Source organism: Dietzia sp. WMMA184, assembly GCF_002441635.1.
Classification (GTDB): Bacteria; Actinomycetota; Actinomycetes; order Mycobacteriales; family Mycobacteriaceae; genus Dietzia; species Dietzia kunjamensis.
The window spans coordinates 57,672-114,026 of record NZ_NXEI01000001.1; the positions used below are offsets into that span (position 1 = coordinate 57,672).

Here is a 56,355-nt window from a genome sequence, read left to right on the forward strand (position 1 = left end):
TCCAGGGCGGTCGGACTGCGGGCGGTGTGCACGCAGCGATGCCGGGGCGATCCGCACCCGGCGAGGATCATCCTGACACGAGGTTGGCCACCTGGCCAACCTCTCTTGGCCAGGTGGCCAGAAGTGTGGGGAATGCCACCGTCGGGAGCGCTCGCGGTTCGCGCACTTGGGTCATTCCGCTGCCGTCCGCGAGGGTGCTTCCTAGGGTTCACCCATGAGCGGACGCGCGCGAGGGGCAGGACATCCGACGATCATCCGGAGGGCGCTTCGACTGCTCCTGGCGCTCGTCCTCGCCGTGGCGGTGGCCCCGCAGCTGCAGCCGAGCGCAGCGGCCCAGCCTGGTGGGCGACCGGCCGCACCGGGCTCCGGCTTCCACTGGGGCGTCGCCACGTCGGGCTTCCAGGTGGAGGGCTCGAACCCGGACTCCAACTGGAAGCGGTATGTCGACGCGACCTCGCTGACGGGTCAGACCGACCCGGTGGGTGACGCGGTGGACTTCTGGAACCGCTATGAGGAGGACATCGCCAACGCCGCGGCGATGGGCGTGAACACCTTCCGGCTGAGCGTGGAGTGGGCGCGGATCGAACCCGCGCCGGGGGAGTACGACGACGAGGCCCTCAGACGCTACGACCGGATCATCGACACGGTCCGCCGACATGGCATGACCCCCATGATCACGATGGTGCACTTCGTCTACCCCGGGTGGCTGGCCGACCGGGGCGGGATGCTCGCGGACAACGCAGTGGAGTCATTCGGCCGCTTCGCCGACCTCATCACCGGCCGGTGGGCCGGCGACGGCACCATGTGGGTGACGTTCAACGAACCCCTGGTGTTCTTCAACCACGAGATGACCATCGGCCGGGTGCAGGTCACGGACTTCTCCCGCTTCCTCGACACCATCGAGGCCGCCCACCGGCTCGGCTACGCGGCCGCCCACCGGGCGGACCCAGACGCGATGGTCACCATGAACGAGGCCTACCTGCCGCTGGCCACCGAGTTCACCGACACGCTGATCGGGGACCGGGTGGCCGACGTCGTGGACTACGTGGGCATCGACTACTACTACGGTGTCGCGCTGAACAACCTCACCGCCATCAACGCGGCGTGGGACGACTTCGCGGCCGTGCGGCCACAGCCGGAGGGGATTTACGAGGCGATCACGCACTACGCCCACGCCTACCCGGGAAAACCGATCTACATCGTGGAGAACGGGATGCCGACTCTCAACGGTGGGCGCGCAGACGGGATCGAGCGGGGCGACTTCCTGCGCGACACGGTCTTCTGGCTGCAGCGGGCCGTGGCGGACGGCTACCCCGTGATCGGCTACAACCACTGGTCACTGGTCGACAACTACGAATGGGGCGACTACTCGGCGCGGTTCGGGCTGTATCGGGTGGACGTGCTCACCGACCCGACGCTGACACGCCAACCCACGTCGGGCGTCGACGCCTACCGCGAGATCATCGCGGGCGGGGGAGTGCCCGACGGATACCGTCCGGTGCTGCCGTCTGCGTGGTGTTCGCTGGCCACGATCCCGGACAGCTGCATCGGGCCGGTGTCGGCAGAAGGGCCCTTGACGACGCTGGCAGGGCGATAACAGGATTGACCTCACACGCGATTTCCCTAGTGGACCCGCCCGTTGACCACGAGAGGACCGATGAGATGTTTCCCGCCGGCTCGATCGAGAATCCGCTGCGTTTTCTGTTCGGCCCCGGGCCGGATGAGCCCGCGTGCCTCGCTCTCACACCGGAGTGCATGGGCCTGATCCCGTACCGCGCGGCCCGTTTCGGTATCCCCAGCTGACGAGCCCCGACTGACGGCCCCCGACTGACGGCCCCCGGCCGACGACTCCCGATAGTCCCTGTCCGAAACGCCCCGATCCGCCCGCCGGATTTTCTTCTGCGCGCGGGGGCCGCAGCGTGGATCGACATCCGAGGGGCGGATCGAATGCGGATCGAATTCCGCCAGGCTCGACGGCGGCGGCGGCCGAGACTACCTGCTGAACATCTTCGCGAAGAAGCCGTCCTTGACGGCGGGGACGTCCGACTCGTGGCCCGGGCAGCGGTCGGCCTTGGGCACACCGGCCATCACCTGGTCGACGTGCATTCCGCATCCGGCCCAGGTGGTCTTGCCGCACTTCTTGCAGGTGGCGGGACGGCACATGATGAGACTCCTCAGGGGGTGGGGTTGTCGTCGGCGTGGATCGCGCCGACCGCCGGCCGATGATCCGACTGGCTGATGCCCCGAGATTACATACCCCTAGGGGTATCGGTCAACCCTGCCGGTTCGGCACGCCCTGCACCTGTGGCGTGGGCGGGGTGGTCGACCTCGTCGTCGTCGTTCTCGTCGGGCTCACCCCCGCCGGCGTCCGGCCCGGCTCACCAGGCGCCGCGGGTCAAGCCGTCGCCCCATTCCCGCGCGCGCTCCAGTTCGCCGGGTAGAAGCGGGCCCTCGTAGCCGTCCACGTAGAAGGTCTCGGGATCCGTCACGGGGTGGCAGCCGAGCTTGCGCAGCTTCTTGGCGGCCTTTTTGCCTGCATGGCCGGGGAGGTCGGGGTGGCGGACGTGGGTGTCGAAGGTGGCCACCGCGAGGGAGGCGGGCCCGGCGGCGTCGAGCCACTCGCGCACTCCCGACGGGATCAGCTCGCCGCCGCGGGTGTGGGCGTCCTCGCGGGTGCCGTCGCGGGGTAGCCCGAACGCGTGGGTCGGCGCGCCCACCACGAGCAGGTCCACCCGGAGTTCGGCGAGCGGTGGCGCCTCGTGGGCGGCCACCACCTCGGCGGTCAGGTGAGGGGACAGGCCGTCGCTGATCGCTTCGGCGACGAGCCTGGTGTTCCCCCACGCGGATTCGTACACGACGAGTGCGTTCATGGCCGGCCCTTTCCGCAGGTCCTGCCCTCAGTCTGCGCCTCCGGACCGCCCCGCGCAGCGACTCGTCAGGATCCGCTCATTGACAAGTGTCCCGCCTGATGTCACGGTATTAAGCACCTAATACAGCAACACGGAAGCGGGGCGGCGATGCAGTTCGACAACTCGTCCCCGATCTGGGTGCAGCTCGTCGGGGAGTTCTCGCGGCGCATCGTGACCGGGGAGTGGGCGGCCGGGGAGAAGATGCCCGGCGTCCGGGAGTTGGCGGCCGATCTCGGCGTCAACCCCAACACCGCCCAGCGGGCCCTCGCGGAACTGGAACGGCTCGAACTGTGCCGGTCCGAGAGGGCCACCGGGCGGTTCGTCACGCAGGACGAAGAACGGATAGACGAGGTCCGCGCCGACCTCGCCACCGACGCCGCCGACGCCTTCATCCGGCGCGTCCGCGGCCTGGGAATGGCGCACGCCAAAGCCCGAACGCTGCTCGATCACAGATGGGACACCCATGAACACACCACTACCGATGAGCACGACGGAGGTGCCTGACATGAGCGCCACCGATCATGCCTCCACCGCGAGCTCCGCCACTACACTCGTTGAGGCCACCGGGCTCCGCATGACGTACGGCGCCACCACCGCTCTCGACGGCCTGGACATAGCCCTGGCCCCGGGGCAGATCGTGGGCCTGCTGGGCGAGAACGGCTGCGGCAAGACCACGCTGCTCAAGATCCTCGCCGGCGTCCTGGCCGGGTACTCCGGCGACGTGCGGATCGCCGGTCACGTCCCCGGTCCGGAGTCCAAGGCCCTGGTGTCCTACCTGCCCGACACGAGCTTCCTCCCCGACGCCGCGCGGGTGAGCTACTGCCTCGAGCTGTACACGGACTTCTTCGCCGATTTCCAGCCCGAGAAGGCGCGCGACCTCATCGGCTTCTTCGGCCTGAGCGAGTCCGCGCGGCTCAAGCAGATGTCCAAGGGCATGCGTGAGAAGGTCCAGATCGCACTGGCCATGTCCCGCGACGCGCGCGTGTTCCTCCTCGACGAGCCCATCTCGGGCGTCGACCCGGCCGCGCGGCAGGTGATCCTCGACGGGATCGTGCGCAACCTGTCCGAGGACTCGCTCCTGCTCATCACCACCCACCTCGTCCACGACCTCGAGCCGATCCTCGACGCCGCCGTCATGATGCGCCACGGCCGCGTCCTGCTCTCCGGCGACGCCGACGATCTCCGCGGCAGCCGCGGCGCCAGCCTCGACCAGATCTTCAGGGAGACCTACCGATGAGAGCGACGACGACAACACTCCTCAAGCACGAGTGGCTGCGCACGCGCGGTCCGCTCGCGACCCTCTTCGGGTTGATCGCGCTGGTCGGCGTGCTGGGCAGCCTGCTCGGTGCCTCGGGATGGCCGCTCCTGTCCGAGCTCGGGCTGGCCGCGGGCATGCTCGCCGCGGTCGTGGCGGTCCCGGCCGTCCAGTTGGCCCTCGCCGCCGACTACTGGCGCTCCGGTTACGGCCGGACGGGCTACTTCACGCACTCGATCCCGGTCCGCGGAGCCCGCATCTTCCGGGCCAAGCTGGCGTGGGCGATGCTCGCCTCGCTGGCGGCGATCGTCCTGACCGTCGTGCTCGCGCTGCTCGCGTGGTGGGCGAACTCGCAGCGGTCCGGGGGCACCGCGCCGTCGTGGTCGACGCTGACCGAGGCGTGGTCCACGGTCACCGCCGTGACCCCGGGGTGGATGATCGCCGCCGGGTTGGCACTGGTGCTGGCCTGGTTCCTCGTCTGGCCGGTGTACTACTACTTCGCCGTCTCGGTGGGGCACGAGCGGCGACTGGCCGGACTCGGTGCCGGCGGGCCCGTGGTGGTGTTCGTCGCGGTCTACATCGCCAGCCAGGCCCTTGCCCTGCTCGGCATGCTCGTAATCCCGTTCGGGGTGGGGGAGGCAGAGGGCGAGACCCTGGGCCTCGTCCGGTTCGACCTTGTCGGCGAGCTCGCCGCGGGGCGCACGGCCAGCGAGGTCATGCCGGTCGGGTTCGTGGTCTCCCTGGTCGCGGTGGCGGCGTTCTGCCTCTGGCGCACCGCGCGATCGTGGAACCACAAGGTGGCGCTGGGGTAGTGGACCCTGCGCGGGGCCGACCCCGGTCTGGATGAGGATTTCTTTGGCGGGCGGCGCGCGGTGGAGTAGTGTTCACATCCTCACCGCGCGTCGTCCGTTGGCCGCCGCGGGCCCCTCACCTCCCTCGAAAGACCGCGAGCATGCCGATCGTCCTGCCCTCCATGGCCCGTCCGACCCTGACCGAGCCCACCTACCTCACGCCTCCCGTCTGGAAGCCGGTCCTCGCCTGGGCCGGCCTGGTCATGGGTGGACTCATGGTGGTGGGGGCGCTCGGAACGCTCGGCAGCGGCGTTCTCGAGTCGGTGGCGATGGCGCTCATCGGTCTGGCCATGGCCGTGGCGGGCGGGTGGTGGGTCTTCTGCGAGCGTGAGGACCGCACCCACGCCGAGGAGGACTTCCAACTCGACCGGCAGGCCGCTCTCGCCGCGCAGTCGATGTCCGGCTTCGTCGCCCCGGACGCGCTGAGCCCGCTGACCTGGAACACCCCGTTGAGCCCGTTCACCCGTCGCTGGCCGGTGGTCGGCTCCGTCTCGGTGGCCATGTTCATCGTCGGGGCGGTACTGATGCCCACCCCCGCGCCCTCGCCGACCCCGGCCTCGAGCCCGGTGGCCGCGACCAGCACCGTCACCACCACGGCCCGGGCCGCAGCGCCGACGACCACCGTGACGCAAGCCCCCACGAGTTCACCGGCCTCGGCGACCTCGGTCACGCCAGTCGCCGTCGAGTCGGAGTCCGCGCCCCGGCAGCCCGTGGCCCCCGAGCCCACGTATGCGCCCGCCCCGGTCCAGACGTACGCCCCGCCGCAGACCTACGCGCCCGCCCCGGTCGCCGAGCCGGTTCCGCAGGCGGCGTACTACCCCAACTGTTCGGCGGCCCGGGCCGCCGGCGTCGCGCCGCTGTACCGCGGGCAGCCGGGGTACGCCTCGAAACTGGACCGCGACGACGACGGTGTCGCCTGCGAATGATCCGCGCCGCCGGGGACCGCAGGATCGCTCGGCGCTGAAAACCTCGTCGTCGTCGTTCCCGTGAGTCGTTCCGGGCCGGGCGAACGGATCGGGCAAGATGTGTATCGGCGCCGGGAACACACAGGTGAGCCCGCGCGTTGCACATGTACGAGTGATTCGTCGGTGACCCGGCGGGGACTCTCGACCAACGACCTTCCCCGACAATTCCGAAGGGACCTCGATGCGCACCAGCAGCAACCCGGTCTTCAGTTCACTGTCCACGGACAGTGCCCGCGGCGCCACCCACCTCGGTGGTGCCGGCCGTGGCGCCTTCCAGCAGGGCCAGTACGGCCAGCAGGGCTTCGGTGCCCAGGCCGGTTACGGTGCTCCGCAGGCGCACCCGCAGTTCGCCGCCGACACGCGGCCCATGACGATCGATGATGTGGTCGCGAAGACCGGCACGACCCTCGGCCTGCTCGCCATCGTCGGCACGATCTCCTTCTACCTGATCACGATGAACCCGGGGCTGCTGTTCCCGTTCATCCTGGTCGGCGGCATCGGCGGCCTGATCACCGTTCTGATCGCCACCTTCGCGCGCAAGATGGACTCCGCGCCCGTCACCCTGACCTACGGCGCCCTCGAGGGGCTGTTCGTCGGCGCGGCGACGTACCTGTTCACCATCGACCTGCAGGGGACCGGCGGCGTCCTCGGCGCGGTGGGTGCCGCGATCCTCGGCACCATCGGCGTCTTCGTGGGCATGCTGTTCGTCTACAAGACCGGCGCCGTGCGCGTGACGCCCAAGTTCACCCGCTTCATGTCCGCCGCGATCGTCGGCGTGCTGTTCGCGGCCCTGGGCAGCATCGTGCTGAGCCTGTTCACCGGCACCAACCCGCTGTACGACGGTGGCCCGATCGCGATCGGTTTCTGCCTCCTGTGCATCGGCCTGGCCGCGTTCAGCTTCCTGATGGACTTCGACAACGCCGACCGCCTCGTGCGCGCCGGTGCCCCGTCCAAGATGGCGTGGGGCGTCGCGCTCGGCCTCACGGTCACCCTGGTGTGGCTGTACGTCGAGGTCCTCCGCCTCATGAGCTACTTCCGCGACTGACCGGCGCGAGCTGTAGCGCTGCCTGACTGATCAGGTCAGGTTCCGGCGAATCCCACGGCCCCGGCCCCCGCGAGGGGAGCCGGGGTCGTCGGCATTTCGGGTGTGGCGGCGATGGGGTTCCGGCAGCGGCCGGCGTGCCCGGCCCGCCTCGTACACCCCGCGGGCGCCGCCGGGGTAGCCGGCTGCAGGACCAACGGCGAGAGCGCCCCGGGCACACTTCCTCGAGAGAAGCGTGCCCGGGGCGCTCGCAGTGCCGCGGGGTGGCGCGGGCTCAGGCCGCGCCGGGTGGGATCAGCTGAGGCGCTCGAGCACCATCGCCATGCCCTGGCCGCCGCCGACGCACATGGTCTCGACGCCGAACTGCTTGTCCTCGGCCTGCAGGTTGTTGAGCAGCGACGCGGTGATGCGGGCGCCCGTCATACCGAAGGGGTGGCCGAGCGCGATGGCACCGCCGTTGATGTTGAGCTTGTCCTCCTCGATGCCGAGCTCGCGGGCCGAGCCGAGCACCTGCACGGCGAACGCCTCGTTGATCTCGAACAGGTCGATGTCGGAGATCGACTTGCCGGCGATCCGCAGGGCGTTCTTGACGGCCTCGATCGGCCCCAGGCCCATGATCTCGGGCGACAGGCCGGACACGCCGGTGGAGACGACGCGCGCGAGCGGGGTCAGGCCCAGCTCCTTGGCCTTGGTGTCGGACATGATCACCAGGGCGGCGGCACCGTCGTTGAGCGGGCAGCAGTTGCCGGCGGTGATGGTGCCATCGGGGCGGAAGACCGGGTTGAGCTGCGAGACCTTCTCGTAGGTCGTGCCGGCGCGCGGGCCGTCGTCGGTGGAGACGACGGTGCCGTCGGGCATGGTGACCGGGGCGATCTCGTTGGCGAAGTGGCCACGCTCGATCGCGTCGAGGGCGCGGGAGTGCGAGCGCACGCCCCAGTGGTCCTGGTCCTCGCGGGTGATGCCGGTCATCTGGGCGACGTTCTCGGCGGTCTGGCCCATGGGGATGTAGACGTCGGGGAGCTGGCCGTTCACCCGCGGGTCGGTCCAGGTCTCGGCGCCGCCCTCTGCGCGCGTGGCGGTGCGGGCCTCGGCGTCGGCGAAGATCGGGTTGTGTGTGTCCGGCCAGTGGTCGGCGGTGCCCTTGGAGAAGTTGGAGACGGTCTCCACACCGGCGGAGATGAACACGTCACCCTCACCGGCCTTGATCGCGTGCAGCGCCATACGGGTGGTCTGCAGCGAGGAGGAGCAGTAGCGGTTCACGGTGGTGCCCGGGACGGTGTCCAGGCCGGCGAGCACGGAGACGACACGGCCCATGTTGAAGCCCTGCTCGCCGCCCGGCAGGCCGCAGCCCAGCATGAGGTCGTCGATCTCGGTGGGGTCGAGCGCGGGGATCTTGTCCAGCGCGGCCTTGACCATCTGGGCGGTGAGGTCGTCGGAGCGGATGCCCACGAGGGAACCCTTGTTGGCGCGCCCGATGGGGGAACGGGCGTACGAGACGATCACGGCTTCCGGCATGGAAAGCTCCTTCGTTGCGGGTGAGTGCTGGTGTGGTCGGGTCAGTCCTGGGGATCCGGGTCGTCCCGCGTCGAGCGGGCCGGTGTCAGGATCCGGCTACGGCGTCGGAGGGTGTCCGCGGCCTCACGGGCCTCGCCCGTGCTCTCGGGGTCACCGTCCACGTCCTCATTATGCAGGAACGTGTTTCGGTCACCGTCGTCCGCATCCTCGTGAGTGCGGACGAAGTCGGTCAGGCGCTTGGTCAGCCGGGCCACCACAGACTCGCGGTGCTCGGCGGGCGCGCCGGAGTCGGGAGCGTCGGCGGGCGCGCCGGTGTCGGCAGTGTCGGCGGGCGCGCCGGTGTCGGCGGCGTCGCGGGAGTCGGCGAGGTCGGCGGCGCTCTCGGCGGCCTCCAGTGAGGCGGCGGGCTCCTCGGCGTCGTGCGGCAGCTGCTCCTCGGGCACGTCCTCCCACACGCCCAGCGCCACACACACGGCGGGCAGCAGCAGACCGGCGGCGAGTTCGTACCCGGCCGAGTTGGGATGGAATCGGTCGGGCGAGAACAGGCTCTCGCCACGACGGTGGAACTCGGGCGCGAGGGTCTCCGCCAGGGAGACGGGGACGCCGCCGGCCCTGCGGGCCTGCACGGCTTGCGCGCCGGCCAGGCGCCGGCTCAGGCCCGACATGATCGATCGCAACGGCTGGGGGACCGGCTTGATGATGCTCAGGTCGGGGCAGGTGCCCACCACGACGTGTGAACCGTTCTCCCGGAGCGCCCGCACGGCGTCGCCCACGCGGCGTGCGGACGGGCCGATCGCGTTGCGGGAGGTGATGTCGTTGCCGCCGATGAGGATCACCGAGATGTCGGGGTCGCCGTGCGCGATCTGCATCGCCTCGATCTGCCCGGGCAGTCCCTTGGAGGTGGCGCCGACGATCGCCTTGATGCTCAGCCGCACGTCCCAGCCGGACTCCTCGGCCAGACCCCGCGCCAGCAGGACGCCGGGCAACTCGTCAGGGGAGTCGGCGCCGAGGCCGGCGGCGAGCGAGTCGCCGAAGATCATCATGTGCACATCGCACGTCATTCCGGGTCGCCACGGCTCGGGTGACCGGGCCCCGGGCCGGTAGAGCCCGTCGCCGGAGTAGGGCCGCGACGTCGGCTTGGGGATCACCCGGCGCGCGATCCGGGCCTGCTGCGTGAGCACCTCCTGGGCGCCGCGGAACGCCCCGACCGTGCCGACGGCAGCCAGCCCGAGGCTCATCCAGAGGCGTCGGGAGGCGTCGTCGGCGTCGGTCATCGGGCGTGTCGTCTCCCCTCTGGGTTGTGGTCGGACTCTGGGTTGTGGTCGAACTCTGCGTTGTGGTGGGACCCGGCGCTGTGGTGGGACCCGGCGTCGTGGCGTGAGCCCGTCCGGTGGCGTGCGGCGGACGGAGCGGCCAGCTCACGGGCGTGCTGGGCCAACTCGACGATAGCCCTCCTGCTCTCGGTCGGCCCGCGGGAGAGGTCGATCGGGTACTCCACGATCGAGATGTCGGTGTGGACGATCCGTCGGGGCTGGGGGGAATCGTCGCGCCGCTGGGCCGGGTAGACCAGGTACGCGCGGTCCACCCCGAGCGCGGTGCAGGCGGCCAACAGTCGGTAGTGCTCGGCGGCGCGGGCCCGGCGGTCCGTGGGATAGGTCGGGACGAACGTGGTGACGGGCGCGCCGTCGACCTCGTACACCAACCCCGTGCGCACGGAGATGTGGTCACCGTCGTCGGACGGCGCGCTGTGACGACCCGACGGCGCGTCGTCCGCCTCGGCACCGGAATCCAGGTTGACGACGGGGTTCTGCAGCAGCCGACCACCCCGGCCGTCGAGGGCGGCGGTCAGCTCGGCTTCCACGAAGCGTTCGAACAGTGCCGGCATCTCGGTGACGAAGGCCGCCGACGCTGCGTGGCCGTCCTCGACCTCCACCGAGATCCGCCGCACGATGCGGTCCGCCAACGCGAGCGCGTCCTGGTAGCGGGCGTTGAGCCTGCTGCGAGTCCACGCCGGCACGGGCGCGCCCTGGCCGATGAGCGTCGCGTCCGACAACCGGGCGTCGACCATGGCCAGCCGGCGGCGGGTGGCGTCGGGCAGTTCGGGCAGGAACTGCAGGCGGTGGGCGGCCGTGCGCAGGATGCGGTTCTCGGGGATGTCCGGGGTGAACTCGGAGTAGGTGACCTCGAGTGGGATGGTCATGCCCGGGTGGCGGCGGATCTGGTCACCCAGTCGGATCCGGCCGCGCACGGTGGTCAGTGACTCATCGACCCTGCGGTACCCGCGCAGCAGTCCGGCGGACAGGGCCCGGTGCGCCAACCGGGCCATGGACTCGGCGACGGAGGTCCACAGCTCGTCGTCGTCCCTGGCCTGCACCGATGAGGACAGGAAGGGGTCGTCGGCCGCGTGGTCGAGCAGGAAGAACAACTGCGTCAGGCCGAGGCTGGCGGCGGGCATGACCCGCACCGACAGACCTTCGACGCGGACCGAACCCACCGCACCGCAGGGGATGAGTCGCCACGTGTCGCGGCCGGCGGGCAGCACCTCCACGAGGCCGGTCTGCGACAGGTGTTGCGCCCCCTCCCAGCTCAGGTTGACGAGGCGGCCGCGGCGATCGAACTCGTCGAACTCGAGGGCCACCGGCGACGCCGGCGGCTGTGCCGACGCCGGCGTGCCGGCGCGAGTCGGAGTTGCGGTCACGCCCGCCCGATCTTGCGGCGCAGTGCCGCGAGGCCGAACCGCTCGTGCACCTCGGCGCGGGTGAGCCGCCCGTAGTAGTGCTCCTCGAGCAGTGGGAGGAGGTCGAACCGCCAGATGGCCTCGAGGCCGCCCGGCTCGGTGGCCCGGTCCTTCATGAAGTACGACGGCCCGATCCGCAGGTCGCGGTCGGAGTCGTCGATCTCGGAGTTGAGCGCCTCGAGCAGCTCCGCGGGCTCGGTCGTCACGCCGCGCGCCTCGAGGTGGCGTCGGAGCACGCCGGCCACCGGCGGGGTGTCGGGGTGCAGTTCCATGAACGCGAAGCGTCGGCGGATGGCGGCGTCGACCATGGCGATCGACCGGTCGGCGGTGTTCATGGTCCCGATGATGAACAGGTTGCGCGGCAGCCGGAACGAGGTGTCGGGGGAGTACTGCGGCAGCACGGTCCGGTCCCGGTACTCCAGCAGGAAGTACATCTCGCCGAACACGCGGGCCAGGTCGGCGCGGTTCATCTCGTCGATGATGAGGAAGCTCGGGTGCTCGCGGCCCGACTCCGAGGTCGCCCGCGCGGCCTGGCGCCGCAGCGGCCCGGCCTGGAGAGCGAAGCCGGGCTGCCCGGACTCGGTGAGCGTGGGTCGGTAACCCTCGAAGAAATCCTCGTAAGCGTAGCTGGGGTGGAACTGCACCAGCTGGACCCGGCTGGGGTCGTCGGGGCCGGCGAGGAAGCGGGCCAGTTCCTGGGCGAGGAAGGTCTTGCCGGTGCCGGGCGGGCCGTAGAACACGATCTGCTGACGCTGCTGCAGGGTGTCGACGATCTCCTGCAACTCCTCGCGGGGCATGTGCAGGCCGTCGGCCAGCTCGTCGGTGACCTCGGGCAGGGTCGGCACCGCCCCGGCGGCGGGGGCCTCGGCGACCTGCGACTCCGCGGAGTGGCGCCCGGGGTGCATCGCCGAGAGCATCGCGTCCAGGCCGTCGGTGAGGTCGACGACCGTGCCGGGCTCGCCGATCAGCTCGGACAGGGGACTGGGCAGGGTCTCCAGGTCGAGGGTGACGGTGCTCCACAGCACCGAGCGCTCGAGTTGCTGTCCGCCGTCGTCGACGTAGCCGAGGTCGTCGGTGAGGGTGCCCAGATGCAGTTTGGCGTCGGCGACAGTGGCCACCACGTCCTGCGGGTTCATCCGGGACAGGAAGGTGTGCAGCTCGGCGGTGAGCTGGAACCGGGCCTGGTAGTCCAAGTGCGGGTAGCCCTGCTCGACGGCCTGGGACACCTCGAGGCGGCTGGCGTGCGCGGGGATCCGCGGCAGGTGCGAGGCGGGCAGGGCGATGCGGTTCTGGGCGACCCACTGGCCGGCCTGGCCGACGCCGCCGCGGCCGGGCCGCACGAGCCAGGCACGCCGGGAGTGGTCGTCGCGGTGGCGCTGCCACTGGTTGGCCACGGAGCCGCGGTACCAGTCGACGGGCTGGCCGAGCTGCGCGGAGAGCACCTCGGAGATGCGGTGCAGGTCCTGGTCGATGTCCAGCTCGTCGATGCCGGACGGGCCGCCGATGAGGTCGGCGAACGCGTCGCGGATGCGGGTCTTGTGCTCGTGCTTGACGATCGGCTGGAAGTAGCCGGGCCACACGAGGTACTGGAGGCTGTAGCGGATGGCCCGCCAGTCGCCGGGGGTGGAGCGGGCCGCGCGCTGGAATTCCCACGGGTCCGACAGCGCGGCGTCCCGGACGGACGCGTCGAGCTCGGCCCAGTGGATGACAAACGAGCACAGCCAGCGTAGGTGCTCGCGCATCTGCACGTTGAAACCCAGGCCGCCGGTGAGCGGGCCCTTCTCGCTGAGGACCTCGTCGAGATCGGTGGGGATCCCGGGCGCGTCCTCGATCCAGGAGAGCACGTCGCGGACGCGGCCGCGCTTGAGGCGGGCCGTGACCGTGGATAGGGGGAGCTGTTGGATGAAGAGCAGCTCGGCGGCGAGCAGGACCACGGGCCGTGGTGCGCCCTCGAGCTGGTCGTGCAGCGCCTGCATCACGGGGGAGCGTGTCGACCCGGGTGCCGCGCCGGCGGCCCCTTCCTCGGGGTCGGAGTCCAGACGGCGGGCCAGTTCCTCGGCCACCTCGGGCGTCCACGTGTAGAGGTCGTCCTCGAAGGGGGACTGACCGGTCCGCAGTGCCGGTCCCAGGACCCGCCCGGCCGCCGCTTCGATAGTCGGGGCCGGGCCGTGGGGCCTGTCCTGGGAACCGTCTGACACGTGGAACTCCTGCTACGCCGGGGCGGGTTCGGGCCCGCCTGGAGGCGGCCCGACATTCGTGAAGAACGTACCACCGGTCCCCGTCTTCAGCCGGTCAGCTGTGGTACGGCTCCGCGGTCACGATGGTGACGGCGACCTTCTTGCCGTTGGGGGCGGTGTACTCGCGGCTCTCCCCGTTCTTGGCGCCGAGGACGGCTTTGCCGAGCGGGGACTCGGGGGAGTAGATCTCGAGGTCGTCCTTGCCGGAACCCTCGCCGCGGGTGCCGATGAGGAAGGTCTCCTTGGTGTCCTCGTTGCCGTTGTAGTAGGCGCGGACGACGGAGCCGATGAGCGCGACTCCGGACTCGGTGGGCGTCTCGCCGACCTGGGCGTTGGCCAGCAGGTCGTCGATGGTCCGGATACGGGCCTCCTCCTGGCCCTGTTGCTCACGCGCGGCGTGGTAGCCGGCGTTCTCCTTGAGGTCGCCCTCCTCGCGCCGCTCGTTGATCTCGGCGGCGATGACCGGACGGTTGGCGATCAGCGCCTCCTTCTCGGCCATGAGGCGGTCGTACGATTCCTGGGTCAACCAGTGGACCTGGGTGTCGTTCGCCATGAGCGCACTCCAATCTGTTCGCGTGCGTGATGTAAGAAAAACACGGCCCCGCCAAAAAGGGAGCCGTGCTGAAGCGCCGATTCTAACACAGGCGCCGTGGCCCGCCGGCCGATACGCGCGGCCCTGACGGCCGCGCCGTCTGCGGCTCTACCTGCGCAGGTAGTCGGGGACGTCGTCACCACAGCCGTAGACGTCCGCGGCGAACGCGCGGGCGGTGGTGAAGACGGACGCGTCGATCTGGATCGTGGTGTTCTCCGACGGTGGGACGTACACCTCGCGCCGACCGAGTTCGCCCTTGGACTCCTCCTGGGCCCGGATGATGCAGTAGGCGGGCGTGCCCGGCTCCTCGCGCGTCACGGTGAACGTCAGGTCGACCCGCGACTCGTCGACGACCTCCACTCCGATCGCCTCGCCCGTGATGTCCGGCGTCTGGTTGAGTCGCCACATCGTGTAGACGCCGGCGATCACCAGGCCGCCCACGAGCAGCGCCAGGATGACGGCGACGACCTTGCCGGTCAGGTTCGAGCCGCGGTCGGCGGTCGCGTATCGGTCCGCGGGCGGGCCCACGGGGGGCTGCGACGGGACGTCCGACCTCGGCTCACTCATGGGAGCCAGGGTATCGGGGCACGCTGGCGGGGACGGCCGGGGGTCGCCGGCGGGCCCCACCGGGGGCGGCGCCTGGGCCGACGCCCATAGAATGGTGCGGTCATCCACTCACGTGAGAAGAACGGCAGGTGCTCCCGATGGCCGGTCTGCGGCTGATGGCGGTCCACGCCCACCCCGACGACGAGTCGTCAAAGGGGTCGGCAACCATGGCCAGGTACGTCGCCGAGGGCGTCCACGTGCTGGTGGAGACGTGCACCGGGGGCGAGCGGGGCGACATCCTCAACCCCGCGATGGACCGCCCCGACATCGTCGCGGACCTGACGGGCGTCCGCGTGCGTGAGATGGCGCGCGCGGCCGACATCCTGGGTGTCGACCACCACTGGCTGGGATATGTGGACTCGGGGTTGCCGGAGGGTGACCCCACGCCACCCCTGCCGGAGGGATGTTTCGCCCTGGCCGACGACGACGAGGTCACCGAGTCCCTGGTCCGCAGGATCCGGGAGTTCCGTCCCCACGTGATGATCACCTACGACGAGAACGGTGGATATCCCCACCCGGATCACCTGAAGGTGCACTCGGCGTCGATGGCCGCGTACGAGGCCGCCGCCGACCCCGCCCGTTATCCGGACGCCGGTGAGCCGTGGGCGATCGCCAAGGTCTACTACACCCACGGATTCCCGAAGAGTCGCCTCCAGTTGCTGGACGACGAGTTGTTCGCCCGCGACGGTGTGCGCCACTTCGAGGAGTTCCTGTCGCGCTGGGGGGACCGCCCCGACATCATGGAGCGGGTCACCACGCGGGTCGAGTGCGCTGACTACTTCGAGCAGCGCAACTCGGCACTGCTGGCCCACGCCACCCAGATCGACCCCAACGGCTGGTTCTTCGCCGCACCCGTGGAGATGCAGCAGCGGGTGTGGCCCACCGAGGAGTTCGAGCTCGCCGCCAGCCGGGTGGGCTTTCCCGAGCTCGGTGAGGGAGAATACGAGACAGACCTGTTCGAGGGAGTCGACCCGTACGTCGCTCTCCCCGTCGGCCCGAGCACGAGTGAGGACCCACGATGATCACCCTGGGACCGGACGTCCAGATCCTGGCGTACCAGTCGGCGATGGTCCTCGCGCAGAACCAGTCGCCCGGTACGCCCGGGTACAACGACAACCCGGTGGGGCCGGAGTTCGGCAAGGCATCGCCGATCGGTATCCCGGTGATCCTGCTGTTGCTCATCGCCACCGTGCTGCTCATCCGCAACATGAACAAGCACATCAAGAACCTGCCAGAGAGCTTCGACACTGAGCATCCCGAGCCGGATCAGCTCGCCGACGAGGGCACCGACCGCGGCGCCGTCCCGCCCCTGGAGTCGACCGACGGGCAGCCCGACCCCCGCTGACGGTCTGCGTCGGGGCCGGGCCGCACACCCCGCCGGGGGCAGGACCTGCCCGCCGGTTCAGCGGCCCAAGAGGTCGCCCATCGGGACGAAGTCGCTGAACTCGTCGTCGTCGGTCTTCCGTCCCCGACCGGAGTCCGCGCGCGTCGGCGCCACCGCGCCGGCGGTGACCCCGGCGAACCGCAGCATGTAGTCCGACAGTTCGGTCCCCACTCGCGCGGTACGGGCGCGCAGCGAGTCCTCGTCGCCGTCGGTGGCCACGGCGCCGAAGTCCTCGGCCGCCGCGAACACGGTCGTGGGCACGATGTCGGCCTTGAGGTAGGCGAACATCGGCCGCAGCGCGTAGTCGACCGCCAGCGAGTGCCGAGCGGTGCCGCCGGTCGCGCCCAACGCCACCGGCACGCCGGCGATCGTGCCGGGTTTGATGACGTCGAACAGCGACTTGAACAGGCCCGAGAACGACTGGTTGTAGATGGGCGTCACCGCGATCAGTCCGTCCGCCCGGTTGATCTCGTCGATCGCCGCGGCCAGTTTCTCCCCGGGGAACCTGGTGAAGGTGGCGTCGACGACCTCGTGCGCCAGTTCGCGCGCCTCGAGAACCGTCACGTCGACCCTCTGGCCGTGCCGCGCGAGCGCGTCGCGGGTCGCGGCGGTGAGCTGGTCGGCGAGCATCCGGGTGCTGGAGGGCACCGAGGTTCCGGCGGCGACGACGACGAGGTTGAGCGGCCGCCCGGCGGAGTGGCTGTTGTGGGGGTCGGTCACTTGGAGTCCTTCCCGGCCGGCGCCTCGGCGAGGCGGGCCTGGTTGCGGCGGGCGCGGGCCAGCGACTGCTCCTGGGCGCGCTGACCGCCCTCGGCGGTGAGGCCCGTCCAGTTGTCGCCGGTGCCGAAGCGGTACGCGTCGGAATAGGTGGGATCGCCGGCGGCGGCCAGGTCGGCGTCGCGGGCGGCCACTCGCCCGGCGTGGGTCGGCCCGTCCGGGACGTGGGCCGGGCGCAGTGCGTCGAGTTCCCGTCGCAGGGTCGGCACGATCTCGGTGCCCAGGATCTCGATCTGCTCGAGAACGGTCTTGCGGGGCAGGCCGGCGTGGTCGATGAGGAACAGCTGACGCTGGTAGTCGCCCACGTGCTCGCGCATGGTCATGTATCGGTCGATGATCTGCTGCGGCGAGCCGACGGTCAGCGGGGTCTGGGCCGTGAAGTCCTCCAGCGACGGGCCGTGGCCGTAGACCGGGGCGTTGTCGAAGTAGGGGCGGAACTCGTCGACCGCGTCCTGACTGTTGGTGCGGGCGAAGAACTGCCCGCCCAGGCCGACGATCGCCTGGTCCGCCGAGCCGTGGCCGTAGTGCTCGTAGCGGCGGCGGTACAGCTCGACCATCTGCTTGGTGTGGTGGATCGGCCAGAAGATGTTGTTGTGGAAGAAGCCGTCTCCGTAGAACGCGGCCTGCTCGGCGATCTGCGGCGAGCGGATCGAGCCGTGCCACACGAAGGGCGCGACGCCGTCCAGCGGGCGCGGGGTCGAGGTGAACTGCTGCAGGGCCGTGCGGAACTTGCCCTCCCAGTCCACGACGTCCTCGTGCCACAGGCGGTGGAGCAGTTCGTAGTTCTCGATCGCGATCGGCAGGCCCTGCCGGATGTCCTGCCCGAACCACGGGTAGACCGGGCCGGTGTTGCCACGGCCCATCGTCAGGTCCACCCGGCCGCCTGCCAGGTGCTGCAGCATGGCGTAGTCCTCGGCGATCTTCACCGGGTCGTTGGTGGTGATCAGGGTGGTGGCCGTCGACAGGATGATCTCGGAGGTCCTGCCCGCGATGTAGCCCAACGTCGTGGTGGGGGAGGACGTCACGAACGGCGGGTTGTGGTGTTCACCCAGCGCGAAGACGTCGAGGCCCACCTGCTCGGCCAGAGTGGCGTACTCGACGACCGCCTCCAGTCGCTCGTGCTCGGTGGGTATCCGCCCGGTGGTGGGGTCCGGGGTGATGTCGGCGATGCTGAAGATTCCGAACTGCATGATGGTGGCCTCTCGTCTGGTGGTGTCCCCATCCTAACTTGCTGACATGTCAAACAACAGGGCGTGGCGCGGTATTCCCCCTCACATGGCGGGTGTCCGCACGGCCTGCCCCGGTGTGGACGGTTCCGCAGCCGCCCCTCGCGACGGCGTCTGGCCTGCGCAGCGGTGCACGCCAGACGCCATGGCGGGACGCGGCTGCGTCCTGGTCGAGCAGGCGCGGGAGCGACACGCCAGCCTCGCGGGCGACACGCCAGGCGCGGGAGCGGCTGTCGGGGTAGGGCTGCGAGGCGATTCCGGCCGGCCCGGGTCCGTCTGCTATCGTGTCCGGCATGTCGAACGCTCGCGCTTATTGGCGCTTTATGTGGGCTCCGGGTGGAGCCCGCGCCGCGAGCGCACGCGTCCGCTAGACGGACGTCTCGACACCCGGAGCCCAGAGGCGGTGACCACCATGGTCGCCGCCTTCCGCCTTTCCAGACGGCGGATCCGGGTGCGCGAGACACAGGGCACCGAAGAGATCACGGCACCCGGCCCGCCACGACCACATCGCCAGGAGTGCACAGCCGTGACCGTCACCGCCGAGAACCCCACCCAGACCGCCGACAGGCGAGTCCTGTCCTACTCCCCGCTGCCGACGCCGACCGAGATCCTCGGCGAGCTCCCGCTGGGCGAGGCCCGCGAGGCGCTGGTCGAGCGCAGCCGCGCCGAGGTCGCCGACGTGCTCGCCGGGCGCGATGACCGCCTGCTCGTGGTGGTCGGCCCGTGTTCGGTCCACGACACCGAGGCGGCCCTCGACTACGCGGCGCGACTCGCCGCGCTCGCGGAGGAGACGGCCGAGGACCTGCTCATCGTGATGCGCGTGTACTTCGAGAAGCCCCGGACCACCGTCGGGTGGAAGGGCCTCATCAACGACCCCGCGCTCGACGGGAGCTACGACATCCCGCGCGGCCTGCGCACCGCCCGCACCCTGCTGCTCGACGTGCTCGACCTGGGGCTACCCGTGGGGACCGAGTTCCTCGAGCCGACCAGCCCGCAGTACATCGCCGACGCCGTCTCGTGGGGCGCGATCGGCGCCCGCACCACGGAGAGCCAGGTACATCGTCAGCTGGTGTCGGGACTGTCGATGCCGGTGGGCTTCAAGAACGGGACCGACGGCGAGGTCCAGGTCGCGGTCGACGGCTGCCGGTCGTCGGCGGCGCGGCACGTGTTCTTCGGCACCGACGCCGACGGGCGTGCCGCGGTCGTGGAGACCGCCGGCAACACCGACTGCCACGTCATCCTCCGCGGCGGGACCGGTGGACCCAACCACGACGCCGAGTCCGTCGCGTCGGCCGTCGCGGCGGTCGGCAAGGTCGGCCTGCCCGGTCTGGTGATGGTGGACGCGAGCCACGCCAACTCGGGCAAGTCGCACGAGCGTCAGGCCGAGGTCGTGGCCGAGCTGGCCGAGCGGATCGGCGCGGGGGAGCAGGGCATCTCCGGACTGATGATCGAGAGCTTCCTCGAGCCCGGCGCCCAGTCCGTCGAGGCCGACGAGCTGGTGTACGGCCGGTCCGTGACGGACGCGTGCATCGGCTGGGACACCACCGCCGACAGCCTGCGCGCGCTCGCCGCGGCCGTCCGACAGGGCCGACGGGGCTGACCGCCGCTGGCCCCGCCGCCCACGCCGCCGCCCCCGTCGCCGGTGCGGTCGGCCCGGGGTCGGCGGCCCGAGGGGCACCACTGGGCGGGCGACGGCGCGCGGTACCCTTTCCGCGTGGCCGTCTCCTTCCCCCTGTACTCGCTGTACGAAGCGCGCCTCCGCGCCTCGTTGGACGAGTCGAGGCTGCCGCGGCACATCGCCGTGATGGCGGACGGGAACCGCCGGTGGGCACGCGAGGCGGGGTTCACCGACGTCGCGCACGGTCACCGGGCGGGCGCGGTCAAGATCGCCGAGATGCTGGGGTGGTGTGACGACCTCGGTGTAGACGTTGCCACCATTTACCTGCTCAGCACGGAGAACCTCGGTCGCGACGCCGAGGAACTCGATGAACTGCTGCAGATCATCGCGGACGTGGTGGACGAGATCACCGGCCCGGGGAAGAACTGGGAGGTCCGGATCGTCGGGCGTCTCGAGGTGCTGCCGGACTGGCTCGCCGAGCGACTGCGCCACGCCGAGCAGGTGAGCAGGGGCCGGCCGGGCGTCAAGGTCAACGTCGCGGTGGGGTACGGCGGGCGGCAGGAGATCGCCGACGCCGCCCGCGAGCTGGTCCAGGAGCTGATCGACAAGGGCTGCAGCGGACAGGAGCTGGTCGACGCGATCACCGTCGACGGCATCGGCGAGCACCTCTACACCTCGGGCCAGCCCGACCCGGACCTCGTGATCCGCACCTCCGGCGAGCAGCGGCTCTCGGGCTTCCTGCTGTGGCAGAGCGCGTATTCGGAGATCTGGTTCACCGAGGCGTACTGGCCGGCGTTCCGCCGGGTGGACTTCCTCCGGGCGATGCGCGAGTACGGAGCCCGCAACCGTCGGTTCGGTCAGTGATGGCCGGCACGGAAACCGAGCGCGCGCCGATCACCGTGGGCGAGGTGTTCACCGTCCGCGCGGTGTGCGTGGTGGACCAGCTGCTCGAGGTGCCCGGCCGGGTCGGCGTCACCGCGATCGACAAGCGGCCCGTCGACGGCCCCGTCCAGGTGCGCGAGTACGGCCTCCACGGCGACGTCCAGGCTGACCGCCAGCATCACGGCGGGGTGTGGAAGGCCGTCTACCTGCTCTCGGACTCCGACGTCGAGCAGTGGGAGCCCGAGTTCGGCGGCCCGATCCCGCCCGGGTACTTCGGCGAGAACCTGCGCGTGGCGGGGGTCGACACCTCGCAGTTGCAGATCGGCACCGTGCTGGAGGTGGGCCGCCTGCGCATGGAGGTCACGACGCCGCGGATCCCGTGTCAGACCTTCGGCCACCACGTGGGCAAGCCGCGCTGGGTGCGGCGCTTCACAGAGGGCGGGCGCCCGGGCGCGTACGCGCGGGTCCTCGCCGCGGGCCCCGTCGAGGCCGGGGATGAGATACGGGTGGTCGCCGTGCCCACGCACGGGGTCACGATCGGGCGGGTCTTCGCCGGGGTCGACGACGACGAGGCCCGGCGGCTCCTCGACGAGTACGCGCTTTCCGACCTGGCGCCCAGTCTGGTCCGGAAGCTGGATCCGGCCACCGACGACAGGCCCGTGGACGCCGACTGACCGGGCCTGCGCCCGTGCGGGGTGGCTCGGCCGCGGAGTCGCTCAGTCGCGTGGCTCGGCCAGGTGGTCCCACACGTCGCCGGCGGTCGACCACACCTCGTGCGCCTCGGCCTCGGCGACATCCGGCAGTCGGAACGCACCGCCGCCGCCGGCCGAGGTCGCCACCAGCGTCACCAGCCCGGCCCGGCGCTGGAACGGGGTGCGCCGCACGTTCCAGCCGAGGATCCCGTCGCGGTACAGGACATCGGTTCGTCGCAGGAGCGACCCCTTGCGGACCGTGACCACCGTGCCGCCCACCGCGTGGCCGAGTCCGCGGTAGTTGTCGACCACAGCCCACGCGGCGACCGTCCCACCGACCGCGGCCACGGTGACGGGAATCCACCAGAGCCACGGCCACATGAGCGCGGGTACGAGGGCGATCCCGGTGAGGGCGAGGGTGGCGGCCACCGCGCGGACGGCTCGTCGTCGTCGCGCCACAGGCGGATGGGAGCGCAGCGGCTCCGGCCCCGGTGTGCCCGCCGCCGTCTTCGCGGCCTCCGTCCTCACGGCTGCCGTGCCCGCCGCCGTACCCGGTACCGGTGTCCCCAGCATCTCCGCCGCCACGCCGGCGGCCACGTCGCGCGGAGAAGCGGGAACCAGCGCGGGGCTCTGTTTGGGCTTGCCGTTCTCGTCGTTGCCGATACCCACGCCGGTGGCGATCACGTCCAGCCGGGCGGCCCCGAGCGCTCGGAACCCCGGCGGCTCGTGCAGCGTCACGCCGCGGACGCGTCGGCCGTCGAATGTGGCGTGCCGGCCCATGACCAGGCCTCGGCGCAGCTCGAGAGAACCGTCGCGGTGACGCTCCAGGCGCATGCCCCACCAGTTCTCCACGAACAGCACTGTGGCGGCGACCGTGCCGATGGCCAGGGTCAGGGCCACCACGCCGATGGCGAGGACCGGCAGCGGCAGCCCGCCGACGCGGTCCCAGACCCACTCCAACACCGCCGGCACCGCGTTGAACCAGTCGGCCACCTGGAGCACGATGCCGAAGCCCACCAGGCCGAACACCGGCGTCATGAGGCTGGCCGGGGCGTAGCGGACCCACCGGGGATCGAGGTGGGCGAGTTCGTGCGTGTCCGCGTCGGCGCGGTCGGCCAGCAGTCGGCGGCGCAGGTGCTCGGCCTCGGCGCGGTCGAGGGCGGCCAGCGTCATTCTCGATCCGTCTGTCTCACCGCTGGCCAGCCTGAGGGTGGCGATACCTAGGCGACGCTGGACGACGTCGGCGGTGATCTCCACGTTGCGGACCCGGTGCGTCGACAATGACGACGTGGTGCTCGACAGGAAGCGGACCCGGCGCTCGATCCGGTGGGCGTCCACGCGGTAGCGGGTCACCGTCAGGCGGGCGGACTCGGCGATCGCGGTGGCGACGGTTCCGACGACCACCCCGCCCACCGTCCAGAGGAGTACCCAGCCGATGCCCAGGCCTCCCACCAGCATGCCGATCGCCGCCGGCACCGCCGCGGCGACGAGTGCCGCGGCGACCACCACGGTCGTGGAGGTGATCGTCCGACGGTCCAGTGGCAGCCAGTCGTCGTGGTCTGCTCCGGCGGGGTGGTCCGCGCCGGCGGGGCCGACCGGACGGGCGGGGTCGGAGGGGTGGAGCGAGCCGCCCGGATCGGTCGGGCCGGTCATGTGGCGTCCCGCTGATCGTCCTCGGCGAGGAGGGTGAGGCGGTCGGCCATCTCCTCGGCCTGCGTGGCGTCGAGGGCGCTGATGCGCACCGCGCCCTTGGACGAGGCGGTGGTGACCACGACGGTGGCGAGGCCGAACTGTCGTTGGAGCGGGCCGCGGGTCTTGTCGACGGTCTGGACGCGCGACAGGGGAGCCGCCCGCCACTCCTCCCAGAACAGTCCACTACGGCTGTAGACAGCGGTGTCGGTGGCCTCCCACCGGTGGATCGCCCATCGCACCCGGGGCACCACCACCAGCGCCGCCGCTGTCAGCAACGCCCACCCGGCGGTGGCGAGGAGCATCCACGGGCCCACGATCAGCGTCGAGGTTGCCAGTACGAGCAGCGGCCCGACCATCAACAGGGCGACCTGCGCGGTCCACCACCGCCGGCACCGTGGATCGACCCGTTCCCTGGGCGGACGGAGGCCGAGTTGCGTCGCATTCACGGCTCCACCCTAAGCCGGTTGTGGGACGCTGAACCGCATGGGACTCCTCCGGCGATACCGGGCGACCGGCGCAGACCTGCCCTTCGGCGATCCGCTGCGCGCACACGACGTGGCCATGGAGGGGTACTTCCTCCGCGTCACCGATCGCGAGCGCGGGCGCGTGGTGATCGCCCTCATCGGGGTCAACCGGGGACCCGACGGGCACTGGGCGACCCTCGGCCTCGCGTCCGACGAGGCGCCCATCCCGATCGAGGCCGGTGGATCGCGCCGGGACGGAGACGGGGGCTCTTCGTTGTCGTCATCGTCGTCCACCCTGCGCCTCATGGCCGCGCCCGACGGCTGGGCCGACCCGGACCGGATCGGCGCCCGCTCCGGCGAACTGTTCGAGTACCGACCCGACGGGGTCCGCGTGGACATGGGGAAGGGCGCTCGCCTGCACGTGAACATCACCGACCCGGTGCAGTGGCCGCACCACGCCGTCGGCGGCTCGAGCATCTTCCAGTCCGTCCCCGCCCTCACCCAGTACTGGCACCCCTGGCTGCTCGGCGGCCGCGCTTCTGGGTGGGCCGAACTCGACGGCGAGCACTGGGAGTTCGACGGCGCCGAGGTGTACGGCGAGAAGAACTGGGGCGCCGAAGGCTTCCCGGACTCGTGGTGGTGGGGGCAGGCGCAGGCGTTCTCCGAGCCGAACACGTGCGTGGCGTTCGCCGGCGGGCAGATCCACTCCGGGCCGCTGCGCACCGAGGTGACTGCAGTTGTCGTGCGACTGCCCGGCGGGAAGGTCGTCCGGCTGGGCAACCCGGTCGTCTCGCCGGTCCGCGCCGAGGTGACCGACGAGCGGTGGGAGTTCCAGGGCCGCGGTTACGGCTGGCAGATCCGGATCAGCGGGCGTTCGCCCCTGGACCGCACACGTGCTGCCGGTCCCGCTGCCGTCGGAGAAGCGCAACTCCGCCGGGTCGATCGAACACCTCGCGGGCGAGCTCGAGGTGGAGGTGCGCCGGCACGGGCGGCTGGTGTGGTCCGACCGCAGCGCCCTGGCCGCTCTCGAACACGGTGGGCTCGACCGCGCCGAGGCCGAGCTGCGGCGGCGTGGCGTCCCGGAGGGGGAGACGGGCACGCCGCCGCTCTAGATCTTGCGCAGGCGCAGCCGCTGGATGGAGTGGTCCGAGTTCTTGCGCAGCACCAGCGTCGCGCGCGGCCGGGTCGGCAGGATGTTCTCCACCAGGTTCGGCCGGTTGATCGACGTCCAAATTTCGCGGGCGGCGAGCCGGGCCGCCTTGTCGGACAGGTCGGCGTAGTGCGCGAAGTGCGAGTTCGGGTTGGAGAACGACGTGCTCCGCAGTTCGAGGAAGCGCTCGACGTACCACTGTTCGATGTCCTCGATCCGCGCATCGACGTAGAGCGAGAAGTCGAACAGGTCCGAGACCATGAGGCGCGGACCCGTCTGCAGGACGTTGAGGCCCTCCACGATGAGGATGTCCGGACGGCGGACCTCGATGAACTCGCCGGGCACGATGTCGTACTTGGTGTGCGAGTACACCGGCGCGCGCACGACCGGGGCGCCGGATTTGACCTCGGTGACGAACCGCAGCAGCGCGCGCCGGTCGTACGACTCGGGGTAGCCCTTGCGGTGCATCAGTCCGCGCCGCTGGAGTTCGCGGTTGGGGTGGAGGAAGCCGTCGGTGGTGATGAGGTCCACCCGGGGGTGGGAGTCCCAGCGGGTGAGCAGCGCGCGCAGCACACGGGCGGAGGTGGACTTGCCGACCGCCACCGATCCGGCCACGCCGATCACGAACGGCATGGGGGCGTCCACGGTCTCGCCGAGGAACAGATTGGTCGACTGGAACAATCGCTGTCTGGCGGATACCTGCAGGTGGATGAGCCGACTCAGTGGCAGGTAGATCTCCGCGATCTCGTCGAGGTCGAGGTGTTCGCCCAGGCCCCGGAGGCCCTCGAGGTCCTGTTCGGTGAGCACCATGGGCATCGCACGCCGCAGGCGCCGCCAGCTCCGACGGTCGAACTCGACGTACGGCGTGTAGTCGCCGGCGTGTCTGCTCACGGTTCCCGATTGTGGCAGGTGGCCACGGGGGAGGGGGTGTCAGGGTGGCGTGGCACTAGACTGACGACGACGAGACGAGCCGTGGCCCCACACGATTCGTACGAAGTGCAAAGCCCACGTGCGAGGAGCAACGATGACCGACCCGAACACCGACGTGTTCACCGCCTCCCTGACCGAGCTCGATCCGGAGGTCGCCGAGGCGATGGCCGGCGAGCTCGCCCGACAGCGAGACACGCTCGAGATGATCGCGTCGGAGAACTTCGTGCCGCGTTCGGTCCTGCAGGCGCAGGGCTCCGTGCTCACGAACAAGTACGCCGAGGGGTACCCGGGTCGCCGTTACTACGGCGGCTGCGAGCACGTGGACGTGGTGGAGAACCTGGCTCGTGACCGCGCGAAGGAGGTCTTCGGCGCCAAGTACGCGAACGTCCAGCCGCACGCCGGCGCCCAGGCCAATGCCGCGGTGCTCATGGCGCTCGCGACGCCGGGGTCCAAGATCATGGGCCTGTCGCTCGCCCACGGCGGGCATCTCACGCACGGCATGAAGCTCAACTTCTCCGGCCAGCTCTACGAGGTCGCCGCCTACGAGGTGGATCCGGAGACCATGCAGGTCAACATGGACACCGTCCGCGAGATGGCGCTGGCGGAGAAGCCGGATGTCATCATCGCCGGCTGGTCGGCCTACCCGCGGACCCTGGATTTCGCGAAGTTCCGCGAGATCGCCGACGAGGTCGGCGCCAAGCTGTGGGTGGACATGGCCCACTTCGCCGGCCTCGTGGCCGCCGGCCTGCACCCGAGCCCCGTCCCGCACGCCGACGTCGTCTCCACGACCGTCCACAAGACGCTCGGCGGGCCGCGCTCCGGCATGATCCTCACCAATGACCTCGAGCTGTTCAAGAAGCTCAATTCGTCGGTGTTCCCGGGCCAGCAGGGCGGACCGCTCATGCACGCGATCGCCGCCAAGGCCACCGCCATGAAGATCGCCGGGACCGAGCAGTTCCGCGAGCGTCAGCAGCGCACGATCGAGGGTGCCCAGATCCTCGCCGAGCGGCTCACCGCGCAGGATTGCAGGGACGCCGGCGTCTCCGTCCTCACCGGCGGCACGGACGTGCACCTCGTCCTGGTGGACCTGCGTGACTCCGAGCTCGACGGCCAGCAGGCCGAGGACCTCCTCCACGAGGTGGGCATCACGGTGAACCGCAACGCGGTGCCGTTCGACCCGCGTCCGCCGATGGTGACCTCCGGCCTGCGCATCGGCACGCCCGCCCTGGCCACCCGCGGGTTCGAGGCCGAAGACTTCCGTGAAGTCGCGGACATCATCGGCACAGCGCTGGCCGGGGGCTCGGGCGCGGACGTCACCGCCCTGCGCGAGCGCGTGTCCGCGCTGGCCGCGTCGAAGCCGCTGTACGAGGGTCTCGAGGACTGGAAGATCCTGGGCTGAGGCGGGTCGAGAAAACGACAGGCGGGGGCCGATGACCGACGAGAACACGGGCAACGGCCCCCGTCTACGTGTTGGCTACGTCCCCGGTGTCCAGCCGGACAAGTGGCTCGCGCGGTGGCGCGAGCGCAATCCACGCGTGCCGATCTCGGCCCGACGCACCGGTGACCCGCGGGCGGAGCTCGCGGACTCCGCCGGCGACGACGGCTTCGACGTGATCTTCCTCCGTGAGCCCGACGACGCCCCGCGCTCGGCGCCGGCCGGACTGCTCCGGGTCCCGCTGTACACCGAGACGATGGCCGTGCTCGCCGAGAAGGACCACGAGCTCGCCGCCTTCGACTCGCTGGGGATCGCTGACCTCGAGGGGGAGCGGTGGGTCGAGTCGGTGAATCCGATCACGGCGACGCCCGACGAGGTGTCCGCCGCGGTGGACCTCGTCGCCGCCGGCGTGGGGCTGCTCGTTCTGCCGGCGCCGTACGCGCGGGCGCTGAGTCGGCGCGACGTGGTGGCGCGGCCCGTCGACGGGGTCGCCGCGACCCGGATGGGCATCGCCTGGTCACCTGAGCGGGAGAGCGACGAGTTGATCGACGAGTTCGTGGGGATCGTGCGGGGTCGTAGGGCGGGCACCTCACGCGGGGCGGGTGAGCCCCCACGCGAGAAGCGGACCGCGAAGGAGAAAACCGCAGCCAAGGCGAAGGCCCGCGCCGAGCGGGCGCCCAAGCCGGTGGGCCGGGGGCAGCGCAGACGCTGACCGGGCGGGTCTCAGCCGCATGCGGCGCCGTCGATCTCAGCCGCGTGCGGCGCCGACCATCCCGCGGGCGAACTCGAGGTGGCGGGCGACGACGTCGTCGGCCGACAGCGGCCCGTCGGGCCGGTACCAGGACGCGATCGACACGCACAGCGAGGCGATGGCGCGGGCCGCGTCCTCGGGGTGGGCGCAGCTGAACTCCCCGGAGTCGACACCGGCACGGATCGCGTCCTCGAGCATCTGCTGTTGGGCATCGCGCTGCGCGATGTGACGGGCGCGCACGTCCGGGTCCATGCTGCGCATCTCGGTGGACGCCACGAACGCGTGGTCACGCCGCGCCATGTGAAAGCGGGCGAGACACTCCACCACGTTCTCGAACCTGGTGACGATGCGGTCGCCGGCGTCATCGGCCGCGGCCTGGGTGTGCGTGAGCATCTCCGCCATGGCCTGGTCCACGACCGCTGCGAGGATGGCCTGCTTCGATCGGTAGTGGTGGTAGAGACCCGGAACGGACAGCCCGGCGGCCTCGGCGATCGACCGGATCGAGGCACCGTGATAACCGTGCCGGGCGAAGACTTGCAGGGCCGCGCGGAGCGGAGGGGAGAGTTCGTCGGTGCCGAACTCGCGCCACTGCGCCAACGTCGCGGCCTCCAACGACGCGGCCTCCAACGTCGCGGTCTCCAACGTCGCGGTCTCCTCACTCATCGTCACAACACTAGCCACCCTTCGCTTGACACCGGTTGTGGTGTGGGTAACACTATGGCACACCGAGCGATCGATCGGTCGGTGGATCGCACAAGGATCGTGAACGAGAGGACCGAGGATGAGCCAGGAAGACCCACGGCCGTGGCGCACGTTGTACCCACCGGGCCTCGACGAGAGCCTCGTGACGCGGCAGTCGACGCTCGTGGACGCCTGGCGTGAGCGTGTCGACTCCTCGCCGGACAGGGCGGCCGTCGCCTACTTCGACACCACGCTGTCGGCCCGCGAGGTCGACGCGATGGCGGATGCGCTCGCTACCGCACTGCAGGTCCGCGGGGTGGCGCCCGGTGACCGCGTCGGCATCCACCTGCAGAACATCCCGCAGTACGCGCTGGCGATGCTGGCGCTGTGGAAGATCGGCGCCGCCGCCGTGGTGCTCAACCCGATGTACTTCGGCCGGGAACTCCGGTTGCCCGTGGAGGACTCCGGTGCCGTGGGGATCATCGCCACCGACCGGGACGCCACGGCGATCCGCGACGCCGTGAGCGGTACGAACGTCGCATGGGTCGTCAGTACGAGCGAGCGGGACCTGCAGACCCGGAACGACCCCCGCGCGTTCGGCGACGACCAGCAGGTCGAGCCTTCGCCGGACGGCGACCTGGTCTCCCTGATCCGCGAGTTCGAGGGCCGCACGCCGGAGCCGGCGGAGGTCACCCCCGACGACCTCGCGCTTCTCACCTACACCTCGGGAACCACCGGGCCGCCCAAGGGGGCGATGAACTCGCATGGCAACGTCATCGCGGTCGCGCGGAGCTTCGCCGACTTCGTCGGTCTCGTGCCGGGCGACGTGGTGCTGGCGATCGCCCCGCTGTTCCACATCACCGGCGCCGTCATCAACGCCACCGTCGCGCTGGTCACCGACTCCACCCTCGTCTTCGCCGGACGTTTCCGGCCCGGTGTCATGCTGGACGCGTTCCGCGAACACGGGGTCACCTTCACCATCGGTTCCATCACCGCGTACAACGCGCTCATGCGCCTGGACGAGGCGGGACCGGAGCACTTTGCGTCGGTCAAGACCCTGTACAGCGGGGGCGCGCCCATCCCGCCCTCGACGGTCGAGCGCTTCGCGGAGCGGTTCGGCCACTACATCCACAACGGATACGGCATGACCGAGACGACCTCCGGGGTCATCGCGGTGCCGCCCGGGCTGCGGGCGCCGGTCGACGAGACCAGCGGCACCCTGTCCATCGGAGTGCCGCTGCCGGGGATCGGCGCGGAGGTCATCGGCGTCGACGACCAGCCGGTCGCCCCGGGCGAGCAGGGCGAGCTCGTCCTGTCGGGACCGCAGATCGTGTCCGGCTACTGGCGCAACGAGGTCGCCACGGCCTCGACCATGCCCGGCGGCCGGCTGCACACCGGCGATGTCGCCGTCATGGACGCCGACGGCTGGGTGTACCTCGTGGACCGCCTCAAGGACCAGATCAACGCCTCCGGCTACAAGGTCTGGCCGCGGGAGGTCGAGGACGCCCTGTACGAGCACGACGCGGTGTTCGAGGCCGCCGTCGTGGGACTGCCGGACGAGTACCGCGGCGAGAAGGTCGTCGCGTTCGTCTCGCTCAAGGCCGGGCGGACTGCGACCGAGGACGAGCTGATCGCGTTCGCCTCGGAGCGGCTCGCCGCCTACAAGCGGCCGGGCGAGGTCCACGTCGTCGGCGAGCTCCCCAAAACCCAGACCGGAAAGATCCGCCGTCGCGAACTCCGCGACGAACACACCCCCTCCCACTCCTCCACTCCCACCGACGGGAACTGACATGGCCGAGGCCACCATCGACCCCGACGACCGCGGGCGGGCCGGCGCCACCGCCGCCACCGCCGACACCGCAGCCCCCCACCCGTCCGCCAAGGCGAACCGCGGCAGCGTCCGCTCGTTGGCCGCCAGTACCACCGGGCAGCTGTTCGAGTGGTACGAGTGGACCGCCTACGCGGTCTTCGCCCCGTACATCGCCGCGGTGATGTTCAACAACGAGAACCCGGTCTCGGCGCTGCTGGCCACGTTCGCCGTCTTCGCGGTCGGGTTCCTCATGCGCCCGCTGGGCGGGATCGTCTTCGGCCGGATCGCGGACGTGCGCGGACGCAAGTTCGTCCTCATCACCACCATGCTCATGATGGCCGGCGCCAGCCTGCTCATCGGCCTGCTCCCGAGCTACGAGACGCTCGGGATCTTCGCCTCGGCGCTGCTGCTCCTGTGCCGCATGATCCAGGGCTTCGCCCACGGTGGCGAGTCGGCCACCGCCTACAGCTACGTCGCCGAGATCGCACCGCCGCACCGTCGCGGCATGTGGGGCAGCCTCGTGTTCGTCGCCATCATGGGCGGCACCGTGATCGCCTACGGCATCGGCGGCGGCATCACCGCCGTGCTCTCCGAGTCCGCCGTCGGCGAGTGGGGCTGGCGCGTGCCGTTCCTGCTCGGCGCCGTGTTCGCCCTGTTCGTGCTGTACCTGCGGTCCGGCATGGAGGAGTCCGACGTCTTCGACAAGGCCGCCGCGGCCGCCGCCGCCGACCCGACCTCGCCGGTCGCCACGTTCTCGCGACGCAAGCTCGCCGGCGCCATCGCGCTGGTCGTGGCCATGGTCTCCGGCATCACCGTCGCGCACTACACCTGGAGCTCGTACGCCTCGACGTTCGCCATCACGCAGCGTGACATGGACTCGGAGGCCGCGTTCTGGGCGATCTTCGGCAGCCAGCTCATCGCCCTGTGCACCCTCCCGCTGTGGGGTCTGCTCTCGGACCACATCGGCCGGCGCCCGGTCATCTTCATCTTCGCCATCGGCACGATCATCACCACGCCGATGCTCATGGGGATGATCGACGACCGCCCGTGGACGCTGTTCCTCGCCTCGCTCGTCGCCATGACCCTGGTCGCGGCCGCCGGCTCGATCCTGTCCTCGTTCATGTCCGAGGCGTTCCCCACCAAGATGCGCACCGCGGGCATCGGGTTCGCGTACTCCCTGTCGGTGGCGGTGTTCGGCGGCAGTGCGCCGTACCTCAACGCGCAGTTCATCGAGTGGGACCTGTACTGGATGATCAGCGCCTACATCATCGCCCTCTGCGTGGCGACGATGGTCGCGACCGCCGTCATGAAGGAGACCCGGGGTCACGACCTGCACCGTGTCGGCCACAACTGAGCGTCGGCCACAACTGATCCACCCGAACCGCCCGCCCGGTCGCCCATCAACCGCGAGGATCCACGCCATGACCACTTCATCGTCCGAGTCCACGGGACTGTCCGTCGACCAGTTGCTCCGCCCCGACGTCGTGGGGCCGAAGATCGCCGAGGCCACCGGTGACCAGGCCTGGGCGGACTTCGACGCCGACCTCATCGCCGGCGGCAAGTCCAACCTCACGTTCACGCTCCGCTCCGAGGCGGGGGAGTTGATCCTGCGGCGGCCGCCGACGGGCGAGCTCCTGCCCAGCGCGCACGACATGGGCCGCGAGGCGCGGATCCAGCTCGGGTTGGCGGACACGGACGTGCCGGTCGCGAAGGTGGTGCTCAACGAGACCACCGGTGAGGACCTGGGGGTGCCGTACTACGTGATGGAGAAGGTGGTCGGCCACGTCATCCGTGACGCGCTGCCGACGGGCTTCGCCGAGTCCGACGACGACAAGGCGGCCATGGCGGACGCCCAGATCGACGCGATGGTCGCGCTCCACGCCGTGGACCAGAACGCGGTGGGCCTGGGGGATCTCGGTCGCCCGGACGGCTATCTGGAGCGGCAGCTGCGACGCTGGCTCGGGCAATCCGAGAAGGCGTCCGACTCCGTTCGAGCCGACCGGCTGCCCGAGCTGGCCGCGCGTCTCGGCGAGAGCATGCCCACCTCGCCGTCGTCGCGGATCATCCACGGTGACTACCGCCTGGACAACTACGTCGTCGACCCCGACGACCCGGGGCGCATCAAGGCGATCCTCGACTGGGAGCTGTCCACCCTCGGCGACCCGGTCGCCGACCTCGCGCAGACGGTCCTGTACTGGGGCGATCCGAACGGGCCGACCGTGCCGCTCATCCCCAGCATCACCACCGAGCCGGGCTGGCCCGGACCGCAGCGGTTGCTCGACCGGTACTGCGCGGCCACCGACACCGATCCGTCCCACATGCCGTGGTACCTGGCGTTCGCCACGTTCAAGTTCGCGGCGATCGCCCAGGGCGTGGCGACGCGCTCCGAGGCCGGTGACATGGCCGGTCAGGACTTCGGTGACATCGGTCCGCAGATCCGCGAGCTGGTCGACCACGGCCACTCGATTCTCGACTCCAGGAAGGTGACCAACTGATGGCCGAGTCCACCTCCGGCACGCCGGTATCCGCAGCGCCCACCCCGGTCGATCCGAGGACGGGTCCGCAGGCCGCGCTGCCCGTGCTCGACCGCTTCCGGCTGGACGGCCGCGTCGTGATGATCACGGGCTCGTCGTCGGGGCTCGGGGCCGGCTTCGCGCGGGCCCTGTCCTCGGCAGGCGCGACGGTCGTGCTGGCCGCCCGACGCCGCGAGCGGCTCGACGCCCTCGCCGAGGAACTGCGTGCCGCCGGCGGCACCGCCTCGACCGTGGCGTGCGACGTGGCGGACCCCGAGGCGTGCGCAGCGATGGTCCGCGACACGATGGAGACCCACGGGCGCATCGACGTGCTGGTCAACAACGCCGGCATCGGGACCGCCGTGCCCGCGCTCAAGGAGACCCCCGAGCAGTTCCGCGGCGTGGTGGACGTCAACCTGAACGGCGCCTACTGGGCGGCCAAGGAGTGCGCGGCCGTCATGGGGCCCGGATCGAGCATCGTCAACGTCGCGAGCGTCCTGGGCCTGACCGCCGGCTTCGCACCGCAGGCCGCCTACTCGGCGACCAAGGCGGCCGTGCTCGGGCTGACCCGCGACCTCGCTGCGCAGTGGGGCAGCCGCCGCGGTATCCGCGTGAACGCGCTGGCCCCCGGGTACTTCGCCTCCGAGATGACCGACGAGATCCCGGAGAAGATGCTCGCGGACATCACCGGCAGCACCATCTTCGGTCGCCTGGGGCTCCAGCCCGAGCTCGACTCCGCGCTGCTTTTCCTCGCTTCCGACGCCTCGTCGTTCATCACCGGGACCACGCTCGTGGTCGACGGTGGGATGACTATGCATTGAACCGACTCAGCACTGAACCGACTCAGCACTGAACCAACTCTGCACTGACGCAGGCACCACTTCACTCATCCCGGCCGCGGCGGGCCGCCGCGGCACGCTTCTACAGGAGTAAAGACATGGAATTCGCTCACAGTCAGCGCAGCATCGAGCTGCAGGAGAACATGTGGGAGTTCATGCGGGAGCACGTCTTCCCCGCCGAGCCCGTCTGGGCCGAGTACCTGCGTGAGCACGGGGACAACGCCTACCCGCCGGTGATGGAGGACCTCAAGGCAGAGGCCCGGCGCCGCGGGCTGTGGAACCTCTTCCTGCCCGAGTGGTCCGGGATCTCCAACCTCGAGTTCGCCGCCGTGTCGGAGATCACGGGCTGGTCGCCCGTCATCGCCCCGGAGGCGATCAACTCGCAGGCGCCCGATACCGGGAACATGGAGACCTTCCACCTGTTCGGCACCGACGAGCAGAAGGCGAAGTACCTCGAGCCGCTCAAGGAGGGCAGGATCCGCTCGGCGTACGCCATGACCGAGCCCGACGTCGCCTCCTCGGATGCCACGAACATCCAGACCGTGATCCGTCGCGAGGGCGACGAGTACGTGATCAACGGCCGCAAGTGGTGGATCACCGGGATCGCCGACACCCGCTGCGAGATCCTCATCGTCATGGGTAAGACCGACGAGTCCGCCGAGACCCACCGGCAGCAGTCGATGGTCCTCGTGCCCCGTGACACCCCGGGCCTGACCATCGAGCGCAACCTGCCGCTGTTCGGCTACCAGGACCAGCACGGTCACTGTGAGATCGTGTTCTCCGACGTGCGGGTGCCCGTGTCGAACCTCCTCGGCGAGGAGGGCGCCGGGTTCGCGATCGCCCAGGCCCGCCTCGGGCCGGGCCGGATCCACCACGCGATGCGCGCCATCGGCATGGCCGAGCGGGCGCTGACCCTGATGGTCGACCGCGCCAAGTCCCGGCACGCGTTCGGCGGGTCGCTGGCGAGCCAGGGCGTGGTGCAGGAGCACATCGCCAACTCGCGCATCGAGATCGACCAGGCACGGCTGCAGGTGCAGCACTGCGCGTGGATGATCGACACCGTCGGCGCCAAGGAGGCGCGGTTCGAGATCTCCGCCATCAAGGTGATCGCCCCGCAGGTCGCCTGTGCCGTGATCGACCGGGCCATCGAGATCTTCGGCGGTGCCGGCGTCTCCGGCGACACCCCGCTGGCGTACTTCTACGCCTGGGCGCGCGCGCTGCGGATCGTCGACGGACCGGACGCCGTCCACCGTCGCACCATCGCGCGCGGAGAGCTGAAGAAGACCCCGCCGTACGTCGGATAAAACTAGGATGTCCCAGTAACGGTCGGTGCCGCCCGGCGCCGGAACCGCAGAGACAAGGAAGTGCAGAACATGGGTGCAGTAATCGTGGAGGCCGTGCGCAGCGCGGTGGGCAAGCGCAAGGGTGGACTGGCCGGGGTGCATCCCGCCGATCTGTCAGGGACCGTTCTCACGGCGCTGGCCGAGCGCGCCGGGATCGACGGATCGATCGTCGAGGACGTCATCTGGGGTTGTGTCACCCAGGCCGGGGAGCAGGCCGGGGACATCGCCCGGACCGCCGCCCTGTCGGCGGGATGGCCGGAGACGGTCAACGGCGTGACGATCGACCGGCAGTGTGGCTCGTCGCAGCAGGCGCTGAGTTTCGCGGTGGCCGTGGTGGAGGCAGGCTTCCACGACGTGGTGGTGGCCGGCGGCGTCGAGTCGATGACGCGGGTGCCGATGGGCTCGCACGTCTCCTCCGAGTCGTTCCCCTACGGTCAGGCGTTCCTCGACCGCTACGACGGCACGGCCCCCAACCAGGGCGTCGGTGCCGAGATGATCGCCGAGCGGTGGGGCTTCACGCGCACCCAGCTCGACGAGTTCGCCGTGGCGTCGCACGAGAAGGCCGCCGCCGCGCAGGACGCCGGGTTCTTCGCCGGGCACATCGTGCCGGTGACCACCCCGGACGGCGTCTTCGACACCGACCAGGGCATCCGCCGCGGCAGCACCGTCGAGGGGCTGGCCGGGCTCAAGACCCCGTTCAAGGAAGACGGTGTGATCCACGCCGGCAACGCCTCGCAGATCTCCGACGGCGCCGCGGCGATCCTCGTGATGAGCGAGGAGGCGGCCGCCAAGTACGGGTGCACCCAGATCGCGCGGGTGCACACCGCCACGCTCGCCGGTGACGACCCGGTCATCATGCTCACCGCTCCGATCCCCGCCACCGCAAAGGCGCTGGCCAAGTCCGGACTGTCCATCGACGACATCGGCGTATACGAGGTCAACGAGGCGTTCGCGTCCGTGCCGATGGCGTGGCTGGCCGAGACCGGGGCGGACCCGGCGAAGCTCAACCCGAACGGCGGCGCCATCGCCCTCGGGCACCCGCTCGGTGGCTCCGGCGCCCGGATCTTCGCCGACCTCGTCCATCACATGAAGAACGAGGGCATCAAGTACGGCCTGCAGACGATGTGTGAGGGCGGCGGCCAGGCCAACGCCACCATCATCGAACTGCTCTGATCCGAGCCCCCACCGGGCAGCCGCGCGAGCGGCTGCCATTGGAGTCTCAGCCGCTCCCGACGATGGCGTCTGGCGTGCGCAGATGCGCAGGCCGGCGTTCAGCGTCGGGGGCGGCTGTGTTGTGGGCGTACAGGCGCTCGTGCGGCTGCGGGCAGGGGCGCGTGCGGATGCCGCCGGGTGCGCGGGCGGCTCAGTCGCCGGGTGCGCGGGCGGCTCAGTCGCCGGTGAGGACTACTGCGCGGCCGAGCACCTCGCCACGGTCGAGGGCCTCGTAGGTCTCCGGTGCCTCGGTCAGCGGCACCCGGCGGGAGATCATCCCGCCCAGGTCGAGTTTCCCGGCGGCCAGCAGTCGGATGAGCGCCGGCACGTCCTGCCGGGCGCGCGCGCCGTAGGAGCCCTTGATCTGGATCTTGCGACGCACGATGCGGGCCAGGTCCACGTCGAGCGCGGTGCCCGCGGGAGGAATGCCCACGACCACGACCCGCCCGCCCTCGCGGGCGATGTCGGTCGCCTGCCGGGTGGTGGCCGCCGACCCCAGCGCCTCGAAGGCGACGTCCACCCCGCGGCCGCCGGTGATCGCCATGACCGCCTCGGTCGCGTCCACCTCACGCGAATTGACGGTGTGTGTGGCGCCCATGCGGCGGGCGAGGGCGAGCTTGTCGTCGTCCACGTCGATCGCGATGACCGACTCCGCGCCACTGACCGCCGACAGCTGGACGATGTTCTGGCCGACCCCACCGACCGCCACCACCGCGACGGATTCCCCGGTCCGGACGTCGCCCACGTTGCGGACCGCGCCGTAGGCGGTGAACATCGAGCAGCCAAGGATGGCGGAATCGGTGAGGTCGAGCTGCTCGGGGAGGGCGAACACCGCGGTGGCGGGCGTGACGCTGTACTCGGCCAGTCCGCCCATCGAGTACATGGACAACGGTTCGCCGGAGGCCCGGTGCAGGCGCGTCTCACCGTCGTACAGGGTGCCGCGCAGGCGGTTGTACTCGAAGAACGTGGAGCAGATGTCCTCCATGCCACGGGCGCAGTTCTCGCACGACCCGCACGGCATGATGAAGGAGCCGACCACCCGGTCGCCGGGCCGGACCTGGGTGACCCCGGCGCCGACCTCGGCGACGACACCGGAGATCTCGTGGCCCAGGACTCCCGGCAGCGGGAACCCGACCTCGCCCTTCATCACGTGCAGGTCCGTGTGGCAGACCCCGCAGGCGTGGTTGTGGACCAGGACCTCGCCGGCGCGCGGTTCCGGGATCGGGATGTCCTCGATCACCAACGGGGACCCGGTCTCGACGCACACCGCAGCTCTCATGGGGCCGACTGTACGCAGCGTTCAGCGGCCGAGGAGCTCGTCCGAGATGATCCGCATCTGGATCTCGCTGGTGCCCTCGAAGATCCTGGTGAGGCGGGCGTCACGCCAGTGCCGTTCCACTTGGAAGTCGGTGGTGTAACCGGCACCCCATGGATCTGGACGCCCTGCGACGTGACCCGCTCGGCCATCTCGGTCGCCACGAGCTCGCACATGGCGGCCTCGAGCGAACACCGCCGTCCCGAGTCGATCGCGGTGGCCACCGAGTACATGAGCTGACGCGCGGCCTCGATGTCCGCGGCCATCTTGGCGATCTCGGAGCGCAGATACTGGAACTGGCCGATCGGCTGACCGAACTGCTCCCGGGTGGCGACGTACGCGATCGAGTCCTCCAGTGCGGCGCGGGCGAGTCCGATCGCGCGGGCCGCGGTGTGGGCACGCCCCACTTCGAGACCGGACACCGCCATGTAGAAGCCCTTGCCCTCCTCGCCGAGCAGCGCGTCGGCGGGGATCCGGACGTCGTCGAAGGACAACTCCCAGGTCTGCCAGCCGAAGTAACCGATCTTGCGGACCGGGTTGCCGCTGATGCCGGAGGGGAAAGAGCCGCGCTCCTTCTCCACCGGGAAGGTCGGGATGCCCCGGTGCGGCTTGTCCGGGTCGCGGTCCAGATCGGTGCGGGCGAACAGGACGAGGTAGTCGGCCTGGTCTGCGTAGGTGCACCACATCTTGGTCCCGTTGATCTCCCAGGCGTCGCCGTCGCGGACGGCGCGGCGCGAGATGTTGGCGACGTCGGACCCCGCCTCGGTCTCCGAGAGCGCGTACGCGCCCAGCCATTCGCCGCGGGCGACGCGGGGGAGCAGGCGGGCCTGCTGCTCGGCGGTGAACCCTCCGCCCATGCCGTTTCCCCGCGCGAGCAGACCGGACACCGACAGCCACCCGCGGGCCAGCTCTTCGGCGACCGGGCAGTACTCGAAGACGCCCAGTCCCAGGCCGCCGTGCTCCTCGTCGATCATGATCCCGAAGAAGCCCATGTCGGCCATCTTCTGCCGTAGCTCGTCCGGGATGTCGCCTTTCTCCGGGTCCAGGCGGTTCGCGACCGGGAGGACCTCTCTGGCGGTGAAGTCGCGTGCGAGGTCCCGGATCGCGAGGCGCTCCTCCGTGAGGTAGACGGGAACGTCCTCGCGGGCGGTGGGTTTGTGGGTCATCCGGATCGTCCTCCCGGTGTGAGTCGGTCGTTGTCCGCGCCGAGGGAGGGCGCCGGGCCCGTGGCGAGGTGGTCCCCGTCGAACGTCGCCGGATACGCGGCGGCCAGATAGGGGCCGATGCCGGGTTGGTCGAGGCGGGAGAAGAGGGGGTTGGCCTCGAGTTCGCCCTCCGAGACGACCTCGGCGAACGTGCGGTAGCGCTCGTGCAGCACCACCGAGTCGTCCAGGGCCCGCGCGACCTCGTCGGTGGTGTGGGCGGAGAACCAGCGGGCGAACAGTGCGGCGAGGACCTCGCGATAGGAGTAGCGGTCGGACTCTTCCGTGAAGTCGGCGCCGGTCGCGGTCTCGAGCGCGTCGACGGCCTCCCGGGTGCCCGTGAGGCGGGCCAGGTCGTGGAAGTGCCGGGTGGTCAGGGCGACGATCATGAACCGACCGCCGTCGCAGGTGGTGAAGTCCGTGCCGAAGGTCCCGTAGACGTGATTGCCCACGGCAGGCCGCGACGACCCGTCGAGCTGTGGTTCGGTGAGGTACCCGAGTGTCCCCGCGGTGGCCAGCGCGACGTCGTCGAGGGGCAGGACGATCCGCCGCCCGCGGCCGGTCCGCTCACGTTCGCGGACGGCGGCCACCACGGCCAGCGCCGCGTGCAGTCCGGCGGCCACGTCCCAGGCCGGCAGGGCGTGGTTGACGACGCGGCCCGAGCCGGGGCCGGTGATGGCGGGGAAACCGAGGGCGGCGTTGACGGTGTAGTCGACCGCCGGGCGGCCATCGCGGCGACCGAGGAGTTCCAGGCTGATGAGGTCGGGCCGGGATCCGGCCAGGACGTCGTGACTCATCCACGACCGCCCGCCCAAGTTCGTCACGAGGATCCCCCCACCCTCGCCGGGCGCGGTGACGAGCTCGCGGAACGCCCGCCGGCCGTCGTCGGAGCGCAGATCGAGAGTGACCGAGGCCTTGCCCCGGTTGAGCCCGGTCCAGTAGATCGACGTCCCGTCGGGCGCCAGGGGCCACCGGTTCACGTCCGCCGCGCCACCCACCGGGTCGACCCGGATGACCTCGGCGCCGAGCTGCGCCAGCGTGAGTCCGCACAAGGGTGAGGCGACGAAGCTCGAGAGCTCGACGACGCGGATCCCGTCCAGCGGTCGGGATGCGGAGGGCTCTGTCATCAACGGCTCCCGGTGGTGCGGCGGGCCGGTTGCCCCGCGGTGCAAATCCTGATAATAGTTTGAAGCATACAGCGTGGATTGTGTTCCGCGACACCCATCGCCGGCGGACAGGGGCGAGACCATGAGCGAGCAGCCGAGCAGCGCGACCCCCGTGGTCGACACAGACACGGAGAGCGACACGGAGGTCGACGCGGAAGACTTCGCGGCCATCCTCGCGACCACGCGTGAATACATCCGTTCGGTGGTCGTGCCCCGAGAGCGGGAGATCGCCGACACCGACGCGGTCCCCGACGACATCCGTGCAGACCTGGCCGACATGGGCTTGTTCGGGTACGCGATCCCACAGCAGTGGGGCGGGTTGGGCCTCGACCTGACCCAGGATGTCGAGTTGGCGATGGAATTCGGCTACACGACGCTGGCCATGAGGTCGTTGTTCGGAACCAACAACGGGATCGCCGGCCAGGTTCTCGTGAACTTCGGCACCGATGCCCAGAAGGCCGAATGGCTCGAGCGGATCGCCTCCGGCGACGTCATCGCCTCGTTCGCCCTGACCGAGGACGGCGCCGGCTCGAACCCCGCCGGGCTGGCCACGAAGGCCGTGCGGGACGGCGGTGAGGGCGGTGACTGGATCATCGACGGCACCAAGCGCTTCATCACCAACGCCCCGCTGGCGGATCTGTTCATCGTGTTCGCACGTACCCGTCCCGCCGATGCCGGCGGGACGGGGATCGCCGTGTTCCTCGTCCCGGCGGACGCCCCGGGCGTGAGTGTCGGCCCCAGGGACAAGAAAATGGGGCAGGAGGGCGCGTGGACCGCCGAGGTGGACTTCCGGGGTGTGCGCGTACCCGCCACCGCCCTGGTGGGGGGCGACGAGGACGCCGGGTACCGGGCGGCGATGACCTCGCTGGCCCGCGGCCGCATCCACATCGCCGCCGTCGCCGTGGGATCGGCGCAGCGGGCGCTCGACGAGTCGCTCGCCTTCGCGGCGACCACCACCCAGGGTGGCGAGGCCATCGGCGGGTTCCAACTGGTCCAGGGGATGCTCGCCGACCAGCAGACCGGCGTCATGGCGGGCCGTGCCCTCGTCCGCGAGGCCGCCGCCAAGTACGTCTCCGGCGAGGACCGCAGGATCGCCCCCTCGGTGGCCAAGCTGTACTGCACCGAGATGGTCGCCGACGTCGCGGACAAGGCGGTCCAGATCCACGGCGGCACGGGCTACATGCGGGGCGTGGCGGTGGAGCGGATCTACCGTGACGTCCGACTGCTCCGCCTGTACGAGGGCACGAGCGAGATCCAGCGCCTCATCATCGGCGGTGGCCTCGTGCGCGGGGCGATGCGGGACGCGGGTTCCCGGTGACAGGCGAGTCCCTACCGCTGGCGGGTATCACCGTGGTCGCGGTGGAGCAGGCCGTCGCCGCGCCCCTGGCCACCCGGCACCTGGCCGACCTCGGCGCGCGCGTCATCAAGATCGAACGCCCGGGGGAGGGTGACTTCGCCCGCGCCTATGACGACGCCGTGCACGGGCTGGCCTCCCACTTCGTGTGGCTGGGCCGGGGCAAGGAGTCGATCGAACTCGACCTCGCCTCGCCGGGCGGCAGGGAGACCGCGCTGGCCCTGGTCGACCGGGCAGACGTGGTGATCAGCAACCTGGCGCCCGGGGCGATGGACCGGTTGGGATTCGGGGCGACGGCGCTACGTGAGCGACGGAAGGACCTCGTCGTCGTCACCATCTCCGGCTACGGAGACGGCGGTCCGTACACGGACCGCAAGGCCTACGACATGCTCGTGCAGGCCGAGTCCGGGCTGTGCTCGATCACCGGCACCCCCGAGGCCGCCGCCAAGACCGGGGTCCCGGTGTCCGACATCGCCACCGGGATGTACGCCCTGTCGGCGATCCAGTCGGCGCTCTTCCGGCGGGAACGGACCGGGCGCGGGGCCACCGTCGAGGTGTCCATGTTCGAGGCCACCGCCGAGTGGATGGGCCACCCCATGTACACCCGGATGTATGCGGGGAGACAGGTCGAGCGGATGGGACTGTCCCACGCGTCGATCTGCCCGTACGACGCGTTCCCGACCCGCGACGGGCAGGTGTTGATCGGCGTCCAGAACGACCGGGGATGGGCCGCGCTGGTGCGCGATGTGTTGGGGCGGCCGGAGTTGGTCGACGACGAAAGGTACGCCACCAACATCGCTCGCGTCGCCCGGAGGGCCGAGGTGGACGCGCTGATCGGCTCCCTGACCAGGGGGTACGGCTCGGTGGAGCTGGCCGACCGGCTCGACGAGTTCGGCGTCCCGGCGGGGCGGCTCAACGACGTCGCCGGGCTGGTCGACCACCCGCAACTCGCGGCGCGGGATCGGTGGCGGGACGTCGAGACGCCCGCGGGTCCGGTCCGCGGTCTGCTCCCGCCGATGACCTTCACCGATGTAGAGCTGCCCATGGGGCCCGTTCCCGCACTGGGGCAGCACACCGACGCGATCCTGGCGGAACTGGGCGCAAACGCACGAGAAGAGGACACACACCATGGGCCTGCTCGAAGGTAAGACCGCAGTCGTCACCGGGGCCGCGCGCGGCATCGGGTTGGAGATCGCCCGGACGTTCATCGACCAGGGCGCGCGGGTGGTGATCGGCGACATCGACGACGAGGCGGGCGCCGCGGCCGTCGCCGACCTGGGCGGGCAGGACACCGCGCGCTACGTCCACTGCGACGTCCGGGACGGAGCGGCGGTCGAGGCGATGATCGACGTGGCCGAGGGGGCGTTCGGGCCGCTGGGGGTGTTCGTCAACAACGCGGGCATCACCCGTGACGCGACCATGCGCAAGATGACCGAGCAGCAGTTCGACGACATCATCGCCATCCACCTCAAGGGCACGTGGAACGGCACCCGCGCCGCCGCCGGCCGGATGCGCGGGCACGGGGGAGGGGCGATCGTCAACATCTCGTCGATCTCCGGCAAGGTCGGTCTCGTCGGCCAGACCAACTACTCCGCAGCCAAGGCCGGGATCGTGGGGCTCACCAAGGCGGCGGCCAAGGAGGTGGCATTCGCGGGGGTGCGCGTCAACGCGGTCCAGCCGGGGCTCATCCGCACCGCCATGACACTGGCCATGCCCGAGCACGTCTGGGAGGAGAAGTTGGCCGAGATCCCCATGGGGCGCGCAGCCGAGCCGAGCGAGGTCGCGCAGGTGGTGCTGTTCCTCGCCAGCGACATGTCCAGCTACATGACCGGCACCGTCCTGGAGATCACGGGCGGGCGGCACATCTGAGTGTGCGGGACCGGGCCGCTCAGCCGAGGTCCCAGCGGATCGGCTGGGCGAGCTCGGAGTGGAACCGCTTCTCGAGGTACGTGGTGTGCTCGTCGATGTGCACGGACATCAGCCGGGAGGCGGTGTCCGCGTCGCGATCGGCGATCGCGGCGTAGATGTCCTCGTGGATGTCGCAGGTCAGCTCGCGTTGGCGCTTCGGGTAGCTGATCCCCATCGAGGCGCCGGCGATGAGGCCGGTGAGCGCGTCGAAGAGGTACCCGAAGAGGGCGTTGCCGGAGCTCCAGGCGATGAGTTCGTGGAACCGCTCGGAGTGCGCGGAGAAGGCTGCCGGGTCGCCCGACCGTGCCCGGGTCTCCCGGAGGTTCTCCGCGAGTCGCTCCAGGCCGCCGTCGTCGATCTGCGTGGTGGCCAGCCGCGCGATACCCGGCTCGAGGGCCGCGCGGGCCTCCATGATCGTCGAGAACGGGGCGTTCTCGAACTGCAGGAGCAGGCTCAGGGTGGCGGCGAGGGTGCCGCCGTCGGGCTGCTGCACGACCGGGCCGCCGCCCGGGCCGGGCTTGAGCATGATGACGCCCTGGAGCTCCAGGTAGCGCAGCGATTCCCGGAGGGTGCCGCGCCCGACCCCGTACTCCTCCAACATGAGGTGCTCGGGGGGCAGCCGGTCGCCGACGGTGTTCCCGCGGCGGGAGATGTCCTCGACGATCTGCTGGGCGACGAGCAGGGCCGTCTTCTTGGGCCTGCCGACCCCCGGGCGACCGCCGCCGCTGCCTGAACTCATGACAACCATTATCCCCGTCTCCCGGCTCAGGGCATGAGCACGGTGTAGGTCCAGTCCAGGACGGGCGCGTCGCCGTCCTGCCGGTGCGCGGTGACGAGCGACCGGAGGTCGAGCGCCGTGCCACCGCCTGCCGCCTCCACCGCAGCGCCCACCACGATGTCGCTGCTCAGGGTGTCGCCCTCGCGAACTGAGCCGACGTGGTCGCACGAGTGCCACCCGAGCACCGTGAGCATGGACGGCAGGGCGCGCGTGGCCTGCGAGAGCGCGAGCCCGATGGTGTGGCCGCCGTAGACCAACCGACCGGAGCCCGAGGCGCGGCCGTCGTGATGCGTCTGCGCGATGTTCATCGTCAGTCGCGCCAGCGCCGGCGCGTCGGACACCACGTCGGCGCCGACGCGCAGTACGGTGCCGGCCGCGGGGATCGGCGTGAGTCCGCCCGGGAGCGCGGCGCGGTAGGCGTCGAGGTCCCACCCCTGCGGCATCGCCCACGGCTGCCCGTGGTCGGCGCCGATGGCCGACAGGTCGTCGTCGTGGACGCAGGACCCGGGATCGACACCCGGCGACAGCGGCAGCATCGCGCAGCGGTGGAAGTCCAGGACGGTCCGGCGGTCCTGGTCGGTGGTGGTGATCCGGAGGGCTGCCAGCCCCGTGGCCGCGCGGCCGGGTCTGGGGGAGTTGGTCCTGAGACCGACCACCTCGGTCCGCGTCGAGAGGGTGTCACCGATCCGGGGAGCCGCGAGTAGGCGCAGGCCCCGATAGAACAGGTTGGCCTTGACCCGGTGGGTCACCACGGTGGACTGACCGATCGCGATGTCGGTCACCAGCCCGGGGTGCGCCACCGCGGCACCGGTGACCGCGTGGGACAGATGACGGTCCAGGGGAAGGCGCAGGCGGTCGCCGAGGATGGCCTGGTGCGCGGCCGCCAGCCCGTCGGTCAGCGTGACCGCCGGGGCCGTGTCGACGACCTGTCCCACCTCGAGCTGGTCGAAGTAGGGGCCGCCGATCTCCACGACGGGTCCCTGCGGGGCGGGGTGCTCGGTCATCGCGGCCTCCTTCCGGCGCGGGTGGCGTGCGTCGCGCGGCCGCGCGCCGACGGCTGACCGATCACACTCTACACAAAACCATGCGCATCATTATTGACTATTGGGCGATGCGTTGCGACGATGAGGTCCGGAGCCCGCCTGACCGGCGGATCGAGATGACGACGACGACGACGAGGTGTTCTGCGGTGCCGGACCTGAACGATGACGAGGCCTACCTCGTCGCGACCGTGCGTCGGTTCATCGATCGCGAGGTCAAGCCGTCCGTGCGCGAGATGGAACACGCGAACGAGTACCCCGAACGCTGGATCGAGCAGATGAAGGCGATCGGCATCTACGGTCTGGCGGTGCCCGAGGAATTCGGGGGGACGCCGGTCTCGATGCCGTGCTACGTGCGGGTCACCGAGGAACTCGCCCGCGGGTGGATGTCACTCGCCGGCGCCATGGGCGGGCACACCGTGGTCGCCACACTGCTCGCCGAGTTCGGCACCGAGGAGCAGAAGGCCACCTACCTTCCCCGGTTGGCGACCGGTGAGATCCGGGCCACCATGGCGCTGACGGAGCCCGGCGGGGGATCCGATCTCCAGGCGATGACCACCACCGCCACGACTCAGGGCGAGGAGCTCGTGATCACGGGCACCAAGACGTGGATCTCCAACGCGCGACGCTCCGGCCTCATCGCGCTGCTGTGCAAGACCGACCCGTCCGCGACGCCCAGACACCAGGGCATCTCTATCGTCCTGGTCGAGCACGGTCCCGGACTGACGGTCTCCGAGGACCTGTCCAAACTCGGGTACAAGGGAGTCGAGACCTGCGAGCTCGCCTTCGACGGGTACCGCACCCCGGCGACCCGGATCCTCGGCGGCGAACCGGGAAGGGGCTTCGCGCAGATGATGAAGGGCCTGGAGACCGGCCGGATCCAGGTGGCCAGCCGCGCGCTGGGCGTCGCGGCCGCGGCGCTCGAGGACTCCCTCGCGTACGCGCAGCAGCGCGAATCCTTCGGACAACCCATCTGGAAGCACCAGGCCGTCGGGCATCACCTGGCCGACATGGCCACCAAGCTCACCGCCGCCCGCCAGCTCACCCTGTTCGCCGCCGCGAAGGCCGACGCCGGCGAGCGCTGCGACATGGAGGCGGGGATGGCCAAGCTCTTCGCCTCGGAGGTGGGGATGGAGATCGCGCTCGACGCCGTCCGGATCCACGGCGGCTACGGGTATTCCACGGAGTACGACATCGAACGGTACTTCCGCGACGCCCCGCTCATGATCGTGGGCGAGGGGACCAACGAGATCCAGCGCAACGTCATCGCATCGCAACTGGTGGCACGTGGCGGGTTGGAATGAGGAGAGGACTGTCATGAAGGTGTTCGAGGGGCTGGAGCAGCTCGAGGCCGAGCTCGGCCGGCATGTCGGGTACAGCGACTGGATGGAGATCACCCAGGAGCGCATCGACGCGTTCGCCGACGCCACCGGGGACCACCAGTGGATCCACGTCGACCCGGCGCGGGCGGCCGAGGGACCGTACGGCCGCACCATCGCGCACGGGTACCTCACCCTGTCGCTGCTGCCGGTGCTCGGCGCCGAGGTCATGGAGATCCGGGGCTTCGCCATGACGATCAACTACGGGGTCGACAAGGTGCGGTTCCCCGCGCCGGTGCCGGTCGGGTCACGCATCCGCGCGGGGATCGAGCTGACGTCGCTCGAACGCAAGTCGTCGGGGGTGCAACTCAACAGTCTGGTGACCGTCGAGGTCGAGGGCTCCGACCGGCCGGCGGTCGTGGCCGAGACCGTCCGCATGATGGTCGAGTGACACCGGTGACCACCGGGCCCGGATCCAGGATGGCCGAGGCGCTGGCCGACGTGGTGATCTGCGAACCCGTCCGGACCGCGGTCGGCCGCCGGGGCGGAGTCCTGGCACCACTGCAGGCCGCCGACCTCGCCGCGGCCGCGATCGCCGGACTCGTCGACCGCACCGGACTCGGAACGACGGACATCGACGACGTGATCCTGGGCCAGTGCTACCCCAACGGTGAGGCGCCCGCGATCGGGCGGGTGGCGGCACTCGACGCCGGGCTCGACATCAGCACGCCGGGGATCCAGATCGACCGCCGCTGCGGATCGGGTCTACAGGCCGTGCTCAACGCCGCCATGCAGGTCGCCGTCGGCGCGAGCGACGTGGTGATCGCCGGTGGCGCCGAGTCGATGTCGAACAGCGAGTTCTACTCCCTCGGGCTGCGCGGTGGGGTCCGCGGCGACCGGGTCGAGTTCATCGACCGCATCGCCCGCGGCCGGGTGACCTCCGGCGGCCGCGACCACCCGGTGGCGGGCGGCATGCTCGAGACCGCCGAGAACCTCCGCGCGGAGTACTCCATCTCCCGGACGGAGCAGGACGAACTGGCGGCCGAGAGCCAGCGGCGCGCGGCTGCCGCGCAGGACTCGGGGGTGTTCGACGAGGAGATCGTGCCGGTGCAGGTCCCTCAGCGGAAGGGAGAGCTCGTCGTCGTCGACACCGACGAACACCCCCGGCGAGGCGTCACGGCCGACTCCCTCGCCGCACTGCGCCCCGTCCGCCTCCGCGTCGACCCCGACGCGACGGTGACGGCCGGCAACGCGTCGGGGGAGAACGACGGCGCGGCGGTGTGCGTCGTGACCACCCACAGTCGCGCGGAGGAGCTGGGGCTGCGCGCCTACGTCCGTCCGCTCGGGTGGGCGGTGGCCGGCGTCCACCCCGCGCGGATGGGCATCGGCCCCGTTCCCGCGACGGCCCGGTTACTCCGGCAACTCGACCTGCGGCTGGCGGACTTCGACCTCATCGAACTCAACGAGGCGTTCGCCGCGCAGGTGCTGGCGTGCCTGCGGGAGTGGGAGTCTGACCACGGGTTCACCGCCGCCGACCGCGAGCGGCTCAACGTCCACGGTTCCGGCATCTCGCTCGGGCATCCCGTGGGGGCCACCGGTACGCGCATCCTCACCACCATGGCGCGCGAACTGGCGCGCCGGGAGGGCCGGCTCGCCCTGGAGACGATGTGCCTCGGCGGTGGGCAGGGGCTGGCCGCTGTCTTCGAGCGGGTGGGCGTGGGCGGTACCTGACAATTCATGCGGACTTAACTACAGGGATGTGATTCGGGCGTAGCGTCATCGGCAACGGTCGGTGGGGAAGCCGACCGTCGGGAGGTCCCAGCCGATGATCGTCTGTCTCGATCGGGAGGGGGCCGGCACCCGGCCCCGTCACCACCAGGTGACCTGGGCCGGCCGGTCCAACCCAACACGCTCGCGGGTGCCGCGGGCGAGGAGCGCGCCGTGACCGACACCGTACGTACCTACGTCCTCGACACCTCGGTTCTGCTGTCCGACCCGTGGGCCGTCACCCGCTTCGCCGAGCACCGCGTGGTGCTCCCCATCGCGGTCATTAGCGAGCTGGAGGGCAAACGCAATCATCCCGAGCTGGGCTACTTCGCGCGGGAGGCCCTCCGGTTGCTCGAGGACCTGCGGCTGCGGCACGGGCGCCTCGACGGCGACATCACCGTCACCGACGTCGGCGGCACCCTGCGGGTCGAGCTCAACCACACCGACCAGGCGGTGCTGCCGTCCGGATTCCGTGACACCGGCAACGATTCCCGGATCCTGGCGTGTGCGCTCAATCTGCGGGCCGAGGGCGCCGACACCGTGCTCGTGTCCAAGGACGTCCCCCTGCGGGTCAAGGCGGGTTCGGTGGGTCTGCCGGCCGACGAGTACCACGCCCAGGACGTCGTGCTGACCGGGTACAGCGGGGTCGCCGACCTGCCGGCCACCCAGGACCTCGTCGACACCCTGTTCTCGGAGGGCCGCGCCTCGGGCCTCGCAGCCCGGGCCGCGGGACTGGAGAGCGGGACCCCGGTGCACTGCGGCGTCCGCGTCCAGACCGAGTCGTCGTCGGCGCTGGCCCGCGTCGCCGACGACGGCGGGCTCCGGCTGGTCCGTGGAGACGTCGAGGTCTTCGGCCTGCGCGGCCGCTCGGCCGAGCAGCGCATCGCGATCGACTGCCTGCTGGACGAGTCGATCGGGATCGTCTCCCTCGGCGGCCGGGCGGGCACCGGCAAATCGGCGCTGGCGCTGTGCGCGGGCCTCGAGTCGGTCCTGGAGCGGCGTCGGCACCGCAAGATCGTCGTGTTCCGCCCGCTCTACGCCGTGGGCGGGCAGGAACTGGGGTACCTGCCGGGCAGTGAGTCGGAGAAGATGTCCCCCTGGTCCCAGGCCGTGTTCGACACCCTCGAGGGACTGGTCAGCGAGAACGTCATCGACGAGGTCATGGACCGCGACATCCTCGAGGTGCTGCCGCTGACCCACATCCGCGGCCGGAGCCTGCACGACTCGTTCGTGATAGTCGACGAGGCGCAGTCGCTCGAGCGGAACGTGCTGCTCACCGTGCTCTCGCGGCTGGGGACCGGGTCGCGGGTCGTCCTCACCCACGACGTCGCGCAGCGGGACAACCTCCGTGTCGGTCGGCACGACGGCATCCAGGCCGTGGTGGAGAAGCTCAAGGGGCACCCACTGTTCGCCCACGTCACCCTCAACCGTTCGGAGCGTTCCGCCATCGCCGAACTCGTCACCACGATGCTGGAGGAATTCCACCCCGGGGGCTCCTCCGGGGAGCTGCGACGCATCCACGCCGCCTGACTGCAGGCTCCGGCGACCGTGGGATGATGCGGGTCCGGGCGAGCGAGCCCGGGCCCGCATCAAGCATGCCGTATCGGAGGTCTCCCATGTCCCGACGCTCGTCGCCGGCGCCCGCGCTCTGGCTGCTCACCGCCTGCGTCCTGGGGTTGGCCGCGTGTGGCGAGCAGACCCCGGGCGGGATGCCGGCCGAGGCGCAGTCCCAGACCGCTACGGACCAGGGCGCTGCGGACCAGGTCGGTACGGGCCAGGTCGGTGCGGGCCAGGTCGGTGCGGGCCAGACCGGCGCGGACCCGGGCGCGGCCGCTCCCGCCGCGGGGGCCGATGCGGACGACCCGATCGTGGTGAAGATCGGCGAGGAGGAGTTCCTCACGAACATGGCCATTTATCGCCGTTACGACGACGCCAAGGAGACCCCGCTCGCGCTCGGGGCCCCGGTCGCCCCGGCAGAGGCGCTCGAGGGTGGCAAGAAGCAGGACTTCGCCGACGGGGCCATCTTCTGGTCACCGCAGACCGGTGCGCAGATCGTCCGCGGGCAGATCCTCGCCACCTACCGCGACAACGGCGGACCTGCCGGTCGGTTGGGGTGGCCGGTGAGCGACGAGATCGCCGAGGGCGAGGTCATCTACTCGGACTTCCAACGCGGACAGATCCGCCTCGAGGACCAGGCCATCCGGGTGGTCGAGCACTCCGGCTGACCCCGGAACGCGACGCGCCGCGGGCCGGGCGCGCCGAGCCCGGGCCGCGGCGCACATCGCGGTGCGCACTCATGGCGAGACCGTCGGGTCAGCGCTCGCGGTCGAGGCCCGTCATCCCCAGGACGTCGAGGCGCCGGTCGAGCTCGGACTCGGACAGTGGATCGGGGACGAAGCCGAGCGCGATGACGGCCTCGCGGATGGTGATCCCCTCGGCGAGGGCGTGCTTGGCGACCCGGGCGGCCTCCTCGTAGCCGATCGCCGAGTTCAGCGGCGTGACGATCGAGGGGGAGGACTCGGCGAGCCGCCGCATGCGATCGGTGTCCGGCTCGATCCCGTCGATGCAGCGCTCGGCGAACAGCGTGGACGAGTTCGCGAGGATCCGGACCGACTCGAGCACGTTGCGCGCCATCACCGGGATCGCGGTGTTGAGCTCGAAGGCACCGCTGGCCCCGGCCCACGCCACGGCCGCGTCGTTCCCCACGACCTGGGCGGCGACCTGCGCGACCGTCTCACACAGCACCGGGTTGACCTTGCCGGGCATGATCGACGACCCCGGCTGCAGGTCCGGAAGGTGGATCTCCGACAGCCCGGTCATGGGGCCCGACCCCATCCACCGGATGTCGTTCGCGATCTTGGTGAGCGAGACGGCGACGGAACGCAGGGCCCCGGACAGCTCGACAAGGCCGTCGCGGGCGGCTTGGGCCTCGAACGGATCCGCCGCCAGACGGAGCTCCTCCAGACCGGTGAGGGAGCGCAGCTCCTCGACCACAGCGGAGCCGAAGCCGTCGGGGGCGTTGAGGCCCGTTCCGGCGGCGGTTCCACCGATCGGCAACTCGCCGACACGGGGCAGCGTTCCGCAGACGCGCTCGACCCCGGCGCGGATCTGCCGGGCGTAGCCGGCGAACTCCTGTCCGAGCGTCACCGGCACGGCGTCCATCAGGTGGGTGCGCCCGGGCTTGACCACCTCGCGCCACTGACCGGCCTTGGTCTCGAAGGACTCGGCGAGGGTGTTCAGCGCGGGGATGAGATCGGCGATCACGACCTCCGTGGCCGCGACGTGGGTCGCCGTCGGGAAGGTGTCGTTGGACGACTGCGACATGTTCACGTCGTCGTTGGGGTGCACGGTGACGCCCTCTGCCGCGCAGAGCGAGGCGATGACCTCGTTGGTGTTCATGTTGGAACTCGTGCCCGAGCCGGTCTGGAACACGTCGACGGGGAAGTGCTCGTCCAGTTCACCCTCGGCGATGCGGCCGGCTGCGGCGACGATCGCGTCGACCTTGTCCCGGTCGAGCAGTCCCAGCCGACCGTTGACCGTCGCACAGGCGGACTTGAGCAGACCGAGCGCGCGGATCTGCGCTCGTTCGAGCCCGCTGCCCGAGACGGGGAAGTTCTCGACGGCACGCTGGGTCTGTGCCCGCCAGAGAGCGTCGACGGGGACCCGGACCTCGCCCATCGTGTCGTGTTCGATACGGAATTCAGTCTGATCGGCCATACCGGTCAGACTAGGCGCGCCCGCCGCACCGTGCAGGAGGACGGAAGCGGCGGGCGCGGGGTGCCGGGAGGGATCAGTTGCCGCCGGCGGCCTGGCCGTAGTCAACGGCGGAGAACTCGCGGAGCTTCTCCATCTTGTGGCGCCCCTCGACGTGGCGGACGGTGCCCGACTTGGACCGCATCACCAGCGAGCGGGTGACGGCACCGTTGGCGCGGTAGCTCACACCGCGGACCATGTCGCCGTTGGTGATGCCGGTGGCGGCGAAGAAGCAGTTGTCGCCCTTGACCAGGTCGTCCGTGCCGAGGATCGCGTCGACGTCGAGTCCGGCGTCGACCGCCTTCTGGCGCTCCGCCTCGTCCTGCGGCCACAGCTGGCCCTGGATCTCGCCGCCCATGCACTTCAGCGCGCACGCGGTGATGATCCCCTCCGGGGTACCGCCGATGCCCATGAGCATGTCCACCGAGCTGTCGTCGGAGGCCGCCGCCACACCGCCGGCGACGTCGCCGTCCATGATGAGCCGGACCTTGGCGCCCGCGGCCCGGATCTCGGCGATGAGCTCGGCGTGACGCGGCCGGTCGAGCACGCACACCGTCATGTCCCCGACATCGATGTTCTTGGCCTCCGCGACCGAGCGGATGTTCCACTCGGTGGACTTGGCGAGGTCGATCCTGCCCACGGCGTCCGGGCCGACGGCGATCTTGCGCATGTAGAACACGGCGGACGGATCGAACATCGACCCGCGCTCGGCGACCGCGATCACCGCGATCGAGTTGGGCCGGCCCTCCGCCATGAGCCGCGTGCCGTCGATGGGGTCCACGGCCACGTCGACGGCCGGCCCCTCGCCGGTGCCGACCTTCTCACCGTTGTAGAGCATGGGCGCCTCGTCCTTCTCGCCCTCACCGATCACCACGACGCCATCCATGTCGACGGTGGAGATGAGCTCGCGCATCGCGTCCACCGCGGCGCCGTCGCCACCGTTCTTGTCGCCACGCCCGACCCACCGCCCGGCGGCCAGGGCGGCGGCCTCGGTCACACGGACCAGCTCCATTGCGAGGTTTCGATCGGGACGCTTGGTGGGTGACATAGGTGGTCTGGCTCCTAGTGAACGGTGGCTGGGGTTGTCAGTGGCATGTGCGCGACGGTGGCGCGCACGGCCGCGGTGGGGTGTCGGCGCCCATTGTTCCACCTCGGCCACCCCGCCGGGGGCCACGCGCCGGAGTCGCCCCGGCCGGGTGGGATACTCGCAGGCGTGGCCGAGGCGAAACCGAGAATCCTGCAGGGCAACCGCGACATGTTCTGGTCGGTGGTGGTGCTCATGGTGATCTGTGGCGTCTTCGCCGGAGTGGCCGGACTGTGCACCTTCAGCCCGTCCGGCCCGCAGCAGGGACAGATCCCCGACTTCGACGCGCGGGCCTCGCTGGAGCAGGACGCCCGGAGCCTGGACTTCCCGATCCGCTCGCCCGAGGTCCCGGAGGGTTGGACCGCCAACTCCGGCCGTGTCCAGGGCTTCGCCGGGACCACCTCCAGCCACGTCGGCTGGGTGACGGGCGAGCGCAGCTACATCGAGCTCGTCCAGTCCGACGCTCCCGAGGACGCGTTCCGGTCACTGGGTGGCGGGCCGAGGCCCAGTCGCACCGTGGTGCCCATCTCCGGGCGCGAGTGGGCCGTCCTCACCGGGGACGACGTCCGGCCGGTGTGGGTGCTCGACCTCGATGACGTCCGTGTGGCCGTCACCGGCTCCGCGCCGACGTCCGACTTCGAGTCACTCGCCGCAGCCGTACAGGACGTCGAGCCGCTGCCCGTGCCGTAGACGCCCGGCGTGCCGTGCCCGCGGTGATCGCATCGGGGCGGCGGTAGGCGTTCGCGCCCGGCCGGGCGACGGGATCACCCCCGGCCGGAGTCGCCCTCGTCGTCGTCACCCAGGACGGCGTCGATGCGCGCACGCGCGCCGTCGAGGTGTTCGGTGCACCGCTCGGCGAGTTCCTCGCCCCGCTCCCACAACGCCAGTGAGGCGTCCAGGTCCTGACCGCCGGCCTCGAGGATGCGGACCACCTCGATCAACTCGTCGCGGGCCTGCTCGTATCCCAGCTCGGAGACGGGTGTCTGCTCGTCGGACATCAGGACTGCTCCTCGGTCGGTTCGGTGGAAGGGGTGGGTCGGCCGGCGGCGGGTGTCGACCCGAGTGCGGCCGCGGAGATGGAGCCGTCGGAGACGCGGATCCGCAGCTGCGATCCGGGTGGGGCGTCGGCGATCGACGAGACCACCCGGCCGTCGTGGCTCCCGGCGACGGACTGCACCACGGCATAGCCACGGGCCAGGGTGGCGGCGGGACCGAGCGTGGTGAGACGCGCCGACAGGTGGCCCAGCGACGTGGACTCCGAGTCGATGATCCGGGTGATGTCGCGTCGGGCCGCGCGCAGTGCCTCGGCGACGATCTCCGCCCGCGACTCGACGATCCCGTACGGGTTCGCCATGCACGGCCGCGACCGCACGGCCGCCAGCTGGTTGCGCTCCCGGTCCACCCATCCGCGCAGGGCCCGGGCGGTACGGGACCGGGCCTCGGCGATACGACGACGCTCCTCGATCACGTCGGGCACGACCCGTTTGGCCGCATCGGTCGGGGTGGCCGCCCGCAGGTCGGCGACGAGATCCGACAGCGGCGAATCGGGCTCGTGGCCGATCGCGGAGACCACCGGGGTGCGGCAGCGCGAGATCGCGCGGATGAGGGCCTCGTCGGAGAAGGGGAGAAGGTCCTCGACCGATCCGCCGCCGCGGGCGAGGATGATGACGTCGACGACGGGGTCGGCGTCGAGCTCGGCCAGCGCGTCCAGGATCTGGGGCACGGCCGACACCCCCTGCACCGGGGTGTTGCGCACGGCGAAATGCACGTCCGGCCAGCGGCCGCGGGCCACCTCGACGACGTCCCGTTCAGCGGCGCTCGCCCGGCCGGTGATCAGACCGACGCACGTGGGCAGGAACGGCAGGGGCCGCTTGAGTCGGGGGTCGAACAACCCCTCCGCCGACAGCGCCTGCTTGAGCCGCTCGATGCGGGCGAGGAGCTCGCCCACGCCGACGGGCCGGATCTCCGAAACCTGGAGGGAGAACGACCCGCGGCCCGTATAGAAGCGGGGCGTCCCCCGCACGACCACCCGGCTGCCCTCGGTGACCGGCACCGGCGACTCCGAGATGAGCCTGGGTGGACACGTGAGCGTCAGCGAGTTGTCGACGGAGGGGTCACGCAGGGTGAGGAACGCGGTGCGGGTGCCGGGGCGCAGGCTCAGCTGGGTGATCTGACCCTCGACCCACACCGCCCCGAGTCGGTGGATCCACGCGGCGATCTGGTCCGAGACCACCCGGACCGGCCACGGCTGCTCGGCGCTGCTCGGCGTGCGCGGGGACGAGGCCGTCACGCGTCGCGGGGGGCGACGCGGCCGGTCGGCACGTCGGGGTCGTCGTCCCGGTCGCGGGCGGCTCTCGAGGACGACCCGTAGACCCGGTAGGACACGTCCAGGACCTCGTCGGGGTCGGCCTGGTCCTCGTCGAACGTCGCCCACTCCGGCTGGTCGGACCGCGCCGGGAACACCGAGGCGAGCACCTTGTCGCCCTTGACGGCCAGGTCCGTGAGGGTCTGACCGGCGTGGAGATAGGACTGGACCAGGCCGCCGGCGACCCGCACGGGGATCGCGGGCAGCGTGGTGACCGCCTCGACCGCACGGCCGGGCAGGGCCACGACACGCTCCGCCGCGGTGGCGGCGAGACCGATCGAGGCACGGGTCAGGAACAGGGGTCGGAGCATGCGGACCTCTCTGCCGGGGGCGTGAAGGGAGGCGTAATGGTCGAAATCCAGTATGAACCGTACCCTGGGGACATGACCGAGCAGACCGACATGATCGCCGAACCGGCAACCAAGCGGGTACTTCTCGCGGAACCGCGCGGCTACTGTGCCGGCGTCGACCGAGCCGTCGAGACGGTCGAGAAAGCCCTGGCCAAGCATGGGGCGCCGCTGTACGTCCGTAAGGAGATCGTCCACAACAAGCACGTGGTCGAGTCCTTCACCGACCAGGGCGTGATCTTCGTCGACGAGACCGACGAGGTCCCGCACGGCGCGAACCTGGTGTTCTCCGCGCACGGCGTATCGCCCGCCGTCCGCGAGAGCGCTCTCCAGCTCGAACTCAAGACGTTCGACGCCACCTGCCCCCTGGTGACCAAGGTCCACACCGAGGTCAAGCGCTTCGCGCGCGAGGGCTACCTCATCCTGCTGGTGGGCCACGAGGGCCACGAGGAGGTCGAGGGGACCGCCGGTGAGGCGCCCGACGTGGTGACGCTGGTCGACGGTCCCGAGTCCGTGGACGCGCTGGACATTCCCGTGGACACCGAGAAGCTGATCTGGCTCTCGCAGACCACGCTCAGCGTGGACGAGACCATGGAGACGGTGCGCCGTCTCAAGCAGAAGTACCCCACGCTCATCGACCCGCCGTCCGACGACATCTGCTACGCCACGCAGAACCGTCAGGTCGCGGTCAAGACCATGGCCCCGCAGTGCGACCTGGTGATCGTGGTGGGGTCACAGAACTCGTCCAACTCCGTGCGACTGGTGGAGGTCGCGCTGCAGGCGGGAGCCCGCGACGCGCACCTGGTGGACTACGCCAAGGAGATCGACACGTCCTGGTTCGAGGGCGTC

At 70.7% G+C, this 56,355-nt stretch carries 52 protein-coding genes and 2 pseudogenes (1 of these 54 cut by a window edge); 30 read left to right on the forward strand and 24 right to left on the reverse strand.

Annotation, left to right across the window (positions count from 1 at the left end; genetic code table 11):
• Positions 1–214 precede the first annotated feature (214 nt).
• Complete coding sequence (locus CK206_RS00240; protein ID WP_096905155.1) at positions 215–1,597, forward strand: family 1 glycosylhydrolase; 1,383 nt, start codon at positions 215–217, stop codon at positions 1,595–1,597.
• A 395-nt stretch (positions 1,598–1,992) separates the two neighbouring features.
• On the opposite strand, the gene CK206_RS19970 is transcribed toward CK206_RS00240, so the two are convergent.
• Together CK206_RS19970 and CK206_RS00250 are read right to left on the reverse strand one after the other, a co-directional pair.
• Positions 1,993–2,163 (reverse strand): hypothetical protein, encoded by a 171-nt coding sequence (locus tag CK206_RS19970; protein ID WP_096905156.1) that lies wholly within the window; start codon positions 2,161–2,163, stop codon positions 1,993–1,995.
• 215 nt (positions 2,164–2,378) lie between these two features.
• Positions 2,379–2,870: a flavodoxin domain-containing protein gene (locus CK206_RS00250; protein ID WP_096905157.1), complete on the reverse strand. Its 492-nt coding sequence runs from the start codon at positions 2,868–2,870 to the stop codon at positions 2,379–2,381.
• A gap of 147 nt (positions 2,871–3,017) precedes the next feature.
• Between CK206_RS00250 and CK206_RS00255 the strand changes: the two genes are divergently transcribed.
• The 5 genes from CK206_RS00255 to CK206_RS00275 all read left to right on the forward strand — a co-directional run bounded on the left by CK206_RS00255 (position 3,018) and on the right by CK206_RS00275 (position 7,025).
• Positions 3,018–3,413 (forward strand): GntR family transcriptional regulator, encoded by a 396-nt coding sequence (locus CK206_RS00255; RefSeq protein ID WP_096905158.1) that lies wholly within the window; start codon positions 3,018–3,020, stop codon positions 3,411–3,413.
• Position 3,414: 1 nt separating this feature from the next.
• On the forward strand, positions 3,415–4,146 hold the full coding sequence (locus CK206_RS00260) for an ABC transporter ATP-binding protein (protein WP_254050429.1): 732 nt from the start codon (positions 3,415–3,417) through the stop codon (positions 4,144–4,146).
• On the forward strand, positions 4,143–4,976 hold the full coding sequence (locus tag CK206_RS00265; protein ID WP_096905160.1) for a hypothetical protein: 834 nt from the start codon (positions 4,143–4,145) through the stop codon (positions 4,974–4,976). The genes CK206_RS00260 and CK206_RS00265 overlap by 4 nt, the downstream gene beginning before the upstream one ends.
• 140 nt (positions 4,977–5,116) lie before the next feature.
• Positions 5,117–5,941, forward strand: coding sequence for an excalibur calcium-binding domain-containing protein (locus CK206_RS20070; protein ID WP_096905161.1), 825 nt, complete (start codon positions 5,117–5,119; stop codon positions 5,939–5,941).
• Between the two features lie 220 nt (positions 5,942–6,161).
• Positions 6,162–7,025 (forward strand): Bax inhibitor-1/YccA family protein, encoded by an 864-nt coding sequence (locus CK206_RS00275; protein WP_096905162.1) that lies wholly within the window; start codon positions 6,162–6,164, stop codon positions 7,023–7,025.
• Between the two features lie 291 nt (positions 7,026–7,316).
• Here CK206_RS00275 and CK206_RS00280 read toward each other — a convergent pair whose 3' ends face one another.
• The 6 genes from CK206_RS00280 to CK206_RS00305 form a co-directional block, all read right to left on the reverse strand.
• Positions 7,317–8,537 (reverse strand): acetyl-CoA C-acetyltransferase, encoded by a 1,221-nt coding sequence (locus tag CK206_RS00280; protein ID WP_069389598.1) that lies wholly within the window; start codon positions 8,535–8,537, stop codon positions 7,317–7,319.
• A 41-nt stretch (positions 8,538–8,578) separates the two neighbouring features.
• Positions 8,579–9,811, reverse strand: coding sequence for an SGNH/GDSL hydrolase family protein (locus CK206_RS00285; RefSeq protein ID WP_096905163.1), 1,233 nt, complete (start codon positions 9,809–9,811; stop codon positions 8,579–8,581).
• A complete protein-coding gene (locus CK206_RS00290) occupies positions 9,808–11,235 on the reverse strand; it encodes an McrC family protein (RefSeq protein ID WP_254050430.1) in 1,428 nt (475 codons plus the stop codon). Before CK206_RS00290 ends, CK206_RS00285 begins: the two co-directional genes overlap by 4 nt.
• Entirely contained in the window at positions 11,232–13,472 is a 2,241-nt protein-coding gene (locus CK206_RS00295) for an AAA family ATPase (protein WP_067715690.1), read from the reverse strand. Before CK206_RS00295 ends, CK206_RS00290 begins: the two co-directional genes overlap by 4 nt.
• A 94-nt stretch (positions 13,473–13,566) precedes the next feature.
• A complete protein-coding gene (gene greA, locus CK206_RS00300) occupies positions 13,567–14,064 on the reverse strand; it encodes a transcription elongation factor GreA (RefSeq protein ID WP_067715687.1) in 498 nt (165 codons plus the stop codon).
• Positions 14,065–14,211: 147 nt separating this feature from the next.
• The gene (locus tag CK206_RS00305; protein WP_096905164.1) at positions 14,212–14,670 is read right to left on the reverse strand and encodes a DUF4307 domain-containing protein; all 459 of its coding nucleotides are present in this window, start codon (positions 14,668–14,670) and stop codon (positions 14,212–14,214) included.
• A gap of 137 nt (positions 14,671–14,807) precedes the next feature.
• Here CK206_RS00305 and mca point away from each other — a divergent pair, with 137 nt between their 5' ends.
• Positions 14,808–15,731, forward strand: a complete 924-nt coding sequence (gene mca / locus CK206_RS00310) for a mycothiol conjugate amidase Mca (RefSeq protein ID WP_096905165.1) — start codon at positions 14,808–14,810, stop codon at positions 15,729–15,731.
• Positions 15,728–16,054 (forward strand): hypothetical protein, encoded by a 327-nt coding sequence (locus CK206_RS00315; protein WP_067715680.1) that lies wholly within the window; start codon positions 15,728–15,730, stop codon positions 16,052–16,054. Before mca ends, CK206_RS00315 begins: the two co-directional genes overlap by 4 nt.
• Positions 16,055–16,111: 57 nt before the next feature.
• Here CK206_RS00315 and CK206_RS00320 read toward each other — a convergent pair whose 3' ends face one another.
• Both CK206_RS00320 and CK206_RS00325 read right to left on the reverse strand, forming a co-directional pair.
• Complete coding sequence (locus CK206_RS00320) at positions 16,112–16,813, reverse strand: CE1759 family FMN reductase (RefSeq protein ID WP_096905166.1); 702 nt, start codon at positions 16,811–16,813, stop codon at positions 16,112–16,114.
• On the reverse strand, positions 16,810–18,060 hold the full coding sequence (locus CK206_RS00325) for an LLM class flavin-dependent oxidoreductase (RefSeq protein WP_096905167.1): 1,251 nt from the start codon (positions 18,058–18,060) through the stop codon (positions 16,810–16,812). The genes CK206_RS00320 and CK206_RS00325 overlap by 4 nt, the downstream gene beginning before the upstream one ends.
• 562 nt (positions 18,061–18,622) lie before the next feature.
• On the opposite strand from CK206_RS00325, the gene CK206_RS00330 reads away from it, so the two are divergent.
• The 3 genes from CK206_RS00330 (at position 18,623) to CK206_RS00340 (ending at position 21,270) form a co-directional block, all read left to right on the forward strand.
• Entirely contained in the window at positions 18,623–19,696 is a 1,074-nt protein-coding gene (locus CK206_RS00330; protein ID WP_096905168.1) for a 3-deoxy-7-phosphoheptulonate synthase, read from the forward strand.
• A gap of 114 nt (positions 19,697–19,810) precedes the next feature.
• Complete coding sequence (locus CK206_RS00335) at positions 19,811–20,578, forward strand: isoprenyl transferase (protein ID WP_067715669.1); 768 nt, start codon at positions 19,811–19,813, stop codon at positions 20,576–20,578.
• Entirely contained in the window at positions 20,578–21,270 is a 693-nt protein-coding gene (locus tag CK206_RS00340; RefSeq protein ID WP_096905169.1) for an MOSC domain-containing protein, read from the forward strand. Before CK206_RS00335 ends, CK206_RS00340 begins: the two co-directional genes overlap by 1 nt.
• A gap of 42 nt (positions 21,271–21,312) precedes the next feature.
• Here CK206_RS00340 and CK206_RS00345 read toward each other — a convergent pair whose 3' ends face one another.
• Together CK206_RS00345 and CK206_RS00350 are read right to left on the reverse strand one after the other, a co-directional pair.
• The gene (locus CK206_RS00345; protein WP_096905170.1) at positions 21,313–22,941 is read right to left on the reverse strand and encodes a PH domain-containing protein; all 1,629 of its coding nucleotides are present in this window, start codon (positions 22,939–22,941) and stop codon (positions 21,313–21,315) included.
• Complete coding sequence (locus CK206_RS00350; RefSeq protein WP_096905171.1) at positions 22,938–23,426, reverse strand: PH domain-containing protein; 489 nt, start codon at positions 23,424–23,426, stop codon at positions 22,938–22,940. Before CK206_RS00350 ends, CK206_RS00345 begins: the two co-directional genes overlap by 4 nt.
• A 37-nt stretch (positions 23,427–23,463) precedes the next feature.
• On the opposite strand from CK206_RS00350, the pseudogene CK206_RS00355 reads away from it, so the two are divergent.
• Positions 23,464–24,556: pseudogene (locus CK206_RS00355) on the forward strand (tocopherol cyclase family protein).
• Here CK206_RS00355 and coaA read toward each other — a convergent pair.
• Complete coding sequence (gene coaA, locus CK206_RS00360; RefSeq protein WP_096905172.1) at positions 24,553–25,485, reverse strand: type I pantothenate kinase; 933 nt, start codon at positions 25,483–25,485, stop codon at positions 24,553–24,555. The pseudogene CK206_RS00355 and the gene coaA overlap by 4 nt on opposite strands.
• Positions 25,486–25,618: 133 nt before the next feature.
• On the opposite strand from coaA, the gene glyA reads away from it, so the two are divergent.
• Both glyA and CK206_RS00370 read left to right on the forward strand, forming a co-directional pair.
• Positions 25,619–26,923, forward strand: coding sequence for a serine hydroxymethyltransferase (gene glyA / locus CK206_RS00365; protein ID WP_096905173.1), 1,305 nt, complete (start codon positions 25,619–25,621; stop codon positions 26,921–26,923).
• Between the two features lie 31 nt (positions 26,924–26,954).
• Entirely contained in the window at positions 26,955–27,671 is a 717-nt protein-coding gene (locus CK206_RS00370) for a LysR family transcriptional regulator substrate-binding protein (protein WP_096905174.1), read from the forward strand.
• A 36-nt stretch (positions 27,672–27,707) separates the two neighbouring features.
• Here CK206_RS00370 and CK206_RS00375 read toward each other — a convergent pair whose 3' ends face one another.
• Entirely contained in the window at positions 27,708–28,373 is a 666-nt protein-coding gene (locus CK206_RS00375; RefSeq protein ID WP_096905175.1) for a TetR/AcrR family transcriptional regulator, read from the reverse strand.
• Between the two features lie 118 nt (positions 28,374–28,491).
• Here CK206_RS00375 and CK206_RS00380 point away from each other — a divergent pair, with 118 nt between their 5' ends.
• The 6 genes from CK206_RS00380 to CK206_RS00405 all read left to right on the forward strand — a co-directional run bounded on the left by CK206_RS00380 (position 28,492) and on the right by CK206_RS00405 (position 36,069).
• Positions 28,492–30,180, forward strand: coding sequence for a class I adenylate-forming enzyme family protein (locus tag CK206_RS00380; RefSeq protein ID WP_096905176.1), 1,689 nt, complete (start codon positions 28,492–28,494; stop codon positions 30,178–30,180).
• Between the two features lies 1 nt (position 30,181).
• Complete coding sequence (locus CK206_RS00385) at positions 30,182–31,555, forward strand: MFS transporter (RefSeq protein ID WP_096905177.1); 1,374 nt, start codon at positions 30,182–30,184, stop codon at positions 31,553–31,555.
• Positions 31,556–31,622: 67 nt separating this feature from the next.
• The gene (locus tag CK206_RS00390) at positions 31,623–32,696 is read left to right on the forward strand and encodes a phosphotransferase family protein (protein ID WP_096905178.1); all 1,074 of its coding nucleotides are present in this window, start codon (positions 31,623–31,625) and stop codon (positions 32,694–32,696) included.
• Positions 32,697–32,773: 77 nt separating this feature from the next.
• Positions 32,774–33,535: an SDR family NAD(P)-dependent oxidoreductase gene (locus CK206_RS00395; RefSeq protein ID WP_216824153.1), complete on the forward strand. Its 762-nt coding sequence runs from the start codon at positions 32,774–32,776 to the stop codon at positions 33,533–33,535.
• Positions 33,536–33,651: 116 nt separating this feature from the next.
• Entirely contained in the window at positions 33,652–34,857 is a 1,206-nt protein-coding gene (locus tag CK206_RS00400; protein ID WP_096905179.1) for an acyl-CoA dehydrogenase family protein, read from the forward strand.
• 69 nt (positions 34,858–34,926) lie between these two features.
• Positions 34,927–36,069, forward strand: coding sequence for a thiolase family protein (locus CK206_RS00405; RefSeq protein ID WP_096907197.1), 1,143 nt, complete (start codon positions 34,927–34,929; stop codon positions 36,067–36,069).
• A gap of 214 nt (positions 36,070–36,283) precedes the next feature.
• Here the strand turns inward: CK206_RS00405 and CK206_RS00410 are convergent, their stop codons facing one another.
• The 3 genes and pseudogenes from CK206_RS00410 to CK206_RS00420 form a co-directional block, all read right to left on the reverse strand.
• Positions 36,284–37,387 (reverse strand): zinc-binding dehydrogenase, encoded by a 1,104-nt coding sequence (locus CK206_RS00410; RefSeq protein WP_096905180.1) that lies wholly within the window; start codon positions 37,385–37,387, stop codon positions 36,284–36,286.
• A gap of 21 nt (positions 37,388–37,408) precedes the next feature.
• A pseudogene (locus CK206_RS00415) lies at positions 37,409–38,589 on the reverse strand (acyl-CoA dehydrogenase family protein).
• Positions 38,586–39,752, reverse strand: coding sequence for a CoA transferase (locus CK206_RS00420; RefSeq protein ID WP_096905181.1), 1,167 nt, complete (start codon positions 39,750–39,752; stop codon positions 38,586–38,588). The pseudogene CK206_RS00415 and the gene CK206_RS00420 overlap by 4 nt, the downstream one beginning before the upstream one ends.
• 121 nt (positions 39,753–39,873) lie before the next feature.
• Between CK206_RS00420 and CK206_RS00425 the strand changes: the two genes are divergently transcribed.
• The 3 genes from CK206_RS00425 to fabG are packed head-to-tail and all read left to right on the forward strand — an operon-like array spanning position 39,874 to position 43,014.
• The gene (locus CK206_RS00425; RefSeq protein ID WP_096905182.1) at positions 39,874–41,109 is read left to right on the forward strand and encodes an acyl-CoA dehydrogenase family protein; all 1,236 of its coding nucleotides are present in this window, start codon (positions 39,874–39,876) and stop codon (positions 41,107–41,109) included.
• On the forward strand, positions 41,106–42,293 hold the full coding sequence (locus tag CK206_RS00430; RefSeq protein ID WP_096905183.1) for a CaiB/BaiF CoA-transferase family protein: 1,188 nt from the start codon (positions 41,106–41,108) through the stop codon (positions 42,291–42,293). The genes CK206_RS00425 and CK206_RS00430 overlap by 4 nt, the downstream gene beginning before the upstream one ends.
• Positions 42,274–43,014, forward strand: a complete 741-nt coding sequence (gene fabG / locus CK206_RS00435; RefSeq protein ID WP_069390322.1) for a 3-oxoacyl-ACP reductase FabG — start codon at positions 42,274–42,276, stop codon at positions 43,012–43,014. The genes CK206_RS00430 and fabG overlap by 20 nt, the downstream gene beginning before the upstream one ends.
• Before the next feature lie 19 nt (positions 43,015–43,033).
• Here fabG and CK206_RS00440 read toward each other — a convergent pair whose 3' ends face one another.
• Positions 43,034–43,792 (reverse strand): FadR/GntR family transcriptional regulator, encoded by a 759-nt coding sequence (locus CK206_RS00440; RefSeq protein ID WP_096905184.1) that lies wholly within the window; start codon positions 43,790–43,792, stop codon positions 43,034–43,036.
• Between the two features lie 26 nt (positions 43,793–43,818).
• Positions 43,819–44,835, reverse strand: a complete 1,017-nt coding sequence (locus CK206_RS00445; RefSeq protein ID WP_096905185.1) for a MaoC family dehydratase — start codon at positions 44,833–44,835, stop codon at positions 43,819–43,821.
• A 185-nt stretch (positions 44,836–45,020) separates the two neighbouring features.
• Here CK206_RS00445 and CK206_RS00450 point away from each other — a divergent pair, with 185 nt between their 5' ends.
• The 5 genes from CK206_RS00450 (at position 45,021) to CK206_RS00470 (ending at position 50,182) form a co-directional block, all read left to right on the forward strand.
• Positions 45,021–46,175 carry an acyl-CoA dehydrogenase family protein gene (locus CK206_RS00450; protein WP_096905186.1) on the forward strand — a complete coding sequence of 385 codons (1,155 nt, stop codon included), beginning with the start codon at positions 45,021–45,023 and terminating at the stop codon, positions 46,173–46,175.
• A 13-nt stretch (positions 46,176–46,188) separates the two neighbouring features.
• Positions 46,189–46,641, forward strand: a complete 453-nt coding sequence (locus tag CK206_RS00455) for a MaoC family dehydratase (protein ID WP_096905187.1) — start codon at positions 46,189–46,191, stop codon at positions 46,639–46,641.
• Positions 46,642–46,682: 41 nt separating this feature from the next.
• Positions 46,683–47,921 carry an acetyl-CoA C-acetyltransferase gene (locus CK206_RS00460; RefSeq protein ID WP_096907198.1) on the forward strand — a complete coding sequence of 413 codons (1,239 nt, stop codon included), beginning with the start codon at positions 46,683–46,685 and terminating at the stop codon, positions 47,919–47,921.
• A 210-nt stretch (positions 47,922–48,131) separates the two neighbouring features.
• The gene (locus CK206_RS00465) at positions 48,132–49,487 is read left to right on the forward strand and encodes a PhoH family protein (protein ID WP_069390319.1); all 1,356 of its coding nucleotides are present in this window, start codon (positions 48,132–48,134) and stop codon (positions 49,485–49,487) included.
• An 86-nt stretch (positions 49,488–49,573) separates the two neighbouring features.
• Complete coding sequence (locus CK206_RS00470) at positions 49,574–50,182, forward strand: LGFP repeat-containing protein (RefSeq protein ID WP_143337674.1); 609 nt, start codon at positions 49,574–49,576, stop codon at positions 50,180–50,182.
• 88 nt (positions 50,183–50,270) lie between these two features.
• On the opposite strand, the gene CK206_RS00475 is transcribed toward CK206_RS00470, so the two are convergent.
• Together CK206_RS00475 and glpX are read right to left on the reverse strand one after the other, a co-directional pair.
• A complete protein-coding gene (locus CK206_RS00475) occupies positions 50,271–51,674 on the reverse strand; it encodes a class II fumarate hydratase (RefSeq protein WP_096905189.1) in 1,404 nt (467 codons plus the stop codon).
• Between the two features lie 73 nt (positions 51,675–51,747).
• Complete coding sequence (glpX, locus tag CK206_RS00480; RefSeq protein WP_067715604.1) at positions 51,748–52,758, reverse strand: class II fructose-bisphosphatase; 1,011 nt, start codon at positions 52,756–52,758, stop codon at positions 51,748–51,750.
• A gap of 165 nt (positions 52,759–52,923) precedes the next feature.
• Between glpX and CK206_RS00485 the strand changes: the two genes are divergently transcribed.
• Positions 52,924–53,484, forward strand: coding sequence for a DUF4245 domain-containing protein (locus tag CK206_RS00485; RefSeq protein WP_096905190.1), 561 nt, complete (start codon positions 52,924–52,926; stop codon positions 53,482–53,484).
• Between the two features lie 74 nt (positions 53,485–53,558).
• On the opposite strand, the gene CK206_RS00490 is transcribed toward CK206_RS00485, so the two are convergent.
• The 3 genes from CK206_RS00490 to CK206_RS00500 are packed head-to-tail and all read right to left on the reverse strand — an operon-like array spanning position 53,559 to position 55,470.
• Entirely contained in the window at positions 53,559–53,792 is a 234-nt protein-coding gene (locus CK206_RS00490; RefSeq protein WP_067715599.1) for an exodeoxyribonuclease VII small subunit, read from the reverse strand.
• A complete protein-coding gene (gene xseA / locus CK206_RS00495; RefSeq protein ID WP_096905191.1) occupies positions 53,792–55,084 on the reverse strand; it encodes an exodeoxyribonuclease VII large subunit in 1,293 nt (430 codons plus the stop codon). Before xseA ends, CK206_RS00490 begins: the two co-directional genes overlap by 1 nt.
• Positions 55,081–55,470 carry a hypothetical protein gene (locus CK206_RS00500; RefSeq protein WP_096905192.1) on the reverse strand — a complete coding sequence of 130 codons (390 nt, stop codon included), beginning with the start codon at positions 55,468–55,470 and terminating at the stop codon, positions 55,081–55,083. The genes xseA and CK206_RS00500 overlap by 4 nt, the downstream gene beginning before the upstream one ends.
• A 72-nt stretch (positions 55,471–55,542) precedes the next feature.
• Between CK206_RS00500 and CK206_RS00505 the strand changes: the two genes are divergently transcribed.
• Positions 55,543–56,355 carry the 5' portion of a 4-hydroxy-3-methylbut-2-enyl diphosphate reductase gene (locus CK206_RS00505; protein ID WP_069390312.1) on the forward strand. It continues 168 nt past the right edge of the window, so only the first 813 of its 981 coding nucleotides appear in the window; the start codon lies at positions 55,543–55,545; its stop codon lies off the right edge, out of view.

Excerpts from the sequence above, each read along its gene's own strand:
- CK206_RS00470 (WP_143337674.1), top strand. The coding sequence starts at position 49,574 with ATGTCCCGACGCTCGTCGCCGGCGCCCGCGCTCTGGCTGCTCACCGCC.
- CK206_RS00385 (WP_096905177.1), top strand. The coding sequence starts at position 30,182 with ATGGCCGAGGCCACCATCGACCCCGACGACCGCGGGCGGGCCGGCGCC.
- CK206_RS00285 (WP_096905163.1), bottom strand. The coding sequence starts at position 9,811 with ATGACCGACGCCGACGACGCCTCCCGACGCCTCTGGATGAGCCTCGGG.
- CK206_RS00370 (WP_096905174.1), top strand. The coding sequence starts at position 26,955 with ATGACCGACGAGAACACGGGCAACGGCCCCCGTCTACGTGTTGGCTAC.
- CK206_RS00265 (WP_096905160.1), top strand. The coding sequence starts at position 4,143 with ATGAGAGCGACGACGACAACACTCCTCAAGCACGAGTGGCTGCGCACG.
- CK206_RS00340 (WP_096905169.1), top strand. The coding sequence starts at position 20,578 with ATGGCCGGCACGGAAACCGAGCGCGCGCCGATCACCGTGGGCGAGGTG.
- CK206_RS00405 (WP_096907197.1), top strand. The coding sequence starts at position 34,927 with ATGGGTGCAGTAATCGTGGAGGCCGTGCGCAGCGCGGTGGGCAAGCGC.
- CK206_RS00315 (WP_067715680.1), top strand. The coding sequence starts at position 15,728 with ATGATCACCCTGGGACCGGACGTCCAGATCCTGGCGTACCAGTCGGCG.
- CK206_RS00425 (WP_096905182.1), top strand. The coding sequence starts at position 39,874 with ATGAGCGAGCAGCCGAGCAGCGCGACCCCCGTGGTCGACACAGACACG.
- CK206_RS00475 (WP_096905189.1), bottom strand. The coding sequence starts at position 51,674 with ATGGCCGATCAGACTGAATTCCGTATCGAACACGACACGATGGGCGAG.
- CK206_RS00400 (WP_096905179.1), top strand. The coding sequence starts at position 33,652 with ATGGAATTCGCTCACAGTCAGCGCAGCATCGAGCTGCAGGAGAACATG.
- CK206_RS00390 (WP_096905178.1), top strand. The coding sequence starts at position 31,623 with ATGACCACTTCATCGTCCGAGTCCACGGGACTGTCCGTCGACCAGTTG.
- CK206_RS00325 (WP_096905167.1), bottom strand. The coding sequence starts at position 18,060 with ATGCAGTTCGGAATCTTCAGCATCGCCGACATCACCCCGGACCCCACC.
- glyA (WP_096905173.1), top strand. The coding sequence starts at position 25,619 with ATGACCGACCCGAACACCGACGTGTTCACCGCCTCCCTGACCGAGCTC.
- CK206_RS00345 (WP_096905170.1), bottom strand. The coding sequence starts at position 22,941 with ATGACCGGCCCGACCGATCCGGGCGGCTCGCTCCACCCCTCCGACCCC.
- CK206_RS00410 (WP_096905180.1), bottom strand. The coding sequence starts at position 37,387 with ATGAGAGCTGCGGTGTGCGTCGAGACCGGGTCCCCGTTGGTGATCGAG.
- CK206_RS00375 (WP_096905175.1), bottom strand. The coding sequence starts at position 28,373 with ATGAGTGAGGAGACCGCGACGTTGGAGACCGCGACGTTGGAGGCCGCG.
- fabG (WP_069390322.1), top strand. The coding sequence starts at position 42,274 with ATGGGCCTGCTCGAAGGTAAGACCGCAGTCGTCACCGGGGCCGCGCGC.
- CK206_RS00240 (WP_096905155.1), top strand. The coding sequence starts at position 215 with ATGAGCGGACGCGCGCGAGGGGCAGGACATCCGACGATCATCCGGAGG.
- CK206_RS00255 (WP_096905158.1), top strand. The coding sequence starts at position 3,018 with ATGCAGTTCGACAACTCGTCCCCGATCTGGGTGCAGCTCGTCGGGGAG.
- CK206_RS00445 (WP_096905185.1), bottom strand. The coding sequence starts at position 44,835 with ATGACCGAGCACCCCGCCCCGCAGGGACCCGTCGTGGAGATCGGCGGC.
- CK206_RS00250 (WP_096905157.1), bottom strand. The coding sequence starts at position 2,870 with ATGAACGCACTCGTCGTGTACGAATCCGCGTGGGGGAACACCAGGCTC.
- CK206_RS00455 (WP_096905187.1), top strand. The coding sequence starts at position 46,189 with ATGAAGGTGTTCGAGGGGCTGGAGCAGCTCGAGGCCGAGCTCGGCCGG.
- CK206_RS00260 (WP_254050429.1), top strand. The coding sequence starts at position 3,415 with ATGAGCGCCACCGATCATGCCTCCACCGCGAGCTCCGCCACTACACTC.
- CK206_RS00280 (WP_069389598.1), bottom strand. The coding sequence starts at position 8,537 with ATGCCGGAAGCCGTGATCGTCTCGTACGCCCGTTCCCCCATCGGGCGC.
- CK206_RS19970 (WP_096905156.1), bottom strand. The coding sequence starts at position 2,163 with ATGTGCCGTCCCGCCACCTGCAAGAAGTGCGGCAAGACCACCTGGGCC.
- CK206_RS00305 (WP_096905164.1), bottom strand. The coding sequence starts at position 14,670 with ATGAGTGAGCCGAGGTCGGACGTCCCGTCGCAGCCCCCCGTGGGCCCG.
- glpX (WP_067715604.1), bottom strand. The coding sequence starts at position 52,758 with ATGTCACCCACCAAGCGTCCCGATCGAAACCTCGCAATGGAGCTGGTC.
- greA (WP_067715687.1), bottom strand. The coding sequence starts at position 14,064 with ATGGCGAACGACACCCAGGTCCACTGGTTGACCCAGGAATCGTACGAC.
- CK206_RS00500 (WP_096905192.1), bottom strand. The coding sequence starts at position 55,470 with ATGCTCCGACCCCTGTTCCTGACCCGTGCCTCGATCGGTCTCGCCGCC.
- CK206_RS00275 (WP_096905162.1), top strand. The coding sequence starts at position 6,162 with ATGCGCACCAGCAGCAACCCGGTCTTCAGTTCACTGTCCACGGACAGT.
- CK206_RS00380 (WP_096905176.1), top strand. The coding sequence starts at position 28,492 with ATGAGCCAGGAAGACCCACGGCCGTGGCGCACGTTGTACCCACCGGGC.
- CK206_RS20070 (WP_096905161.1), top strand. The coding sequence starts at position 5,117 with ATGCCGATCGTCCTGCCCTCCATGGCCCGTCCGACCCTGACCGAGCCC.
- CK206_RS00440 (WP_096905184.1), bottom strand. The coding sequence starts at position 43,792 with ATGAGTTCAGGCAGCGGCGGCGGTCGCCCGGGGGTCGGCAGGCCCAAG.
- CK206_RS00420 (WP_096905181.1), bottom strand. The coding sequence starts at position 39,752 with ATGACAGAGCCCTCCGCATCCCGACCGCTGGACGGGATCCGCGTCGTC.
- CK206_RS00490 (WP_067715599.1), bottom strand. The coding sequence starts at position 53,792 with ATGTCCGACGAGCAGACACCCGTCTCCGAGCTGGGATACGAGCAGGCC.
- mca (WP_096905165.1), top strand. The coding sequence starts at position 14,808 with ATGGCCGGTCTGCGGCTGATGGCGGTCCACGCCCACCCCGACGACGAG.